The 56,376-nt window shown below is 64.2% G+C and carries 51 protein-coding genes, 1 tRNA gene, 1 rRNA gene and 1 pseudogene (1 of these 54 running past the window's edge); 37 read left to right on the top strand and 17 right to left on the bottom strand.

Features of this window, described 5'->3' with window-relative positions; all coding sequences use genetic code 11:
- Nucleotides 1-99 precede the first annotated feature (99 nt).
- Nucleotides 100-214 (top strand): 5S ribosomal RNA (gene rrf, locus R2B70_RS18675).
- 98 nt (nt 215-312) lie between these two features.
- Nucleotides 313-389: transfer RNA gene (locus R2B70_RS18670), tRNA-Asp, on the top strand.
- Here the strand turns inward: R2B70_RS18670 and R2B70_RS18665 are convergent.
- The 5 genes and pseudogenes from R2B70_RS18665 to R2B70_RS18645 form a co-directional block, all read right to left on the bottom strand.
- Nucleotides 390-1,325 (bottom strand): annotated as a pseudogene (locus R2B70_RS18665) (IS1595 family transposase).
- A 914-nt stretch (nt 1,326-2,239) separates the two neighbouring features.
- Nucleotides 2,240-3,226 (bottom strand): helix-turn-helix transcriptional regulator, encoded by a 987-nt coding sequence (locus R2B70_RS18660; protein ID WP_042076108.1) that lies wholly within the window; start codon nt 3,224-3,226, stop codon nt 2,240-2,242.
- Nucleotides 3,227-3,514: 288 nt separating this feature from the next.
- A complete protein-coding gene (locus R2B70_RS18655) occupies nt 3,515-3,901 on the bottom strand; it encodes a SirB2 family protein (protein WP_042076111.1) in 387 nt (128 codons plus the stop codon).
- Nucleotides 3,898-5,754 carry a monovalent cation:proton antiporter-2 (CPA2) family protein gene (locus R2B70_RS18650; protein ID WP_318162207.1) on the bottom strand — a complete coding sequence of 619 codons (1,857 nt, stop codon included), beginning with the start codon at nt 5,752-5,754 and terminating at the stop codon, nt 3,898-3,900. The genes R2B70_RS18655 and R2B70_RS18650 overlap by 4 nt, the downstream gene beginning before the upstream one ends.
- 40 nt (nt 5,755-5,794) lie before the next feature.
- Complete coding sequence (locus R2B70_RS18645; protein ID WP_042076115.1) at nt 5,795-6,394, bottom strand: NAD(P)H-dependent oxidoreductase; 600 nt, start codon at nt 6,392-6,394, stop codon at nt 5,795-5,797.
- Nucleotides 6,395-6,646: 252 nt separating this feature from the next.
- Between R2B70_RS18645 and R2B70_RS18640 the strand changes: the two genes are divergently transcribed.
- The 5 genes from R2B70_RS18640 (at nt 6,647) to R2B70_RS18620 (ending at nt 14,095) form a co-directional block, all read left to right on the top strand.
- A complete protein-coding gene (locus tag R2B70_RS18640) occupies nt 6,647-6,970 on the top strand; it encodes a hypothetical protein (protein WP_318162206.1) in 324 nt (107 codons plus the stop codon).
- A gap of 48 nt (nt 6,971-7,018) precedes the next feature.
- A complete protein-coding gene (locus R2B70_RS18635; RefSeq protein ID WP_318162205.1) occupies nt 7,019-7,450 on the top strand; it encodes a DUF411 domain-containing protein in 432 nt (143 codons plus the stop codon).
- 311 nt (nt 7,451-7,761) lie between these two features.
- Nucleotides 7,762-9,915: a S9 family peptidase gene (locus R2B70_RS18630; RefSeq protein ID WP_318162204.1), complete on the top strand. Its 2,154-nt coding sequence runs from the start codon at nt 7,762-7,764 to the stop codon at nt 9,913-9,915.
- Between the two features lie 556 nt (nt 9,916-10,471).
- A complete protein-coding gene (locus R2B70_RS18625) occupies nt 10,472-11,443 on the top strand; it encodes a TAXI family TRAP transporter solute-binding subunit (RefSeq protein ID WP_042076184.1) in 972 nt (323 codons plus the stop codon).
- A gap of 87 nt (nt 11,444-11,530) precedes the next feature.
- A complete protein-coding gene (locus tag R2B70_RS18620; RefSeq protein WP_318162203.1) occupies nt 11,531-14,095 on the top strand; it encodes a TRAP transporter permease in 2,565 nt (854 codons plus the stop codon).
- Between the two features lie 102 nt (nt 14,096-14,197).
- Here R2B70_RS18620 and R2B70_RS18615 read toward each other — a convergent pair whose 3' ends face one another.
- Nucleotides 14,198-14,356: a hypothetical protein gene (locus R2B70_RS18615; protein WP_084202639.1), complete on the bottom strand. Its 159-nt coding sequence runs from the start codon at nt 14,354-14,356 to the stop codon at nt 14,198-14,200.
- Between the two features lie 172 nt (nt 14,357-14,528).
- Between R2B70_RS18615 and R2B70_RS18610 the strand changes: the two genes are divergently transcribed.
- Nucleotides 14,529-15,155: a lysoplasmalogenase gene (locus tag R2B70_RS18610; protein ID WP_042076122.1), complete on the top strand. Its 627-nt coding sequence runs from the start codon at nt 14,529-14,531 to the stop codon at nt 15,153-15,155.
- Between the two features lie 87 nt (nt 15,156-15,242).
- Here the strand turns inward: R2B70_RS18610 and R2B70_RS18605 are convergent, their stop codons facing one another.
- Together R2B70_RS18605 and R2B70_RS18600 are read right to left on the bottom strand one after the other, a co-directional pair.
- Nucleotides 15,243-16,796 (bottom strand): DHA2 family efflux MFS transporter permease subunit, encoded by a 1,554-nt coding sequence (locus R2B70_RS18605; RefSeq protein WP_318162202.1) that lies wholly within the window; start codon nt 16,794-16,796, stop codon nt 15,243-15,245.
- On the bottom strand, nt 16,796-17,848 hold the full coding sequence (locus R2B70_RS18600; RefSeq protein ID WP_216991228.1) for an HlyD family secretion protein: 1,053 nt from the start codon (nt 17,846-17,848) through the stop codon (nt 16,796-16,798). Before R2B70_RS18600 ends, R2B70_RS18605 begins: the two co-directional genes overlap by 1 nt.
- Before the next feature lie 97 nt (nt 17,849-17,945).
- Here R2B70_RS18600 and R2B70_RS18595 point away from each other — a divergent pair, with 97 nt between their 5' ends.
- On the top strand, nt 17,946-18,848 hold the full coding sequence (locus R2B70_RS18595; protein ID WP_318162201.1) for a LysR family transcriptional regulator: 903 nt from the start codon (nt 17,946-17,948) through the stop codon (nt 18,846-18,848).
- Nucleotides 18,849-19,080: 232 nt separating this feature from the next.
- A complete protein-coding gene (locus R2B70_RS18590) occupies nt 19,081-19,395 on the top strand; it encodes a DUF2007 domain-containing protein (protein WP_042076131.1) in 315 nt (104 codons plus the stop codon).
- Between the two features lie 13 nt (nt 19,396-19,408).
- Here R2B70_RS18590 and R2B70_RS18585 read toward each other — a convergent pair whose 3' ends face one another.
- A complete protein-coding gene (locus tag R2B70_RS18585; protein ID WP_042076134.1) occupies nt 19,409-20,692 on the bottom strand; it encodes a dicarboxylate/amino acid:cation symporter in 1,284 nt (427 codons plus the stop codon).
- 207 nt (nt 20,693-20,899) lie between these two features.
- Between R2B70_RS18585 and R2B70_RS18580 the strand changes: the two genes are divergently transcribed.
- Nucleotides 20,900-21,145 (top strand): YecH family metal-binding protein, encoded by a 246-nt coding sequence (locus tag R2B70_RS18580; RefSeq protein WP_042076135.1) that lies wholly within the window; start codon nt 20,900-20,902, stop codon nt 21,143-21,145.
- Between the two features lie 101 nt (nt 21,146-21,246).
- The gene (locus R2B70_RS18575) at nt 21,247-21,846 is read left to right on the top strand and encodes a YhgN family NAAT transporter (RefSeq protein WP_209793803.1); all 600 of its coding nucleotides are present in this window, start codon (nt 21,247-21,249) and stop codon (nt 21,844-21,846) included.
- Nucleotides 21,847-21,906: 60 nt separating this feature from the next.
- Here the strand turns inward: R2B70_RS18575 and R2B70_RS18570 are convergent, their stop codons facing one another.
- The gene (locus R2B70_RS18570; protein WP_042076139.1) at nt 21,907-22,884 is read right to left on the bottom strand and encodes a LysR substrate-binding domain-containing protein; all 978 of its coding nucleotides are present in this window, start codon (nt 22,882-22,884) and stop codon (nt 21,907-21,909) included.
- Nucleotides 22,885-23,155: 271 nt separating this feature from the next.
- Here R2B70_RS18570 and tatA point away from each other — a divergent pair, with 271 nt between their 5' ends.
- From tatA to R2B70_RS18555, 3 genes are all read left to right on the top strand, one after another.
- A complete protein-coding gene (tatA, locus tag R2B70_RS18565) occupies nt 23,156-23,317 on the top strand; it encodes a twin-arginine translocase TatA/TatE family subunit (protein ID WP_042076141.1) in 162 nt (53 codons plus the stop codon).
- A 9-nt stretch (nt 23,318-23,326) separates the two neighbouring features.
- A complete protein-coding gene (locus R2B70_RS18560) occupies nt 23,327-23,629 on the top strand; it encodes a YfcZ/YiiS family protein (protein WP_042076144.1) in 303 nt (100 codons plus the stop codon).
- Nucleotides 23,630-23,865: 236 nt separating this feature from the next.
- Nucleotides 23,866-25,329: a lytic transglycosylase F gene (locus R2B70_RS18555; protein WP_042076146.1), complete on the top strand. Its 1,464-nt coding sequence runs from the start codon at nt 23,866-23,868 to the stop codon at nt 25,327-25,329.
- Nucleotides 25,330-25,333: 4 nt separating this feature from the next.
- Here R2B70_RS18555 and R2B70_RS18550 read toward each other — a convergent pair whose 3' ends face one another.
- Complete coding sequence (locus R2B70_RS18550; RefSeq protein WP_162231307.1) at nt 25,334-25,498, bottom strand: hypothetical protein; 165 nt, start codon at nt 25,496-25,498, stop codon at nt 25,334-25,336.
- 72 nt (nt 25,499-25,570) lie between these two features.
- On the opposite strand from R2B70_RS18550, the gene R2B70_RS18545 reads away from it, so the two are divergent.
- On the top strand, nt 25,571-26,824 hold the full coding sequence (locus tag R2B70_RS18545; protein WP_318162200.1) for a phospholipase D family protein: 1,254 nt from the start codon (nt 25,571-25,573) through the stop codon (nt 26,822-26,824).
- A 472-nt stretch (nt 26,825-27,296) separates the two neighbouring features.
- Here the strand turns inward: R2B70_RS18545 and R2B70_RS18540 are convergent, their stop codons facing one another.
- Nucleotides 27,297-28,415, bottom strand: a complete 1,119-nt coding sequence (locus R2B70_RS18540; protein ID WP_216991223.1) for a fatty acid desaturase — start codon at nt 28,413-28,415, stop codon at nt 27,297-27,299.
- 149 nt (nt 28,416-28,564) lie between these two features.
- Here R2B70_RS18540 and fabR point away from each other — a divergent pair, with 149 nt between their 5' ends.
- Together fabR and R2B70_RS18530 are read left to right on the top strand one after the other, a co-directional pair.
- The gene (gene fabR / locus R2B70_RS18535) at nt 28,565-29,185 is read left to right on the top strand and encodes an HTH-type transcriptional repressor FabR (protein WP_042076151.1); all 621 of its coding nucleotides are present in this window, start codon (nt 28,565-28,567) and stop codon (nt 29,183-29,185) included.
- Nucleotides 29,186-29,204: 19 nt separating this feature from the next.
- Nucleotides 29,205-29,570: a YijD family membrane protein gene (locus tag R2B70_RS18530; protein ID WP_209793799.1), complete on the top strand. Its 366-nt coding sequence runs from the start codon at nt 29,205-29,207 to the stop codon at nt 29,568-29,570.
- A 37-nt stretch (nt 29,571-29,607) separates the two neighbouring features.
- Here the strand turns inward: R2B70_RS18530 and R2B70_RS18525 are convergent, their stop codons facing one another.
- Together R2B70_RS18525 and rsmD are read right to left on the bottom strand one after the other, a co-directional pair.
- A complete protein-coding gene (locus R2B70_RS18525; RefSeq protein ID WP_042076154.1) occupies nt 29,608-29,922 on the bottom strand; it encodes a DUF1145 domain-containing protein in 315 nt (104 codons plus the stop codon).
- 117 nt (nt 29,923-30,039) lie between these two features.
- The gene (gene rsmD, locus R2B70_RS18520; protein WP_318162199.1) at nt 30,040-30,669 is read right to left on the bottom strand and encodes a 16S rRNA (guanine(966)-N(2))-methyltransferase RsmD; all 630 of its coding nucleotides are present in this window, start codon (nt 30,667-30,669) and stop codon (nt 30,040-30,042) included.
- A 110-nt stretch (nt 30,670-30,779) separates the two neighbouring features.
- On the opposite strand from rsmD, the gene ftsY reads away from it, so the two are divergent.
- The 10 genes from ftsY (at nt 30,780) to hutH (ending at nt 42,625) form a co-directional block, all read left to right on the top strand.
- Complete coding sequence (gene ftsY / locus R2B70_RS18515) at nt 30,780-32,342, top strand: signal recognition particle-docking protein FtsY (RefSeq protein ID WP_318162198.1); 1,563 nt, start codon at nt 30,780-30,782, stop codon at nt 32,340-32,342.
- A gap of 130 nt (nt 32,343-32,472) precedes the next feature.
- Nucleotides 32,473-33,141 (top strand): cell division ATP-binding protein FtsE, encoded by a 669-nt coding sequence (gene ftsE, locus R2B70_RS18510; RefSeq protein ID WP_042076158.1) that lies wholly within the window; start codon nt 32,473-32,475, stop codon nt 33,139-33,141.
- A 97-nt stretch (nt 33,142-33,238) separates the two neighbouring features.
- Nucleotides 33,239-34,192 carry a permease-like cell division protein FtsX gene (gene ftsX / locus R2B70_RS18505; RefSeq protein ID WP_209793796.1) on the top strand — a complete coding sequence of 318 codons (954 nt, stop codon included), beginning with the start codon at nt 33,239-33,241 and terminating at the stop codon, nt 34,190-34,192.
- Between the two features lie 453 nt (nt 34,193-34,645).
- The gene (gene rpoH, locus R2B70_RS18500) at nt 34,646-35,500 is read left to right on the top strand and encodes an RNA polymerase sigma factor RpoH (protein WP_209793795.1); all 855 of its coding nucleotides are present in this window, start codon (nt 34,646-34,648) and stop codon (nt 35,498-35,500) included.
- A gap of 125 nt (nt 35,501-35,625) precedes the next feature.
- Nucleotides 35,626-36,285, top strand: a complete 660-nt coding sequence (can, locus tag R2B70_RS18495; protein ID WP_042076162.1) for a carbonate dehydratase — start codon at nt 35,626-35,628, stop codon at nt 36,283-36,285.
- An 11-nt stretch (nt 36,286-36,296) separates the two neighbouring features.
- The gene (gene hutC / locus R2B70_RS18490; protein WP_318162197.1) at nt 36,297-37,001 is read left to right on the top strand and encodes a histidine utilization repressor; all 705 of its coding nucleotides are present in this window, start codon (nt 36,297-36,299) and stop codon (nt 36,999-37,001) included.
- Between the two features lie 156 nt (nt 37,002-37,157).
- Nucleotides 37,158-38,393: an imidazolonepropionase gene (gene hutI, locus R2B70_RS18485; RefSeq protein WP_318162196.1), complete on the top strand. Its 1,236-nt coding sequence runs from the start codon at nt 37,158-37,160 to the stop codon at nt 38,391-38,393.
- Nucleotides 38,386-39,342 carry a formimidoylglutamase gene (gene hutG, locus R2B70_RS18480; RefSeq protein WP_318162195.1) on the top strand — a complete coding sequence of 319 codons (957 nt, stop codon included), beginning with the start codon at nt 38,386-38,388 and terminating at the stop codon, nt 39,340-39,342. The genes hutI and hutG overlap by 8 nt, the downstream gene beginning before the upstream one ends.
- A 45-nt stretch (nt 39,343-39,387) precedes the next feature.
- The gene (gene hutU / locus R2B70_RS18475; RefSeq protein WP_318162194.1) at nt 39,388-41,091 is read left to right on the top strand and encodes a urocanate hydratase; all 1,704 of its coding nucleotides are present in this window, start codon (nt 39,388-39,390) and stop codon (nt 41,089-41,091) included.
- Between the two features lies 1 nt (nt 41,092).
- On the top strand, nt 41,093-42,625 hold the full coding sequence (gene hutH / locus R2B70_RS18470) for a histidine ammonia-lyase (RefSeq protein ID WP_318162193.1): 1,533 nt from the start codon (nt 41,093-41,095) through the stop codon (nt 42,623-42,625).
- Between the two features lie 184 nt (nt 42,626-42,809).
- Here the strand turns inward: hutH and R2B70_RS18465 are convergent, their stop codons facing one another.
- Entirely contained in the window at nt 42,810-43,907 is a 1,098-nt protein-coding gene (locus R2B70_RS18465; RefSeq protein WP_209793790.1) for a calcium:proton antiporter, read from the bottom strand.
- A gap of 172 nt (nt 43,908-44,079) precedes the next feature.
- Nucleotides 44,080-45,609, bottom strand: coding sequence for an EAL domain-containing protein (locus R2B70_RS18460; protein WP_318162192.1), 1,530 nt, complete (start codon nt 45,607-45,609; stop codon nt 44,080-44,082).
- 499 nt (nt 45,610-46,108) lie between these two features.
- Here R2B70_RS18460 and R2B70_RS18455 point away from each other — a divergent pair, with 499 nt between their 5' ends.
- On the top strand, nt 46,109-48,028 hold the full coding sequence (locus R2B70_RS18455; RefSeq protein WP_209793788.1) for an EAL domain-containing protein: 1,920 nt from the start codon (nt 46,109-46,111) through the stop codon (nt 48,026-48,028).
- A gap of 59 nt (nt 48,029-48,087) precedes the next feature.
- On the opposite strand, the gene R2B70_RS18450 is transcribed toward R2B70_RS18455, so the two are convergent.
- Nucleotides 48,088-49,035 carry a 1-aminocyclopropane-1-carboxylate deaminase/D-cysteine desulfhydrase gene (locus R2B70_RS18450; RefSeq protein WP_209793787.1) on the bottom strand — a complete coding sequence of 316 codons (948 nt, stop codon included), beginning with the start codon at nt 49,033-49,035 and terminating at the stop codon, nt 48,088-48,090.
- A 69-nt stretch (nt 49,036-49,104) separates the two neighbouring features.
- On the opposite strand from R2B70_RS18450, the gene R2B70_RS18445 reads away from it, so the two are divergent.
- From R2B70_RS18445 to mshE, 8 genes are all read left to right on the top strand, one after another.
- Complete coding sequence (locus R2B70_RS18445; RefSeq protein ID WP_318162191.1) at nt 49,105-49,968, top strand: MSHA biogenesis protein MshI; 864 nt, start codon at nt 49,105-49,107, stop codon at nt 49,966-49,968.
- Nucleotides 49,968-50,561, top strand: coding sequence for a PilN domain-containing protein (locus R2B70_RS18440; protein ID WP_318163379.1), 594 nt, complete (start codon nt 49,968-49,970; stop codon nt 50,559-50,561). The genes R2B70_RS18445 and R2B70_RS18440 overlap by 1 nt, the downstream gene beginning before the upstream one ends.
- Nucleotides 50,561-51,208 carry an MSHA biogenesis protein MshJ gene (locus R2B70_RS18435; protein ID WP_318162190.1) on the top strand — a complete coding sequence of 216 codons (648 nt, stop codon included), beginning with the start codon at nt 50,561-50,563 and terminating at the stop codon, nt 51,206-51,208. The genes R2B70_RS18440 and R2B70_RS18435 overlap by 1 nt, the downstream gene beginning before the upstream one ends.
- Before the next feature lie 49 nt (nt 51,209-51,257).
- Nucleotides 51,258-51,560, top strand: a complete 303-nt coding sequence (locus R2B70_RS18430) for an MSHA biogenesis protein MshK (RefSeq protein WP_318163378.1) — start codon at nt 51,258-51,260, stop codon at nt 51,558-51,560.
- A gap of 69 nt (nt 51,561-51,629) precedes the next feature.
- Nucleotides 51,630-53,306 (top strand): pilus (MSHA type) biogenesis protein MshL, encoded by a 1,677-nt coding sequence (gene mshL / locus R2B70_RS18425; protein WP_209793784.1) that lies wholly within the window; start codon nt 51,630-51,632, stop codon nt 53,304-53,306.
- 95 nt (nt 53,307-53,401) lie between these two features.
- Nucleotides 53,402-54,292, top strand: a complete 891-nt coding sequence (locus R2B70_RS18420; protein WP_318162189.1) for an ExeA family protein — start codon at nt 53,402-53,404, stop codon at nt 54,290-54,292.
- A complete protein-coding gene (locus R2B70_RS18415; protein WP_318162188.1) occupies nt 54,289-55,458 on the top strand; it encodes a tetratricopeptide repeat protein in 1,170 nt (389 codons plus the stop codon). Before R2B70_RS18420 ends, R2B70_RS18415 begins: the two co-directional genes overlap by 4 nt.
- An 80-nt stretch (nt 55,459-55,538) precedes the next feature.
- Nucleotides 55,539-56,376: the 5' portion of an MSHA fimbrial ATPase MshE gene (gene mshE / locus R2B70_RS18410; RefSeq protein ID WP_318162187.1), read on the top strand. 875 nt of this gene lie beyond the right edge of the window; 838 of the gene's 1,713 nt are visible here — the first part of the coding sequence; it begins with the start codon at nt 55,539-55,541; its stop codon lies beyond the right edge, outside the window.

Raw genomic sequence — 56,376 nt, 5'->3', positions numbered from 1 at the left:
CTTGTAGCAAGTGCATGAACTACTTACAAATTCAGTGGTAATGACAAAGCAAACTAGCCGAGTTGTTATTCACGTCAGCTTTCTGGATTGAAGAATTTGCCTGGCGGCAATAGCGCAGTGGAACCACCTGACCCCATGCCGAACTCAGAAGTGAAACGCTGTAGCGCCGATGGTAGTGTGGCATTCGCCATGCGAGAGTAGGACACTGCCAGGCACCCAATTAAACAGCGATGTACAAAATCACATCACTGGCTGCGAGGATGACACCTCATAAACAAGCAGCAACAGCTTTAGCGAAAGCTAACCGAATGCGGAGCGGTAGTTCAGTCGGTTAGAATACCGGCCTGTCACGCCGGGGGTCGCGGGTTCGAGTCCCGTCCGCTCCGCCACTAATTGAAAGGCCTTCCCTGACGGGAAGGCCTTTTTGCTATCCGGCATTTGTGCATGGTGCGCTCTAGCGCCTCATGCAAGCACAGCCTGATGTTCACCCCCCTTCCGTAAAGCTCCAACATCCTGCACCAACCCAGATAATTCTTCAGGTAAGACGTCGCCACTCCGTGGAATCGCTCCATCCACTCCTTTAGCCTGTGGTGATATCCGTTCACATGTTGAGTGTGGTAGGCACCGGCTATCACTCGCTGTCCCACCCGGTTATGCAGCACTTGATGGCTCAGTCCCTGGCTGCGGGCAAAGCTCGCATACATCCCTGCGCCATCACTGCACAGCACCGCATCCTTGTCCACCAGCGGCGCCAGGACCGCCTTCACATGCTTGGCATCCAGCTGAGCTAGTTGGAAGTCGGCCAGATGATCTTCTCTGTCTTGCACCACGACGACCGGGATATAATCCGGTCCCGTTCCTCGGGTACGTCCTTTGCCACCCCGCAGCCTAACAGGTCGTGACCAGACAAACTGGCCTTTGAAGGACTCTAGGAAGAAGGTCTCGTCCACTTCCACAATCCCCCCCTTCATGGTCGGCACGATGCTCCGCCATGGCGCGCAGAAAGCGATGGCGCCACAGGAAAGCTGTGTTCTTGCAGACTCCGCAGCGCCGGGCTGCTTCTCTGATGGTCAGCCCCTCGATGAGGGCCTGCGCATAGTCTTGCCAGCATTGGGATTTTCTCCGGCGTGCCAATGGCGTCTTGGTCAAGGTAGAGCAGGTCCGCAAGCATGGTTTGCAACGGTTGCGCATGACAATGGGACAAGCAGGGCATTAATAGGAGGGGGCAAGCTGAGTTGCTGCAACTCACGCCGAGCGATATGTCGTTGTCGAAGAGAGAGTTGTGGGAACAGGGTAAGGAGATGTTGGAAGGCTTGGGTGTCCATGATGGAGGCCCTCAAGGTGATGACTTACTCCAAGGCTAGCCTTCCAACACATAATTGGGACAGAGGCAAAAGAAAAGGGGACGGCGTCTGCCGTCCCCTCAAGTCATTTCGTCCAGTCCATGAACTGCCATGCTCCCTGCAATCCTTGACTCTATCCTTTCCTTTGGAATTTCCCCTTCCCAATCCGTTGGGGTGTCCTGTGGCCTTCCTAGCCTGGCAATCGATCCTGATTGCTTCACCCTCTCCATCCTGGAGGTGTCCGTTACCACATCCCGTGGTGTTCCTTGCGTCTTCCTGACAGATAACCACCCTGGCTATCTCGCTTCATCCTGAAGCTGTTCCTGACCGCATCTTGCGGCGTCCTTTCGTCCTTGCGAGTGACTGTCCTTGCCACTCAGCCTCTTCCTGAGGTGTCCTGAGACCGCATCCTGCAGTTGTCCTGTCGCTCCCTGTGATGACTATCCAAGTCATCGGCCTCATCCCGAGGTGTTCCTGATCCACGTCCTGTGGATTATTCCCTGTTTATTCGCCGTTCCTGCATCCTGCCGAACCGGCTCGTCCTTGTGAGACCCATAGTAAGGCAATCGTGTACATGTACAAGGCGGGCAAGGCGACAGGCGCAGGCCGCGGTGTGAATCACTCGTCCATCGCCAAGCTTATTATTTATTTATATCAATGACTTAGTTGGTTTCTTTGGAAAGTATATCCCGCCCGGGATGGCTTTGCGTACGGTTCAACACTGAGGGGTCTTACAGGGGGAATGGCAGATCTCTCACAAGCGGAAATCGGGAGGAAAACGATGGTACAGCCGCTTCAATCAGGGGTGTAAGAGTTCAAAATTATTTGAATTTTTATGCTTTAAAAGTAGACAAAAGCCGAGATAAATCTCGGCTTTGTATTGTCTGCTGGTTTCTTTAGCTGACCCTTGTCCCAGGAGTCGGGTAGGCCTTGCGCAGTGATTCGGGAGCCAGCACTTCCAGATCGCCGCTCATGTTGTTCAGCCAGGAGCGGAACTCGGGCGTATCCTGCACTTCGGTCTCCACCACCACGCTGCGCTTGTCGTAGCGGGTCATGCGCGGATTGTGCCCAGGGATCTGCCCGTCGATCAGGGTAGGGCAGTTGGCATCGATACGGCCGACGAAGCGGATCGGGCCGCTGACGTCCTGATAACCCTGGTCGCGGATCAGCTTCTGGATGTTGAAATCCTTCGGCTGGGTCGCGCTGAAGTTGGTCAGCTCCACGTTCTTGATGTGATCGAACGGAATGCCATAGACCTTGGGATCCAGCTCGGACAGGGTGCAGAGCAGGATGGGGCCGTCGGACTGGTTCAGGATCCCGAGCGGGTTGATGCGGTCGTAGCAGAGCCACACGGTGCGTTCCTTGATGACGCGCTGGATCTCGGCGCTGAACTTGCGACCGCGCCAGAGGGCGTCGCGGATCAGGGTGCTGCGGCGGATCTCCGGGTTGCCGGCAAACGGACGCGGCGACTGATGCACGCTCTCCAGCCAGCGCTCGGCCAGTTCGCTCTGGCTGTCGCGGATCACCTGGCCGGCCTTGTCGACCAGCGGGTTCAATTCGGTCAGCACGCTCGCCGGCAGCAGTTGGCTCGCCTGATCGCTCCAGGTCTTCAGGGCCACAGCCAGAGAGAGCGGCATGATGTTGGCAAAATCGTTGAGGCCATGGCGCTCGAAGCACCAGCCATGGGGTTTGCTGCGTTCATCAGAGGTGAGGTCGAACAGCCCCATGCCGGACATCTCTTCCAGGTCCCGTTGCACGGTACGGAGACTGACATGAATGCCTTCCTCTTCCAGTTTTACCTGGAGCTGGCTGGCGGTCAGCTTGTAAGGGCGGTGCGGGATGCAACGCGCCAAGGTCAGTTGTCGTAACAGCTTCTTACTCATGGTGCATGCCTTCACTGGTTTAGCGTTGAGTGTATCCTAGCCATGGCCTGCGACAGTCTATGTCGCAAGTTTTGCTGCGACAACTGTCGCCATTTTCATACATAATTTTGTAAGATAATGATAAATAAAGTAAAAAATGAGATTTTAAGGTCTGTTTGGGGCTTTTTTTTGCTGAAATTAAGCCTCGGCAGGATTGTCCCCATCCTGATGGCAGAGGGGGGAATGGGGTCCGGAGCGTATCGGGAGGGGGAAATGCGGTGAGGCACCAGCCCTCACCGCCAGGGGTCATCAGGCCAGCCAGGACCAGGCAGACTTGGTGATGGCCGCACCTATCATGTAGCCGAATACCGCGATCGCGGCGATGCCAGCCACGAGTTTCTGGCCGCGGGCCGGCCGCTTGAGCGCCATGACGCCGAGACCTATGTAGACCACCAGGGCGATCAGCTTGCCCATCAGCCAGGGCTGCTGACCTGGGCTCATCTGCAGGGTCACCGCCAACAGGATCCCGAACAGCAACAGGAAGGTGTCGTTGACATGGGGCAGGATCTTCAGCCACTTCTGCTGCAACCGCTCGCTGCCGCCGAGCGCCAGGCTCCAGCGGTAGACGAACAGCAGCAGGCTGACCAGGGCCAGGGTCATGTGCAGGTGTTTGAGCATGGGGTAATAGGCAATCATATTGCTTCCTTGTCGTTGTCGGGCAGACCGCTGTTCCAGTTGTGGGCGTGGGTACGCTCCTGCCCTTCCTGATCGTCTTGCAGCAGGTCGGAGAGGATTTCGCGGTATTGCAGGCTCTTGTTGATATAGGTGTGTTCGTCGTCCAGGTAGTTGACCTGTTCCCGCAGCAGCCGGTTGTCATACTGCTTGAACATCTGGCCGGCCCGCCAGGCCTGGTTGGCCCGGAATCCCAGCTGCGTCAGGGCCTCGACCCCGAGATCCACCGCCGACCCCAGGGTTTCCCGGTACACGCTGTCGATCCCGTGGCGCAGGATCTCGTGGGCGTGGGGCCTGTCCTGGGCACGGGCCAGGATCCTGAGATGCGGGAAGTGTTTCTTCACCATCTCGATCACCGCGAGAGAGGTGGCCGGATCGTTGATGGAGAGCACCAGCAGCCTGGCCTTGTGGGCGCCGGCGGCGTGCAGCAGGTCGAGCCGGCTGGCATCGCCGTAGAATACCTGATAGCCGTACTTGCGCAGCATCTCGATCTGGCTGGCGTCCTGCTCGAGTATGGTGGTGCCGATGCCATGGCCGTGCAGCAGGCGCCCCACTATCTGACCGAAGCGGCCGAAGCCGGCGATGATGACAGGGTGCTCCACCAGTTCCGGCTGCTCGTGCTCCGGCTGGTCCTCCCGGTTGCGATAGTCGAACCAGGGCTGGATCACCCTGTCGTTCAGGATCAGCAAGAGCGGTGTCAGTGCCATGGAGAGCGCCACCACCAGGGTCAGCAGGGAGATGGTCTCCCCCGGCAGCACCTTGTTCTGGGCGGCGAACGAGAACAGCACGAAGGCGAATTCCCCACCCTGGGCCAGGGCCAGGGCGAAGGTCCAGCGCTGGCTGGGGGAGATACGAATGATGAGGCCGAGCCCCATCAGCACTCCCCATTTCAATACCATCAGGCCAATCACCAGGGTCGGGATGAGCAGGGGATGGGCGGCAAACAGGCTGAAGTCGATGCCGGCCCCCACCGACATGAAGAAGAGGCCGAGCAGCAGCCCCTTGAACGGCTCTATGTCCGCCTCCAACTCGTGGCGATATTCGCTGTCGGCCAGCACCACGCCGGCGAGGAAGGAGCCGAGGGCAGGGGAGAGGCCCACCGACTCCATCAGCACGGCGATGGCGATCACCAGCAGCAGGGCGGCGGCGACGAAGATCTCCCGCATGTGGGCCTCTGCGATGGCGCGGAACACGGGCCGCATCAGGTAGTGACCCCCCAGCACTATGCCGGCGATGGCGGCCACCACCAGCAGACCGTGTTGCCAGCCCGCCAGTTCGGGGCCGCCGCCGCTGGCCACGGGCGCGATGGCGAGCAGCGGCAGTATGGCCAGGATGGGGATGACGGCGATGTCCTGGAACAGCAGCACCGCAAAGCCGGATCGGCCGCTCTCGCTCTGCATCAGCCTGCGCTCCTGCAGGCTCTGCAGCACGATGGCGGTGGAGGAGAGCGCCAGAATGAGGCCGATGGCCAGCCCCTGCTGCCAGGGCAGGCCGATGAGGGAGGCGACTCCGGTCAGGGCGGCGCTGGTGAGCAGCACCTGCAGGCCGCCGGTGCCGAGGATGGGCCCCTTCAACTGCCAGAGCAGGGCAGGACGGAGCTCCAGGCCGACCAGAAACAGCATCAGCACCACCCCGAACTCGGCGAAGTGCATCACATCCTTCTGCTCCCCCACCAGGCCGAGCAGGAAGGGGCCGATGATGATGCCCGCCAGCAGGTAACCGAGCACCGATCCCAGCCCCCAGCGCTTGGCCAGCGGCACCGCGATCACCGCGGCAGAAAGATAGATCAGGGCGTCAAACAGCAATCCGTGTTCCATCAGTGACTCCTCCGCCCTCGTTGTCTCGTCTCGCTTCGTATCATGACAGTCCCTCCAGCAGATCCCGCAGATAGGCGCTGCCGGCGAGCTGGGCCGGCGTCAGCTGTTCGTCCCGCAGGGCACAGAGCAACTGGCGATAGTCCTGGCCGCAGCGGCGCAGCGCCTCCGGGTCACGGATCTTGTGAAAGGAGTGCAGCACGAAGGGTGGCAACCAGGTCATGCCGCACAGCTGTGCGGTCTGCTGGAACGGCAGCAGAAAGTCCAGCAGGGGACGCTGGTTGTAGCCGGCGCTGCAATAGGATTCGGGAGCCCCCCCCGTGGTGATGGCAGAGAGCCACTGCTTGCCGCTGAGGGCGTGGGCTTCCGGGCCGTAGGCGTAGCCGTACTCCAGTACCAGATCCATCCACTCCTTCATGATGGCCGGGCAGGAGTACCAGTAGAAGGGGTGCTGGAAGACGATGATGTCGTGCTCCGACAGCAGGCCCTGCTCCCGCTTCACGTCGATGAACATGTCGGGGTAGTGGTGGTAGAGGTCGTGCAGCGTGATGCCGTCCAGGCCGGACAAGGCCTGCAACAGTTGCTTGTTGGCCCGGGAACTCTGCAGCGCCGGGTGCGAGAAGATAACCAGAATGCGTTTCATGGGGTTCCTGAAGAGGTCTAGTACCGGCAAAAAAGGTGCATTGAGCAGCGACGTTATCAAGAAGCACCCTGGCCTGCCAGCATCGGGTGTGAATGACACCGTCACGGGGCATGGCGAGTCCCCGGCTGTGGCCGCGTCTGGCGGTCGATGGCCGTTATCTCGCGCGCTTTTGATCTCCCTCAGCTGGCGGGCTTGACCCTCCCCCAGGGCCAGGGGTTACCATGGGCCATCATTTCGTCAATGAGTCCTGTCATGGTCCTGACCCGTCGCCAACTCGCTCGCGCCCGTTGCTGGCTCCCCCTGTGGAGTCTGCTGATGGTGCTGATGTCGTTTGGCAGCCGGGCGGCCACCGATCTCTGTACCCTGACGCCCCATTGCAGCCAGAGCGAACGCACCCTGGAGAAGGCCATGCCCTGCGGCAGCTTCACCTCGGCGCTCGCCATGACGGTGCTCACCGCCGACAGCCTGACGGTGGCCCGGCTTGAGCCGGACTCCCCGGACTTCCTCTCCCCCTCCCTGTTCATGCCGGACGCGCCGTCCGAGCGACTGGAGCGTCCTCCCCGCCACCAAGGTTGAGTCGAGTTCCCCCGTTTTTTGGGCATTTCTTCTTATCCGAGGTGAGTTATGTACAAGTCCCTGTTGCTGGCCGTGGTGGCCGGTACCCTCAGTTTTTCTGCTCTGGCAGCCGAGCAGATGACCGTCTACAAGTCCAAGTACTGCGGCTGCTGCAAGACCTGGATCAAGCACATGGAAGAGAACGGCTTCGCAGTCAAGGTCGTGGAAACCGAAGAGCTTGAACCGGTCAAGCAGCAGCACGGTATCACCCCGCAGCTGGCGTCCTGCCACACCGGGGTGGTGAACGGCTATGTGGTGGAGGGGCATGTACCCGCCGCCGACGTGCAGAAGCTGCTCAAGGAGAAGCCGGCGATCCGCGGCCTGACCATTCCGGGCATGCCTCAGAGTGCGCCGGGCATGGACATTCCGGGTCAGCCCTATGAGGTGCTGAGCATAGACAAGGAGGGTGTGACCAGGGTCTGGTCGAGCTATCCCGGCTGATGAAGGCTGGCCGTGAGCAGGCACGCTTCCATCATGTGAGGCACACCTGAGCGAGCCCGTGCCGTTCGCGGTCAGGAAGGGGCCGCCATCGCGAGATGGCGGCCCTTTTTCGTCGATTTGGGGGGAAAGTCAGGGGATCGCTTGCAACCCCGGGCGACAAGGGGCAGATTGATCGCCAATTTATTTTCTCAGGGACAGTGCACCCTTTCGCCAGCCTGGTCACCGCATCGGCGGTACGGGTGGCGGCGTGTGCCGTCGATGTCTGGCGTTCCCCCGGGCCGTCAGCCCTGTTACTGCGCAGAGGATGCGACATGTTCACCTTTTCCCGAGGGTTGCTGCTGGCTTGCCTGCTGGTCGCCCCCTCTTCCCATGCCAATGAAGAGTCCACCATGCCTACAAGCGATACCTCCCTCCCGTCCGCCATTGTTCCCCCGGTGGCGGCCAAGCATCCCCATCCACTCAAGAAGCACGGGGACACGCGGGTCGACAACTACTACTGGTTGCGCGATGACGAGCGGCAGAAACCTGAGGTGCTGGACTATCTCAAGGCCGAAAACGCCTACACCGAGGCCATGCTCAAGCCGGCCAAGCCGCTGCGTGATCAGCTCTACCAGGAGATGGTGGCCCGCATTCCCCAGCAGGATGAGTCCGTTCCCTATGTGAAGAACGGCTACCGTTACCAGACCCGCTACGAGCCGGGCAAGGAGTACGCCATCTACTCCCGCAGCAAGGTGGAGGGGGACGAGGCGTCCAGCCTGCTGCTGGACGGCAACCAACGGGCCGAGGGGCACGACTTCTATTCTCTGGGAGCCCTGGAGGTGAGCCGCAACAACCGCTGGCTGGCGGTGGCGGAGGACTTCCTCTCCCGCCGTCAATACAAGATCCAGTTCCTGGATCTGGAGAGCGGCAAATGGGCCGCCGACGTCCTCGAGAACACCTCGGGCAACCTGGTGTGGGCCAACGACAGCAAGACGGTGTTCTATGTGCGCAAGCACCCCCAGACCCTGCTGCCCTATCAGGTCTATCGCCACACCCTCGGCACGGATCCGGCCAAGGATCAGCTGGTCTACGAGGAGAAGGACGACAGCTTCTACGTCAGCCTCTACGCCACCACCTCGGAAGACTTCATCGTCATCGCCCTCTCCAGCACCACCACCAGCGAGGCGCGCCTCATCGACGCCAATGTGCCGGGTCAGACGCCGCGACTGTTCCTGCCGCGCCAGGTGGACCACGAATACAGCCTGGATCACTACCGCGGCCGCTTCTACGTGCGCTCCAACAAGGACGGCAAGAACTTCGGCCTGTACGAGACCAGGGAGAGCCCGGTGGATCGCTGGAAGGCGGTGATCGCCCCCAATCCCGACGTGCTGCTGGAGAGCTACGCCCTGTTCAGGGACTGGCTGGTGCTGGAGGAGCGCAGCCAGGGGCTGACCCGGCTGCGTCAGGTCAACTGGCAGAGCGGCGAGCAGAAGGAGATCGCCTTCGACGACCCCGCCTACGTCACCTGGCTCGCCTACAACCCTGAGCCGGAGACGAGCGCCCTGCGCTATGGCTACTCCTCCATGACCACGCCGTCCTCCACCTATGAGCTCGACATGGACAGCGGCAAGCGCACCCTGCTCAAGCAGCAGCCGGTGGCGGGGTTCAAGGCGGACCAGTATGCCAGCGAGCGGCTCTGGATCGCCGCCCGCGACGGCGTCAAGGTGCCTGTCTCCCTGGTCTATCGCAAGGACAAGTTCAAGCAGGTCGGCCAGAATCCGCTGCTGGTCTATGGCTACGGATCCTACGGTGCCAGCATGGATCCGGACTTCAGCAGCTCGCGCCTGAGCCTGCTGGATCGCGGCTTCGTCTACGCCATCGCCCACGTGCGGGGTGGCGAGGAGCTGGGCCGCGCCTGGTATGAAGACGGCAAGCTGCTGAAGAAGCAGAACAGCTTCCACGACTTCATCGACGTGACCGAGGCGCTGGTGGCCCGGGGCTATGGCGCCAGAGATCAGGTCTACGCCATGGGGGGCAGCGCCGGCGGCCTGCTGATGGGGGCCGTCATCAACCAGGCGCCCCAGCTCTACCGCGGCGTGGTGGCCCAGGTGCCCTTCGTCGACGTGGTCACCACCATGCTGGACGAGTCCATTCCCCTCACCACGGGCGAGTACGACGAGTGGGGCAACCCGAACCAGAAGCGCTACTACGACTACATGCTGGCCTACAGCCCCTACGATCAGGTCAAGGCCCAGGCCTACCCCAATCTGCTGGTCACCACAGGGCTGCACGACTCCCAGGTGCAGTACTGGGAGCCCGCCAAGTGGGTCGCCAAGCTGCGGGAGCTGAAGACGGACGACAATCTGCTGCTGCTGAGCACCGACATGGACGCCGGTCACGGCGGCAAGTCGGGGCGCTTCAAGGCCTATGAGGACATCGCCCTGGAGTTCGCCTTCATCCTGGAGCTGGCCGGCAGCAAGGCGTGACCGCCTGGGTCGGATGAAAACGATTTGTAACTAAGCCCCGATCGGGCCGCCGGCGAAGGCGGTCGATCGGGGTTTCTGCATCCTGGTGGCGGCGACGTCATCGAGATGGTGTTTATGCTGGATATGGCCGTCATTTCGATAGAACACACCAGAATGGGAACCCTTGCCAGTCAAGGGTTACGAAAGAATCTGCCCACGTTTTTATTGCTTCCATTCGATGGCGCATCTAATTAATCTGCGGCAGAGAAATTGATGATCCGCTTCAAAATTCTCGCTATTTAAATCCACCATTTTGCTGTTTTGTTTGATTTATGTTGGCGCCATGTGCTTAATCGGGGGCGTTAACTCTTTTGAACTGGCCAGCCGTGGTCAGATCACCTCCGATCGGCATGACGCCGATTATCTCACCGCAGGATGATGGTGGCTGATGGCAGGGCGCTCGCCGCTCGACCATTTCCTCGTACGAGGCTGTACAGGCAGATCCGGTCTTAATGCGGGTCCGTCTCATATTCACCCGGGAATCGGGTGGGATAAATCAATGAAAAGGATGAAGAACATGAAAGGATTATCCTTGGCGTGCGCCCTGTCGGCTGCCCTGGTCGGTGTCTCTTTTGGTGGTCCGGTACAGGCGCAGGAGCGCTTCGTGACCATAGGCACCGGCGGTCAGACCGGCGTCTACTATGTGGCGGGCCAGTCCATCTGCCGCTTCCTCAACCGCGGCGCCGCCGATCACCAGATCAAGTGCAACGCACCGGCCAGTGGCGGTGGCGTGGCCAACGTCAACGGCATCCGCTCCGGTGAGTTCAACTTCGGCATCATGCAGTCCGACCACCAGTACAAGGCGATGAAGGGCGTAGAGCCGTTCAAGGCCGAAGGGGCCATGGACGACATCCGCGCCGTCTTCTCCCTGCAGAGCGAAGTGTTCACCATCCTGGCCCGCAAGGATGCCAAGGTCGCCGGCTTCGACGATCTCAAGGGCAAGCGCGTCAACATCGGCAACCCGGGTTCCGGCCAGCGGGACACCTTCGAAGAGATCATGGCCGTCAAGGGCTGGGACAAGTCCGCCTTCAGCCTGGTCTCCGAGCTCAAGCCCGCCGAGCAGGCCTCCGCCCTGGGTGACAACAACATCGACGCCATGAGCTACTTCGTGGGCCACCCGAACGGCGCCATCCAGGAAGCCTCCACCACCACGGACACCGTGCTGGTGCCGGTGACCGGCCCCGAGATCGACAAGCTGCTGGCCGAGAAGAGCTACTACAGCAAGGCCGAGATCCCCGGTGGCCTCTACAAGGGCAGCCCGAACCCGACCCCGTCCATCGGCGGCAAGGCGGTGCTCTCCACCAGCGCCAAGGCCGATCCGGAAGTGGTCTACCAGCTGGTCAAGTCCGTGTTCGACAACCTGGATCGCTTCAAGCGCCTGCACCCGGCCTTCGCCGACCTGAAAGAGGCCGACATGATCAAGGTGGGTCTCTCCGCCCCGCTGCATGAAGGCGCGGTCCGCTACTACAAGGAACGTGGCTGGATGTAATCCGGCTGCGGCTTCGGATGTGCCCCGGACTCGCTCCTCCTTAGGGGGAGCGAGTCCCGTTTATTGCAGCACCAACAGAGTCACACTATGCAGCAAACACAACAACAAGAGGCGCTCTCGGCCGAGGAGCTGATCGCCCAGGACGTGGGTGCCCGCCTGCCGGTCGGCGCCATGAGCTGGATCATCGCGGGCCTCGCGCTGGTCTGGTCCCTGTTCCAGCTCTGGATCGCCTCGCCACTGCCGTTCTCCCTCGGCGTCGGCGTGCTCAACGACACTGAAACCCGCTCGATCCACCTGGCCTTCGCCATCCTGCTCGCCTATCTGGTGTTCCCGGCCCTGCGCACCTCGCCGCGGGATCGGGTGCCCCTCGCCGACATCGCCCTCGGCCTCGTCGGCGCCGCCGTCGCCAGCTACCTGTTCGTCATGTATGACCAGCTGGCCCAGCGCCCCGGCAACCTGACCTCCATGGACTTCGCGGTCGCCTGCATCGGCATCCCGCTCCTGCTGGAAGCCGCCCGCCGAGCACTGGGCCCGGCCCTGGCGGTCATCGCCATCGTCTTCCTGGCCTACAGCCTGGCCGGCCCCTGGATGCCCTCCCTGCTGGCCCACCGCGGGGTGAGCCTGCACGCCCTGGCGAATCACCAGTGGATCACCACCGAAGGGGTGTTCGGCATCGCCCTCGGGGTCTCCACCAGCTTCGTCTTCCTGTTCGTGCTGTTCGGTGCCCTGCTCGAGCGTGCGGGTGCCGGTCACTACTTCATCCAGCTCGCCTTCAGCCTGTTGGGTCACCTGCGCGGCGGCCCGGCCAAGGCGGCCGTGGTGGCCTCGGCCCTGACCGGGGTCATCTCCGGCTCGTCCATTGCCAACGTGGTCACCACGGGCACCTTCACCATCCCCATGATGAAACGGGTCGGCTTTTCCAAGGAGAAGGCCGGTGCGGTGGAAGTGGCCTCCTCGGTCAATGGCCAGATCATGCCCCCCGTCATGGGCGCCGCGGCTTTCCTGATGGTGGAGTACGTGGGCATTCCCTACGTGGAGATCATCAAGCACGCCTTCCTGCCGGCGGCCATCTCCTATATCGCGCTGCTCTACATCGTCCATCTGGAGGCGCTCAAGCTCGGCATGGAGCCCATCGGCAACCGCCAGCCGCGCCCCTGGCTGCGCCGCCTGACCGGCTTCGCCTTCGGTGCCGCCCTCATCAGCGGCCTCTCCATGGCGGTCTACTACGGCCTGGGCTGGCTCAAGCCGGTGCTGGGCGACCATGCCCTGCCGGGGATCAGCCTGCTGCTGGCCGTCGCCTATCTGGGGTTGCTCAAGATAGCCGCGAGCAACGCACCGCTGCCTGCCGAGGATCCGGACAAGCCCCTGGACGAGCTGCCGGAGACCCGCTCCGTGCTGCTCTCCGGCCTGCACTTCCTGCTGCCCGTGGTGGTACTGGTGTGGTGCCTGATGGTGGAGCGCCTCTCCCCCGGGCTGTCGGCCTTCTGGGGCTCGGTGATGCTGATCATCATACTGCTGACCCAGCGGCCGCTGCTGAACTGGCTGCGCACCGACGGCAAGCATGACTACGGCAGCTTCACCGACGGCGTGGTGGACCTGCGCGAGGGGCTGATCGCCGGCGCCCGCAACATGATCGGCATCGGCATCGCCACCGCCACCGCCGGCATCATCGTCGGGGCCGTCTCCCAGACCGGCGTCGGCCTGGTGCTGGCGGATCTGGTGGAGTTCCTCTCCATGGGCAACCTGCTGCTCATGCTCATCCTCACCGCCCTGCTGAGCCTGATCCTCGGCATGGGGCTGCCGACCACCGCCAACTACATAGTGGTGTCGAGCCTGCTGGCGCCGGTGATCGTCACCCTGGGGCAGCAGAACGGCCTCATAGTGCCGCTCATCGCGGTGCACCTGTTCGTGTTCTACTTCGGCATCATGGCGGACGTGACCCCGCCGGTGGGGCTGGCTTCGTTCGCGGCGGCGGCCGTCTCCAAGGGCGATCCCATCAAGACCGGGATCACGGCGTTCTACTACAGCCTGCGCACCGCGGCGCTGCCCTTCCTGTTCATCTTCAACACCGATCTGCTGCTCATCAACGTGGACTTCGCCCACGGGGTGCTGATCTTCATCGTGGCCACGGTGGCCATGCTGATCTTCGCCGCCGCGACCCAGGGCTGGTTCCTGGTGAAGAGCCGCTGGTACGAGAGCCTGCTGCTGCTGCTGGTGGCCTTTACCCTGTTCCGCCCCGGCTTCTGGATGGATCTGCTGCACGACCCCTACCGTGACACGGCCCCGGCCGAGCTGGTGCAGACCATGGGGCAGGTGGAGGCCGAGAGCACCCTGCGCCTGCGTATGGAAGGGGAGGACGCGGTCGGCAAGCTGCGCCGCTTCACCGTGCTGCTGCCGGTGCCGGAGGGGACGAGCGGCGAGGATCGCCTGGCCAAGCTGGGGATCCAGACCTATGAACAGGACGGCAAGATCCTGATCGACACCGTCACCTTCGGCAGCCAGGCCGCCGATCTGGGGCTGGAGATGGATCAGCAGATCCTGAGCGTGAAGGCCCCCACCGAGCGCTGGCACAAGGAGCTGATGTGGCTGCCCGGCTTCCTGCTGTTCGGCGTCATCGTCTGGCTGCAACGCCGGCGGGCGGTGCGTCCCTGAGCCTCGACCATAAAAACGGCGCCTTCGGGCGCCGTTTTCAATGCTGGGGGGAGGTGATGCCGGCCGCCGCCTCTGCAGCAGACCACGGGCATACCGGGAGGGCTAGTTTGATTGAACCTGCTTCTGCTTTTGCAGCAGATCCAGGGTCTGCTGTTCCTGCGGGCTCAGGCCCAGCTGCTCGCAGGCTTGCTCAAAACTGATGCCAAGGTGGCACATCATGATGTCGATGGCGGGCAGGTAGTTGGTCATTGCGTCTTCCATGGTGATCCTCCGGAGCTGTCTCTTATGCCCGAGCCGTGAGGAGGGGGCAATTAGACTTTAGGCGTAGGGTGCCATCTGCTTCGCCCCCTGCCACTGCCCGGGGGAATTTGCTACTCTTGCGTGCACTAAAGAGGTTGCCGTCCGAGTGCGAGCAGCCGGTGAGGAGCAGGGCATGTTATTGAGTTTCTTGATCATCGCATCGGGCTGGTGGCACATCCGCGCGGCCTACGGCTCAGACCCTCGTCAGTTCTACATCAGCAAGCCGCTGACCATGCTGTTCATCATCGCCCTGGCATTCGGCTACCAGAGCGACGACCACAACGGTTCTCATGCCTGGATCCTGCTGGGCCTCTGCCTGTCGCTGGCCGGGGACGTGCTGCTGATGCTGCCAAGGGATCGTTTCATCCAGGGGCTGGCGGCATTTCTTGTCGCGCACCTCTGCTACATCGTCGGCTTCGCTCAGGGCCCCCTGGTGCTCAAGCTGGTGGACGGTCTGCTGCTGCTGGGGCTGGCCGGCATGGTGTTCGGCCTGCTGTGGAGCAAGCTCGGCGAGATGCGGATCCCCGTCTTCTGCTACATGCTGGTGATCATCGCCATGGCCTGGGTGGCCGCCGGTGCCTGGCACGCCTCCCTCACCGCCGGCAGCGCCGCCGCCCTGGTGGGGGCCCTGATGTTCCTCTTCTCCGACAGCATGCTGGCCCTTGACCGTTTCCGTCGCCCCTTCCCCCATGCCACGGCCTGGATCATGAGCAGCTACTTCGCCGCCCAGTTCCTGATCGCCGCTTCGCTGGCAGGCTGAGGGTGTCGGAGTTGTCTCCTCGCTGAGGGGGGCACAGACAAAAAACGGGCCCTTAGGCCCGTTTTGCTATTCCATTCTCACCGTTTTTCACGCCTCCAGCGGTTCTGCATCCGCCGTCCTGGGGGCCGGCTGCCTGAGCAGCAGCATCAGGGCGCTGGCGATGAACAGGAAGATGCCCATCACGTAGAACACCTGGTTGTAGGCCATGATGGCCGCCTCGCGGCCGATGGTGTTCGACAGCATGGCCCTGGCTTGCTGCTGCGCCAGCGCCGGATCCGAGCCCTGGGCCATCAGGTTCTGGGCCAGTTGCAGCAGGTAGCTCTGTCCCTCGATGCTGGTGGCGGCCAGGGTGCTGCCGATCTGGCTGACGTGGATCCGGGTGTCGTTGTCGATCAGGGTGGCGATGATGGCGATGCCGAAGGCGCCCCCCAGGTTGCGCAGCACGTTGAGCAATGTGGAGGAGGAGGGGATCTCCTCCGGGGTCAGGCTGGCGGTCGCCACCAGGGAGAGCGGCACCATGACGAAGGGCTGGCCCAGGGCGCGCACGACGAGCGACTGGATCAGCTGGGGGCCGGCGTAGTCGGCGCTCATGTTGACGTTCATAAAGCAGCTGATGGCGAACACCAGGAAGCCGAAGCTCACCAGATAGCGCGGATCGATGCGGGTCACCAGCCTGGGCACCAGGGGCAGCACCAGCAGCTGAGGCAGTCCCATCCACATCAGCACCTCCCCTATCTCCAGGGCGTTGTAGTTGTGGATCTGGGTCATGTAGAGCGGCAGCACATAGATGGATCCCATCAACGCCATGCCGAGCACCAGGTAGGCGAAGCAGGCCAGGGCGAAGCGCGGGTTGTGCAGCAGCCGCAGGTTGACCAGGGGGTGGCGGCGCAGCAGCTGGCTGATGACGAAGAACACTAGCGCCACCACGGAGATGACGGTGAGCCGCACGATGAAGCTGGAGCCGAACCAGTCCTCTCTGTTGCCCTCTTCCAGCACCACCTCCAGCAGGCCCAGCCCCACCGCCATGGTGAGGATGCCGACCAGATCCACCCGCTTGATCACCTCCCAGTCCACCGGCTTCCTGTCCAGGCCGTGGGCCAGCATGGCCATCACCAGCAGGCCCGGCGGCACGTTCAGGTAGAAGATGTAGTGCCAGGACATCTGCTCGGTCAGCCAGCCGCCCAGGGTCGGGCCTATGGCGGGGGCGAAGGTGGCGCACAGGCCGAACAGCGCCATGCCGGTGGCCCGCTTGTGCAGCGGCAGCAGGCTGACGATGAGGGAGAAGGCCATGGGGATCAGGGCCCCGCCGGTGAAGCCCTGCAGCGCCCTAAAGACGATCATGCTGGTGAGGTTCCAGCTGAACGAGCAGAGCACGGAGGCGACGATGAAGGCCCCCGTGGTCCACAGCAGGTAGCGCCGCACGCTCAGCCCCCGGCTCAGCCAGCCGCTCAGGGGGATGGCGATCATCTCCGCCACCAGATAGGAGGTGGAGATCCAGGAGCTCTCGCTCAGGGTGGCCGAGAGGGCCCCCTGAATGTCCTTCAGGGAGGCGTTGGTGATCTGGATGTCGAGGATGGCCATGAAGGCGCCGATGAGGCCCCCCATGACCGCGATCCAGTTGCGGCGTGGAATGGGTTCCATCAGTGGGCGGCCACCACGGGATCAGGGGTGCGGGTATCCACTATCACCTCGGTGGAGAGGCCCGGCAGCAGCCTGCCCGCCAGGGGGCCCGGCTCCGGGATGCGGATCTTGACCGGGACCCGCTGCACTATCTTGGTGAAGTTGCCGGTGGCGTTCTCCGGCGGCAGCAGGGCGAACTTGGCACCGGTGGCGGGAGCCAGGCTGTCGATGATCCCCTCGACCGGCTGATCCGGGTAGGCATCCAGGATCACCTCCACCTTCTGCCCCGGCTGCATATGCTGCAACTGGGTCTCCTTGAAATTCGCCTCGACCCAGACCTGGCTCAGGGGCACCAGGCTGGCCACCTGCATGCCGGACTGGACATAGAGCCCCTCCCGCAGGCTGCGCTTGCCGATGATGCCGTCGGCGGGGGCCCGCAGCTCTGTGTAGCCGAGCTCCAGCCTGGCCTGTTCGAGCTGGGCGGCGCTCAATGCCAGTCTGGCCTGGTTCTGCTTGGCCTCGGCGTCCAGCACCAGCAGCCGCTCGCGGGCGGCCTGCAGGGCGGCCCTGGCCTCCTGCTCCTGGGCCTGACTGACCTGCAGACCGGCGCGCACCTCGTCCAGGTTGTCCTGGGAGCTGTAGTGGCGCTCATTGAGCTGGCTGACGCGGCGCACCTGCTGCTGGGCCCGCACCTGTTCGGCATTGGCGGAGCTGACCCTGGCCTCGGCCTGGCGAATGAGGCTCAGCTGCTGGGTGCGGGTGGCGGCCAGGTTCTCCGCCGTCGCCTGGTTGAGGCGCAGGTCGGCCTCGGCCTCCGCGACCCGGGTCCTGTACTCCCGGTCGTCGAGCCGGGCGATGAGCTGGCCCGCCTTCACCGCCTGGTTGTCGGTCACCAGCACCTCGCCGATGTAGCCGGACAGCTTGGAGCCGATGCCGGTCACCTCGCTCTGCAGGTAGGCGTTGTCGGTGCTCTCGAAGTAACGGCCGTGCAGATACCAGTAGGCGGCGAACAGCATGCCCAGCAGTACCAGCAGCAGGGCGGCCAGCAGGGGGATCTTCTTGTGTTGACTCATGATATTGGGTTTCCTGAACTGTGGCGGGCAGGCTAACATCGCGAGACTGTTTCGATTAGTATCCATTCATGAGATATACAGTTTCACTGGTGAGACAATGGACTTGAACGCAGCCCTCATCCTCGTGCGCATCGTCGACAAGGGCTCCTTCACCGCCGCCGCCCAGGAGCTGGGCATGACCAAGGCCACGGTGAGCCGGCGCATCGCCGAGCTGGAGCAGCGTCTCGGCGTGCGGCTGCTCTACCGCTCCACCCGCCAGCTCACCCTGACCGAGGCGGGGGAGCAGTACTACCTGCGCTGCAGCAAGGCGGTGGAGGAGCTGGCCCAGGCCGAGCTGATGCTGAGCGCCAGCCAGCAGGAGGTGACCGGCACCCTCAAGCTGGCGGTCCCCATCGAGACGGGGCAGCTGGTGGTGGGCAGGCTGGTGGCGAACTTCCTGCAAGCCTATCCGGGGCTGCAGGTGGAGCTGGAGCTGACCAACCGCATCGTGGATCCCATCAGCGAGGGGCTGGACGCCATAGTGCGGGTCGGTGACATGAGCGACTCCAATCTGGCGGCACGGCGCCTGTGGAGCACGGAGCGGCTGCTGTGCGCCAGCCCGGCGTACCTGGCCCGCAGCCCGGCGATCGCCCACCCCGAAGATCTGGTACACCATGAGCGGGTGGCGGTGAGCAGCGGCTTCCTGGCGTCTCACTGGTGTTTCGAGCGGGACGATCGCGAGGTGCTGGTGGATCCGCCCTCCCGCTTCCAGGTCAACAACATCACCTGCGCCCGCGAGGCGGCGAAGGCGGGGCTGGGGCTTGCCTCCCTGCCCGCCATGCTGTGCCATGATGAGCTGGCGAGCGGTACCCTGGTGTCGCTGCTGCCGGATTGGCAGCAACCCAGGGTGCCCATCTACCTGCTGTTTCCGGAGCGGCGGCTGATGCCGCGCAAGTTGAGGGCATTCATCGATTTTCTGGTGGCCAACGGCCCCGAGTATGGCATCGACAAGCTGTTGTGAGCGGCGCCGAGTGCCGGGGTGAGGATGACAGAGGGCGGGCACAGTGGATCACATGCCATGGAGCCAGCCGCACCTGGACGGCCCGGGCGGGAGCGGTGCGAGACGGGCATTGCGAGGAGGGCATGAGTGGATCCATGGATTGACTTGTATCGAGCCCCCCACTCCCTGGAGGCGCACGCCCTGGAATGAGGGTAGCGCTGGCGACACTGACAAGCGGTTTCGAGGACAACGTATGGATCAGTGGATTAACTTGTATCGCGCCTCTCACTCATTGGAGGCGCACGCCCTGAAAGGGGCCCTGGAGGTCGAGGGCGTCAGGGTGCGGCTCAGCGGGGAGGGGCTCAGTGGTGCGCTGGGGGAACTGCCGGTGGATCTGCTGCAGGTCACCCTGATGGTGTGCGAGCAGGATCGACTGCGGGCGGGCCGGATCATCGAGCGCTACCAGCAGCGTCAGGGCAATGGCTGGCTATGCGGCCAGTGCGGGGAGGAGAACGGCGCCAACTTCGACATCTGCTGGCGCTGCCATCACGATCCCCACGAGCACTGATCGCGGCCGCATCTCAACGCAGGGTGAAGTCGATGTCATCTCCCGCGTGGGCGTCGTGATAGGTGGCGAGATCCAGCTCCTTCTCGCTGCGGGCGATGAGCACGGAGACCAGGATGTCGCCGGAGACGTTGACCGTGGTGCGCGCCATGTCGAGGATCCGGTCGATGCCCGCAATGAGGGCCACCCCTTCCAGCGGCAGTCCCACCGCGGTCAGGGTCAGGGTCAGCAGCATCAGCCCGGTGCCGGGTGTGCCCGCCGTGCCTATGCTGGCCAGGGTGGCGATGCTGATGATGGTCAGGTAGTCCACCAGGTGCAGATCCACCCCGAACGCCTGGGCCACGAACAGGGCGGTCACCCCCTGATAGAGAGCGGTGCCGTCCATGTTGATGGTGGCGCCGATGGGCAGCACCTTGGCGGTGATGGCGGGGGAGACCCCGAGCCTGCGCTCGGCGCAGGCCAGGCTGATGGGCAGGGTGCTGCTGCTTGAGCTGCTGGTGAAGGCCACCGCCTGGGCGTCGAGGATGCTCTTGAAGTAGTGCAGCGGGTTGAGGCGGGCCAGCAGGAGCAGCAGGCTGCTGTAGACGCCGAGCAGGTGCAGCAGGCAGCCGAGGTAGACGGCGCCGATCACCTTGAGCAGCGGCAGCAGCAGGCTGACCCCGTATTTGCCGGTCATCCAGGCCATCAGGGCGCAGACGCCATAGGGGGCCAGGGCCATCACCATCTGGGTCAGCTTGAACATCCCCTCCGCTAGGGAGGTGAAGAACAGGATGGCGGGGCGACCGCGCCGTCCGGTGGCGTTGAGGGCCAGGGCGAGGGCCACGGCGAATACGATCACCTGCAGTATCTTGCCGTCCACCATGGCCTGCATCGGGTTGCGCGGCACCAGGTGGCTCAGCACGCTGGCCAGGGTCGGCTGCTCCGCCAGGGCGCCCCGTTCATAGGGATCCATATTGGCACCCATGCCCGGCTCCAGCAGCCAGCCCATCATCAGGCCGATGCAGATGGCGACGGCGGTGGAGCAGAGATAGAGGGTGATGGCCTTGCCGGCGATCCGATCCAGGGTCTTGCCCTTGAGCAGCGAGGTGAGACCGGCGATGACAGAGCAGAAGATGAGGGGCACCATCAGCATCTGTATGGTGTTCACGAACAGGAGGCCGATGGGCTTGAGCAGGAGCGCCAGCTCGTTGAAGCCGAGCCCGATCCCTATCCCGATCAGCATGCCGAGCAGGGTCTTCAACCAGAGCGGGCGGCGGGTCCAGATCCGCCAGGGCTTGAAGACCAATCCATGGAACAGCATGACGCCAATGTCCTTATTTTCTGTCTGCGATGGCAAAAAGGGGCGCTAGTGTAGCCGTCCCCCCGTCAGGTTGCCACATTATCGACAAAGCGGCGCACAGGGCCACCCCGGGGACACGAAAAAAGGTGTTTTGTTGGCTTGCATCAAGATCGGGCGCCGGGCTTTTGGCTTTAATGGGCATCTGACATGATGATTAAGAGGTTTGCAATGACTCAATCGGTACACGGTCACGACGTGATGGAGATGATGCTGGCGCAGGGCGGCCAGTTTACCCGGGCCAGCCTCAAGCAGGCCATCGATGATCGCTTCGGGGCGGATGCCCGTTTCCACACCTGCAGCGCCAGCGAGATGGATGCCGAGGCCCTGATCGACTTCCTGGCCAGGCGCGGCAAGTTCATCGAATCCGACGAGGGCTTCCAGACCCGCGCCGACAAGATCTGCAACCACGGATGATCGCCAGCGGCGAGCGCGGTGGGGCGCTCGCCGAATCCCGCCACCTTTGTTATATTTCGCCCTCCTTCCCCTCTTGTTGAAAGGTTCTGCCCGGGCGCTCTATGGACACTTTTTCCGCTGCCGTCATGCTGTTTCTGATCATGGATCCCCTGGGGAACCTGCCGGTCTTCCTCTCGATCCTGCGCCACGTCGATCCCAAGCGGCGGCGCAAGGTGATGATCCGCGAGCTGCTGTTCTCCTTGGGTATCATGATGGGCTTCCTGTTCGCCGGTCAGCAGATCCTGAGCTTCCTCAACCTGCGCCAGGAGGCGGTCAGCATCGCCGGCGGCATCATACTGTTCCTCATCGCCATCAAGATGATCTTCCCGAGCCCCGGCGGCGTGACCGGGCTGGCGGCGGGGGAGGAGCCCTTCCTGGTGCCCATGGCCATCCCCATGATCGCGGGCCCCTCCATCCTGGCCTCCCTGCTGCTGCTGGCGAACCAGGAGCCGACCCGCATGGTGGACTGGTCTCTGGCGCTGCTGATGGCCTGGGGTGCCAGCGCCGTGATCCTGATGTTCTACGAGCTGTTCAACAAGCTGCTGGGTGAGCGAGGACTCACCGCGGTGGAGCGGCTGATGGGCATGCTGCTGGTGATGATCTCGGTGCAGATGCTGCTGGACGGCGTGCACCACTATCTGGCGGTGACGGGTCAGAACTGACGGGGCGGCATGCTGAACTCAAGGTGAAACGGGGCTCCTGGAGCCCCGTTTTTTTGCGCGTCAGGCGGCAGCGGCCGGGCCATCCGCCGAGGTTTCCAGCTTGCCCATGATGAGGGCGAGCAGGGTCTCCCGCAGCCAGCGGTGTCCGGGATCCTCCTCGTGACGCTGATGCCAGATGAGCAGGTGGGAGATGCTGTCGAGGGCGATGGGCAGCGGCAGCGGCACCAGGGGGTAGACCTGGGTGGCGTGGCGGGCATAGAGGCGGGAGAGGGTCACTATCATGTCCGAGTGCATGCCCATGCGCAGCGCCGCCTCGAAGGAGGGGACGGTCGCCTCGATCCGGCGATAGAGATCCTGCTCCGCCAGCTTGTGATCCAGCATCCAGCGATCCCGCCCTTCGCAGTAGGTCTGCACGTGGGGATAGGCCAGGTAGCGGGCGAGATCCCACTCGGGGTCGCGCAGGGCCGGGTGATCCCGCTGTACCAGGCAGGTGAGGTCATCGATGGCGAGCAGTCGCTGGCAGATGGCGTTTGGCAGGGTATCCAGCCTGAAATCCGAGTTGATGCAGTTCTCCCGCACCGTGAAGGCGATGTCCACCTGACCCTGGCTCATCTCGGTCAGGCTGTGCTCGGTCCACTCCTCGTAACGCAGCCGGATCCCCGGCGCCTGGCGCTTGAGCTCGCTCAGGTAGAGCGGCGCGAACAGGGTGAAGGCGCTGTCCATGCTGGCGATGACGAACTCCCGCTCCGTGCTGGCGGGATCGAAGTCCGGCGGCTGGATCAGGTTGTCCAGCGACAGCAGTATGGGCTGCAATTGTTGCTGCAGATCCAGGGCACGAGGGGTGGGATCCATCCCGTAGGCGGAGCGGACGAACAGGGGGTCGTCGAAGGTCTCCCGCAGCCGGCCCAGGGCCTTGCTGACGGCGGACTGGCTCAGGTGCAGGCGGCGAGCGGCCCGGCTGCCGTTGCGCTCCTCCAGCAAGACTTGCAGGATAATCAACAAATTAAGGTCTATGCGGCCAAGCTGTTCCAGCAACATGATATGAATCCTCTTCAATTCTTAGATGAATTTATACCATTTGTTTTCATATCTTGGCGATCCTATGCTCGACGGGTCTCTCGCCCTAGTGGCGGCTGGTACAGGATGTAGCGGTTGAGGGGACAAGTAGCACCGACTCATACGGCGGCCCCTGGTCGCCGTATTTTTTTATGATTGATTCGTAAACTTGCACCTGGCTTGATTTCGCCCAACAATCGATACGCTTTCTTTTGATACAACCTCAGGGTATCTATCAGTCAGGAGTATCCCCATGGGACTGGGTGGCATTCATATCTGGCATCTGCTGATCTTGCTCGTGGTCGTCGTCGTGGTGTTTGGCAGCAAACGCCTGGCCGGCGCCGGTGAGGATCTGGGCACCGCCATCAGGGATTTTCGCAACGCCTTGCGCGACGACGAACATCCGAACAAGTAGGAGTGAAGTATGTCTGTTGACGAGAAAGTGGAATTGAACGAGACCTGCGACAGCTGCGGCTGTTTCGCCGAGATCGGCACCATCATAGGCGAGGGTGATGACGTGATGGAGCTGGTGATCGAGGCGGCGACCGAAGCCGCTGCCCGCGACAAGCTGGCGGCCTACGAGGCGCTGGCCCAGCAGGTCACCGCCGAGGCCAGGAGCAGCAGCGAGCTGAGCCAGGGCCCCGACGGCGTGATCCTGAAGGCCCGCCTGCAATTCACCTGCACCGCCGAGAAGCTGATCTTCGAGATGCGTGCCCGCTCTATCTGAGCCCTTGATGAGACGGCAGGTCTGCCTGCCGTCTTGCTTTACCCCTCGCCTTCTCCCTCCCTTTGCGTTGTATAGTGAGTTATTCCACGGACGATCCGGTTCCCGTCCGGCATGCGCCGATCGGCAGCTGGTCCCGCGACGCCCCATGGCTCTTGCCATGAACCGCAGGCGCCAGGACGGTTCCTTCTGCTGGGGACCCGACAGGGCGCGCCGACCCACAGCGAGGTGGCTATATCATGATGAGGCGATGGATCTGGGGCCTGCTGGCTCTCTGCGCGCTCCCTCTGCTGGCGGCGGATCTCCATTCCCGGTCTGGTGACGTCCCCTCCCGTGCCGTGGACGTCAAACCCAAGCTCCTGCCTCAGGCGGGGGATCTCGAACACATCCTGCAGAAGAAGGAGCTCAGGGCCCTGGTGGTCTATGAGCGGGGATTCTTCTTCTTCGACAAGGGGGCCCAGTACGGCATCCTGGTGAACCAGCTGCAGGGCTTCGAGCGCTGGCTGAACCAGACCTACCTCCCCGGGGAGAAGCTCAAGCTCAAGATCATCTACATCCCGGTGCGCCAGGACCGGCTGCTGGACTATCTCACCGAGGGGCGCGGGGATCTGGTGGCCGCCAATCTGACGGTGACGCCAACCCGACGCGAGCAGGTCACCTTCTCCCAGCCGCTCATCTCCCCCATCGAGGAGTGGGTGGTGAGCCAGCGGGAGCTGCCCGCCTTCAACCGCATCACCCAGCTCTCCGGTCGGCGGATCTGGGTCCGCGCCAGCTCCAGCTACCATGAGAGCCTGCACCAGCTGAACTGGCTGTTTCGCGAGCTGGGGCTGCCTCCCGTCTACATAGAGACGGTGCCCGAATACCTGCAGGACGGGGATCTGCTGGAGATGGTGGCGGCCGGCATCATACCGCTGACGGTCACCGACAGCTTCAAGGGCCGGATCTGGCTCGACATGATAGGGGGCCTCAAGGCCCACAGGCTGATCCCGCTGCGGGACAAGGGGCGCAGCGCCTGGGCCCTGCGCAACAACAGCCCCGAGCTGCTCAAGGCGGTGAACGCCTATATCTCGGAGTCGAGCAAGCGCACCCTCTACAGCGACATGACATTGCGCCGCCTGCTGGCCCAGAGCGACCGGATGAGCAATATCCTGGCGCCGGATCCCCTGGGGCGGTTGTCGACCATCCGCAAGGTGCTGGAGGCCCAGGCCGACAAATACCAGCTGGACTGGCTGATGCTGGCGGCGCTCGGCTACAAGGAGTCCGGCCTCGATCCCAACGTCAGATCCCACAAGGGGGCGGTCGGCATCATGCAACTGCTGCCGAGCACGGGGGGCGAGGTGGGGATCCGCGGCACCCGGCTCACCAGCCTGGAGGGCAATGTGGAGGCGGCCTGCCGCTACATGCGGCTGATCCTCGACACCTACTTCAACGATCCCGGGATGGACAGGCTCAACCGCCACCTGTTTGCCCTGGCGGCCTACAATGCGGGCCCGAACCGGGTGCAGGCGCTGCAGGCCAAGGCCAGGGAGCGGGGGCTGGATCCCAACGTCTGGTTCGGCAACGTGGAGCAGCTGGTGGCCAACGAGGTTGGCCAGGGGCCCATCAACTACGTCGGCACCATCTACAAATACTACGTGGCCTACCGTTTCAGCCTGCCCCAGCTGGAGGGCAAGTCCGAGGCCATAGAGGCGGCACAGCCCTGATCGGTCAGTGCCGGCCGGGGAGGCGATCCTCATGAAGACGCGGGAGGGACTCCCAGCCCAGATCCCTGTGCTGCTGGTACCAGGGCATCAGCAGCCTGGCGGGGGTGGGATCCGGCTGGCTGGCCTGTGGTCCCTGGCTGAGGGAGGGGTGGTCATGCAGTTCCATCATGGGCTCCTTGACACGCCGGCATCGGGGCGGTTGTCTGGGTTATGCCATGACCAGATGACAAGGAGATGACCCTTGATCCCCGCCGACTTTGCCCTGCTCGACGATCCCGGCGCCGCCCTCAAGGCCCGCTGCCAGCTGATCCGCGCCGCCCGTCACCGGATCCTGGCCCAGTACTACAGTTGGGAGGAGGACGGCAGCGGCAAGCTGCTGCTGGCCGAACTTATCCGGGCTGCCAGGCGCGGGGTGCGGGTCCGGCTGCTCATCGACGATCTCTATGGCGGTGACAACCGCTTCCTGGAGGCGGTGGCGGCAGAGCCCGGCATAGAGGTGCGCCTGTTCAACCCCTTCTGGCTGAGGGGCTGGCGCCCCCTGACCCTGCTGCTGGAGGGGTTGCTCAGCTTTCGCCGCATCAACCACCGGATGCACAACAAGCTGCTGCTGGTGGACGGGGGCCAGGCGGTGATCGGGGGGCGCAACATCGGCGATCGCTACTTCGGGTTGGGGGCGGCCCCCCATTTCATCGATCTGGATTTGCTCTGCCGCGGCCCGCTCTGCCAGCAGGCCGAGCAGGGGTTCGAGCTGTTCTGGCAGAGCCGCTGGAGCCACCCCGTGCGGCGCCTGCTGCGACGCCCCCTGCTGCCCGCCGAAATCGCCGTCCTGAACGACTTCCTGCTGACCCTGACCGAGCCCGCCATGGCCGCCGTCTACGATCTGCCCGCCAGCCTGTTCGACGACGAGCCCGTGCCCCTGCGCTGGCATCCGGGCCTGGGGGAGTGCTGGTTCGACCGGCCCGGCAAGGGGCTGGTCTCCCGGCCGACCACGGCCCCCCGGCTGGGACGCAAGCTGGCGGCCAACCTGGGGGCCCTGAGGTTGGTGAGCCCTTACCTGATCCTGACCCGGGGCCTGCGTCGCCGCCTCCGGGAGCAGCGCAGGGCGGGGGTCGGCATCGCTATCCTGACCAACTCCCTGGCCAGCACGGACGTCCCCCTGGTCTATGGCGCCTACCGACGTCACCGCCCCTGGCTCGAACGCCAGGGGATCGAGCTGTTCGAGCTGGTGGGTGAGGAGACCAGTCTGCATGCCAAGCTGATCCTGATGGGAGAGGAAGAGGCGCTGCTCGGCAGCTTCAATCTGGATCCCCGCTCCCTGATGCTCAACACCGAGCTGATGCTGCACCTTCGCTGCCCGGCGCTGTGCGACGAGTTGCAGCACCTGATCGAGGCATGGCTGCAGCGAGCCGTTCACCCTGTGGGGGGACCGCCCTCACCCTGGCGGCGCCTGCTGGCGCAATTGAGCGATTGGTTACCTTTGCACCGCTGGCTGTGAGGGGCGCAGGGCTTGTGCGAGATCTCGCAAAGCCTTGTGCGCCTTCGAGGATAACGTTTGCCATCCAAAACCGGATGGGGATTTTATCGTATTGTTTTTAATCGATTTATATCCTGATGTTGGTGATTTTTCTGGCACCTTGCCTGCATGGGGAGCCGCATAAAGCGGTTTTTTATTTTATTCAACTGGGTAGTATTCCGGTTGCAAGGACAAACACGGCGGCGGGTCTGCCGTGTGGGCGAAGGCAACAGGGGAACTGGGCCGGTCGGATTGCTCCGGCAGGCATCGCGGATCGGGAGCGGAAACCCGTGAGGCGCAACGGCGCCCCTTCATTGCCGGATCCCAATATGGAACATGCTATTTGCGAGGGGGTGACATGCGAGTGTCGCCCCATTTTTTTGTCTCCCGCCCTGGGCGCCAAAGCAAGAAGACCGCCAGCTGGCGGTCTTCTTGATCCTGGATCCTGAGCGTCTCAGGCAATGCCGGCCAGGAGTCGGCTCCAGTTGCGCTTGGCAACGAGGAAGCCGTCCCGCAGCGAGCGATATTCCAGCTGCAGCCTGAGCCTGTCGTAGCGCGCCAGGGCCTTGCGCCCGCGCTGCTCCAGCAGTTGCTTGCGGCTGGCGTAGTAGTGCTGGATCTGCTGGCTCAGCTTGTCGTACTCCTCCTGCAGCAGCGCCTGCCACAGCTCCCTGTCATCCTGCTTGTGCAGCCTGGCCTGGGCCCGCTTGAGCTGCATCTCCAGCCGGGCCTGCTCGATGCGCTCCTCCGGGCAGGATCTCAGGTCTTTGGCCAGCCCGCACCAGGCGGCGCTCTGGATCAGCCACTTGGTGGGGTCGAACTGCCACCAGCGGATGCCGTTGCGGTAGTCGTTCTCGAACAGGTGGTGGAAGTTGTGGTACCCCTCGCCGAAGGTGAAGAAGGCCAGGATGCCGTTGTCCCGCGCGCTGTTGCGATCGGTGAACGGCTGGCTGCCCCAGATGTGGGCCAGGGAGTTGATGAAGAAGGTGGTGTGATGGGTCATCACCATGCGCAGCACCCCGGCGAGCAGCAGCATGCCGAGCAGGTCCCCGTGCACGAGTCCCAGCAGCAACGGAATGCCGATGTTGGTGCAGAGGGTCAGCGCCAGATAGTGCCTGTGCTGGAAGGCGACCACGGGGTTGTTCTGCAGATCCCGCACGTTGCTGTAGTCGTGGTAGGTGTCGCGCTGGTATTCCCGCAGCATCCAGCCGATGTGGGAGAACCAGAAGCCGCGGCCCGCGCTGTAGGGATCCTTCTGGTTGTCATCCACATGGCGGTGGTGGCGGCGGTGATCCGACGACCAGTGCAGCGCCGAGTTCTGCAGGGCGAGGGCGCCGCCGATGGCGAAGATCCACTGCAGCAGCGGGTGCGCCTTGTAGGCCTTGTGGGACCAGAGCCTGTGGTAGCCGGCGGTGATGGAGATGCCGCAGTAGCAGAACAGCAGCAGGAAGCTGCCCCACTGCCAGAGGTCATAGCCATGGGTCATGCCGTACCAGGGCACGGCGATCAGCGCGGTCAGCCCGGAGAGGGCAAACAGCAGGGTGTTGGTCATGATGATCGGGGGGCGTTCCATCTCACTCGGTTCCTTTCAGCGAACAGCTGTTCACTATTCTCCATTGAGCCGGAATGCGGGTCAATGGTAAAAAAGTCGGAGACAAACCTGATCCCGTCCCTCCCTTCGGGTTATCATCTGGCCTCGCTAATCTCAAGGTGACTGTTTTCGTGGGTATTCGCGCGCAACAAAAAGAAAAGACCCGGCGTACGCTGATCGACGCGGCGTTCAGTCAACTCTGTGCCAACCGCAGCTTCTCCAACCTCAGCCTGCGGGAAGTGGCCAGGGAGGCGGGCATAGCCCCGACCTCCTTCTACCGTCATTTTCGCGACATGGAAGAGCTGGGGCTGACCCTGGTGGACGAGGGGGGGCTGACCCTGCGCCAGCTGATGCGCCAGGCGCGCCAGCGCATCGCCGGTGGTGGCAGCGTCATCAGCACCTCGGTACAGACCTTCATGGAATTCGTCGAGAACAACCCGAACATCTTCCGTCTGCTGCTGCGCGAGCGCTCCGGCACCTCGGCCGCCTTCCGTCAGGCGGTGGCCCGGGAGATCCAGCACTTCATCGCCGAGCTCACCGACTATCTGGAGGCTACGACTGAGGCGCCGCGGGAAGAGGCCTACATCCAGGCCGAGGCCATGGTGACCATCGTCTTCAGCGCCGGTGCCGACGCCCTCGACATGACCCCCGAAGAGTGCAAGGCGCTGTCGGAGCGCACCATCAGCCAGCTGCGGATGATCGCCATGGGCGCCGAGGTGCAGAACCGCAAGCGCCGCGAATCTCTCTCTTAACGCAAGGATGGACAGCCTCATGCATGAACCGAACCCGATCCCGAAGAAGCCCCTGGTGCTGGCCCTGCTGATGGGTATCTGCGGGGATGCTTTCCTGTCGACCCTGCTGGAGTCGGTCGTCCCCTTCTCCTTCTTCCCCCTCATCGCCCTGCTGCTGGCGGCCAGCCAGCTCTACCAGCACTATCGTCACGAGCCCATGGTGGGCAACACCCCCAGCTGCATGCTGATCTGCTTCTTCATCGGCGTGTTCGGGCACTCGGCCCTGCTCAAGGTGCAGTACCCCGAGCTTGGCAGCAACTTCTTCTCCCTCATCGCCATGCTGTTGCTGCTGGCCGCGCTCTCCATCAAGCTGGGCATCAGCCTCGGAAAAACGCAGAAGGAGTGACGAGTCACTCCTTCCGGTCTGGCAGGGCGGGTCGACCTCAGTCGGCCCGGGGCGGGGTCTCTCCCTTCTGCCTGGCGTCTATGATGGCCTGCAGCTTGGCGCGGATCTCCATCATGCCGAACACCCCGAAGATCAGCACCTGGGTGAATTCGAGGCGGGTGACCGCGAAATAGGGCTTGCAGGCGGCCTTGATCATGCTCGCCTGCACCCAGTGCATCAGTATCACTATGACGCCGCACACCGGCAGAAAGCCGTTCAGTTTGCCTGGCAGGGTGCCCAGCAGGGCGAGCACCACGCCAAACCAGAAGAACAGCAGCACCCCCATTGCCAACAGATTAAACGCCCGCTTCATCGCCTACCTCCCGTACATAGAGTTGATGGCAGACCTGGCCGGCCTGCCTTTCCTTGAGTCGTTGCCCACATTGACGGGGAGGGGCACAGCGCCCATCTCCCCCCACCCACCTGGCATTTAAACCGCAGCGTCATTTCTGGTGTCCCGCAGATAGAGCTGGTAGCAGACCTGACCCGCCTGCTTGTCCTTGAGCAATTGCCAGCTGGCGGGCAGGGCCAGATCGGCCATCTCCTTTTCCCGCTCAAGATAGATGAGGGCGTCCGGTGCGAGCCAGCCGCGCTGTTCCAGCAGCTCGCACACCTGAGGCAGCAGTTCGCGGCGAAACGGCGGATCCAGGAACACCAGATCGAAGGGGGTGGCCTGGCCTTGCAGCCAGCTCACCGCATCGGCCTGGATCACCTGGCCCTGAGTGCTGCCGAGCACGGCCAGGTTCTTTCTGAGCTGGTCGGCGGCGCCCCTGTCCATCTCGATCAGGGTCACCTGCTCGGCGTAACGCGACAAGGCCTCCAACCCCAGCCCGCCGCTGCCGGCAAACAGGTCGAGGCAGCGGGCGCCGCGCACATGGGGTGCCAGCCAGTTGAAGATGGTCTCCTTGACGCGATCCGTGGTGGGTCTGAGTCCTGCCACATCCCTGACCGGCAGTTTGCGCCCCTTCCACTGGCCGCTGATGATTCGTACCACGCCCGCGCGCCCCTGGGGGGCCGGGCTCTTGCTCGGGCCGTTACGGCTGGATTTCACTCTGGGCATCGCGTTTCGTCGTCAGAAAATAAAGTGATAGTATAAGGCGGTTCATTTTTATGCCGACCCGCCGAGGGACGGCTATCTTAGCAGTCAGCCTTTGATGTGAGTATTTTTAGATGGCAAAAGGTTTGTTTTCCTGGCTGGGTTTCGGCCGCAAGAAAGAAGAGGCTGAGGCCGTCCCATCGCAGGCGCCCGACGCCACCCCGGCTGTCGCCGAGTCCGAGGTCACCGTTGCCCCCGCTCCCGTAGTTGATGCCCCCCTGACCGAGGCTCCTGCTGTGCCGCACGAGGCAGCCCTGACGGGTCCAGAGGAAGGCCCCTTGGTGGCGGAAGAGCCGGAGGGCGAACTCGAGCCCGTCATCGTCAATGAGGCCCTGATCGCTGCCGATCCCCAGGCTGGGGAAGAAGCGCGCCTTGCCGCCGAGGCTCAGGCTGCGGAAGAGGCCCGTCATGCTGCTGAGGCTCAGGCCGCGGAAGCAGCGCGTATCGCCGCCGAAGCCCAGGTCGCCGAAGAAGCCCGTCTTGCTGCTGAAGCTCGCGCCGCGGAAGACGCTCGTCTTGCCGTCGAGGCTCGCGCTGCGGAAGAAGCGCGTATCGCCGCCGAAGCCCAGGCTGCCGAGGAGGCCCGTATCGCCAAAGAGGCCCAGAGAGCGGAAGATCTGCGCCTGGTCGCCGAGATGGAGGCACAGGCCGCCGCACTGGCGGCCCTGCCCCTGGCCGCAACCGTGGACGACGACACCCAGGACAAGCCGCAGCGGGAGGGCTTCTTCGCTCGCCTCAAGCGAAGCCTGGTGCGCACCAGGGAGAATATCGGCTCCGGTTTCTTCGGTCTGTTCCGCGGCAAGAAGATCGATGACGATCTGTTCGAGGAACTGGAGACCCAGCTGCTGACCGCCGATCTCGGCGTGGACACCACCAGCCGCATCATCGAGGGGCTGGTGCAGCACGCGGATCGCAAGCAGCTCAAGGATGCCGAGGCGCTCTACGGCCTGCTCAAGCAGGACATGGGCGAGATGCTGGCGAAAGTCGAGCAGCCCCTGGTGATCGACACCAGCAAGAAGCCCTATGTGATCCTGATGGTGGGTGTGAACGGCGTCGGCAAGACCACCACCATCGGCAAGCTGGCCAAGCAGTTCCAGGCCGAGGGCAAGAGCGTGATGCTGGCCGCCGGCGATACCTTCCGCGCCGCCGCCGTCGAGCAGCTGCAGGTGTGGGGCCAGCGCAACAACATTCCGGTGATAGCCCAGCACACGGGCGCCGACTCCGCCTCCGTCATCTATGACGCCATCGAGGCCGCCCGTTCCCGCGGCGCCGACGTGCTGATCGCCGATACCGCCGGCCGCCTGCAGAACAAGAGCAACCTGATGGAGGAGCTCAAGAAGGTGGTGCGGGTGATGAAGAAGCTGGACGATGCGGCGCCCCACGAGATCATGCTGACCCTGGACGCGGGCACCGGCCAGAACGCCCTGAGCCAGGCCAAGCTGTTCAGCGAGGCGGTGGGCCTGACCGGCATCACCCTCACCAAGCTGGACGGCACCGCCAAGGGCGGCGTCATCTTCGCGGTGGCGGACAAGTTCCAGATCCCGATCCGCTACATCGGGGTGGGCGAGGGGATCGACGATCTGCGCCCCTTCGTCGCCAACGACTTTATCGAGGCGTTGTTCAGTCGCGATGAATGAGCCTGGCCGCGATGCGCCAGCTCAGCCGCGATGAGCAGTGTCCCAGCCCCGACTCCGGTCGGGGCTTGTCACTCTCAGGGTATGATCCACCTCGATCCCGGTCGGGGTTTGTCACTGTCAGGGAACCGTTATGATTCGTTTTGACAAGGTCAGCAAGGTATACAGCGGTGGCCATCAGGCGCTGCAGAAGGTCAGTTTCCACCTGCGCAAGGGGGAGATGGCCTTCCTGACCGGCCATTCGGGGGCGGGCAAGAGCACCCTCCTGAAACTCATCAGCGTGATGGAGCGACCGACCGATGGCCGCGTCTTCTTCCACGGCGATGACGTCAGCCATATCCAGCGCAGCCAGATCCCCTATGTGCGCCGCCAGATCGGCATGATCTTCCAGGATCACCGGCTGCTGATGGACCGCACCGTGTTCGACAACGTGGCCCTGCCCCTGGTGATCGATGGCTACAGCCATGCCGACATCAACAAGCGGGTGGCGGCGGCGCTGGACAAGGTGGGCCTGCTCGGCAAGGAGCGCTACCAGCCGCGCATGCTCTCCGGCGGTGAGCAGCAGCGGGTCGGCATCGCCCGCGCCATCGTCAACAAGCCGCCCCTGCTGCTGGCGGACGAGCCGACCGGCAACCTGGATCCCCAGCTCTCCATGGACATCATGCGCCTGTTCGAGGAGTTCAACCGCTTCGGGGTCTCGGTGCTGATTGCCACCCATGATCTGGGGCTGATCGCCCGCATGCGCTATCGCACCCTGACCCTCAAGGCGGGGCGCATGTATTCGTCCGGGGAGGAACTCTGATGGCTATCGTTCGTCATAAACAGCCGCCGCTGTGCCGTCTGATGATGGTCATGTGGATGGATCAGGTCGCGGATATTCGACACGGGGGAGAGTGCTGATGGCTATCGTTCGTCATAAACAGCCGCCGTTGCGTCGTTTGATGATGTATGGCGTGGATCACGTGCGTCAGGCCTTTGCCAGCCTGGGGGAGCTGTGGCGCAATCCGCTCGCCTCCCTGATGACCCTGGCGGTGCTCGGCGTGAGCCTGGCGCTGCCTTCCTGCTTCCATGTGCTGCTGAAAAACGCCGAGGTGGTGGAGGGGAGCTGGCAGACCAGTTCCCAGATCTCCCTCTATCTGCGCAAGGATCTGCCGGAGCAGAGCATCCTCGACATGCAGCAGCGGATCCTGCTCTACCCCGAGGTGGAGTCCGTCACCTATATGAACCGGGACGAGGCGCTCAGGGAGTTCCGCGAGATCTCCGGTTTCGGCGATGCCCTGGATTATCTCGACAGCAACCCGCTGCCGCCGGTGCTGAGCGTGATCCCGGATCCGCGCTGGCAGAATCCGGAAGGGGCCGCCGAGCTGCTCGCCAAGCTGGAGAACGAACCCGGCATCGAGCAGGGCAAGCTGGATCTGCAGTGGCTGACCCGGTTGCAGGGGATCATGAACCTGCTGCGTCACACCATCACCGGCATCGCCGTGCTGCTGCTCTCCGCCGTGCTGCTGATCGTCGGCAACACGCTCAGGCTGAATATTCTCAACCAGCGCTCCGAGATCGAAGTGCTCAAGCTGGTGGGGGCGACCGATGCCTTCATCCATCGCCCCTTCCTCTATACCGGCATCTGGTTCGGTGTCATTGGCGGCATGCTGGCCTGGTGGCTGACCGAGGTGATGGTGATCTGGAGCGAGGGGGTGGTGAAGGAGCTGGCGGGGCTGTACAACAGCAACTTCCGGCTGGTGGGGATGGGGGCGTTCGACGGCTTCAACCTCATACTACTGGGGGCCTTGCTGGGGCTGATCGCCTCCTGGTTTTCGGTCCATCGCCACATTCGCGACATCGAGCCTTCCTGATTGATTTACCAGCAACGCAAACCACTGGATTTTGCGAACTGGATCAAGTAAAAGAGTGGCCCGTTTCTGGCACGGGCCACTTTCTCAGAGTAATCTGAATGGTATCCGTGCAGAGGATCATTATGTGGATCCTCTGAACCTTTTGATTTATCAACGGTCTATTTACTGCAACAGAATGAATACGGGTATGGCCCCTATGCCTTGCTCGTCTGACTTGGCAAGCATGTGAAGGTTGCGAGCTCCGCAACAATGGACTTAGCATGCTACTTTTCAGGGGTCCTTCACTGTGACCCCTTTTTTTTGACCGTTCATTTATGATTCATGCCGTCAGCCTAAGATAGGCCGGGTTCATGCTGGGGTTATGTTTGATTCAGCCCGCAGAATGATACCTGGTCGGTAGACACGCCTTCTCAGGGTGTTAGACTGATTCGATTGAAAAGTAAGAGGTAGAACATGGGAACTTCATTGCAGCGCACTATGGCTCTGATTCCGCAAGGTAGTCTGGAAGGCTATATCCAGGCAGTCAACTCGATCCCTGTGCTGAGCGCAGAGGAAGAGCGCGAACTGGCGATGCGTTTGCAGCAGGATGGCGATCTCGAGGCTGCCCGTCAGCTGGTCATGTCGCACCTGCGCTTTGTCGTTCACGTGGCCAAGAGCTACTCCGGCTATGGCCTGCCTCAGGCCGATCTGGTGCAGGAAGGCAACATCGGCCTGATGAAAGCCGTCAAGCGCTTCGACCCCAGCGTGGGCGTGCGTCTGGTCTCCTTCGCCGTGCACTGGATCAAGGCCGAGATCCATGAATATGTGTTGCGCAACTGGCGCATGGTCAAGGTGGCGACCACCAAGGCCCAGCGCAAGCTGTTCTTCAACCTGCGCAAGTCCAAGAAGCGCCTGGGCTGGCTGAACCACGAAGAGGTACAGGCCGTGGCCGCCGACCTCGGGGTCTCCGCCGCCGACGTCACCGAGATGGAAGCGCGCATGAGCAACTACGACCAGGCCTTCGATCTGGTGGGTGACGACGAGGACGAGGGCGGCTTCGCCCCGGTGCACTACCTGGAAGACAAGTCTTCCGATCTGGCCGCCACCATAGAGAACGACAACTGGGACAACCACGCCACCCGTCGTCTGAGCGCGGCGCTCGCCACCCTGGATGAGCGCAGCCAGCACATCATCCGTGCCCGCTGGCTGGATGAGGAGAGCAAGACCACCTTGCAGGAGCTGGCCGACAACTATGGCGTTTCCGCCGAGCGCGTGCGTCAGCTTGAGAAAAACGCCCTCAAGAAGCTGAAAGACGCCATGGATGCCTGAGGGCCTCCAACACGAGACAGGGCCTGATGGCCCTGTTTTTGTTTCACGGGGATCTGGTCGGCCTTGCCTTGGTTACCCTTGTGTATGTTATGTTGCCGCCACTGCCACAGTTAGGGAGAGCAGAAGTGAAACTGTTGAACGACCTGTTTACCAATAACCGCGAGTGGGCGGAGCGGATCAAGGCCGAGGATCCCAATTTCTTCGCTACCCTGTCCGCCCAGCAGGCCCCGGAGTACCTCTGGATCGGCTGCTCCGATAGCCGGGTACCCGCCAACCAGCTGATGGGACTGCTGCCGGGGGATGTCTTCGTCCACCGCAACGTCGCCAACCTGGTGGTACACACCGATTTCAACTGCCTCTCCGTGCTGCAATACGCGGTGGAGGTGCTCAAGGTGAAACACATCATCGTCTGCGGCCACTACGGCTGCGGCGGCGTCAAGGCGGCGATGCAGAACCAGGAGCTGGGCCTCATCGACAACTGGCTGCGCAACATCAAGGACGTCTACTTCAAGTACGGCGAAGAGCTTGAGGCCATCGAGGATGAGCACGAGCGCTTCGACTACCTGTGCGAGCTGAACGTGGCCGAGCAGGTGGCGAACGTCTGCCACACCACCATCATCCAGAATGCCTGGCGCAAGGGGCAGGAGCTGGCGGTGCACGGCTGGATCTACGGCATCAAGGACGGTCTGCTGCACGATCTCGATCTCTGCATCAGCGGTCCGGACCAGATCCCGGACGTCTATCGCGCCTGGCCGGACATGCGTCCGCCCCACCGCCGTCGCTGAGGCGCCGCTTGGTGGCCCCCGCCCTCTACCTTCAGATCAAGCAGCACATCCTGGACGGGATCCGCGAACGCCACTACCAGGCGGGGGACAGGATCCCTACCGAGGCCGCCCTGTGCGCGCAGTTCGCCGTGAGCCGGATGACGGTGAACAAGGCGCTGCGTGAGCTGGTGGCCGAGGGCTGGCTGGTGCGCAGCGCCGGCGCCGGCAGCTTCGTGGCGGACAGGCGTACCGAGTCGCCGCTCCTGGCCATTCGCAACATAGCCGACGAGATCGCCGAGCGGGGCAGCCATTACAGCGCCCGGGTGATCCGCCTGCAACGCCAGGCCGCCGACGAGAAGGTGGCGGTGCGCCTCGGCTTGCGGGTCGGGGCGCCCACCTTTCACAGCCTCATCGTCCATCAGGCCGATGGGGAGCCGCTGCAGCTGGAGGAGCGCTTCGTCGATGCCGAGCGCCTGCCGGAATACGGCGAGCAGGATTTCACGAGGCAGACGCCGAACAGCTATCTGATGGAGGTCTGCCCCCTCTCCGAGATGGAGCACGTGGTGGAGGCGGTGCTGCCGAGTGCCGGCGAGGCCGGGTTGCTACAGGTGCGGGTCGATACCCCCTGCCTGCTGCTGCACCGGCGCACCTGGTCGGACGGCTACCTGGTCTCCTATGCCCGCCTGCTCTCGCCGGGCTCCCGCTACAAGTTGAGCTCCAAGACCCGATTGGCTTGATTGTATATACATACAAGGCATTTGAAAGCCCACCTTCTGGTGGGCTTTTTTGTGCCTAAACTCTAATAAAGCCGCTGTTATCAAGATGTGAACTGGATCCTTTCTTTCTCTCCAGAGATCGGCTATAAAATATTGTATATACATTTAGAGGTCGGTATGAACAAGGAACTGTTGAACTGCGAGCGGGTCTGGCTCAACGTGACGCCCGCCACCCTGCGCCCCGATCTGGCGGACTACGGCCTGCTGGAGCCTCACGCCCTCGGCGTTCACGACGGTAGGATCCACGCCCTGGTCCCCATGCAGGATCTCAAGGGGCCCCATCCCGCCCACTGGCGCGACATGAAGGGCAGGCTGGTGACCCCAGGCCTCATCGACTGCCACACCCACCTCGTCTTCGCCGGCAGCCGGGCCGAGGAGTTCGAGCTGCGCCAGAAAGGGGTGCCCTATGCGGAGATCGCCCGCAGGGGGGGCGGCATCCTCTCCACCGTGCGCGCCACCCGCGCGGCCAGCGAGGATCAGCTCTATGAGCTGGCGCTGCCTCGGATCAGGTCCCTGATCCGGGAAGGGGTCACCACGGTGGAGATCAAGTCCGGCTATGGCCTCACCCTGGCGGACGAGCTCAAGATGCTGCGAGTCGCCCGCCGGCTGGGGGAGGCGCTGCCGATCCGGGTCAAGACCACCCTGCTGGCGGCCCATGCTGTGCCACCGGAGTATCGGGACGATCCCGACTCCTGGGTCGAGACCATCTGCCAGGAGATCATCCCGGCCGCCGCCGAGGCGGGTCTGGCGGATGCGGTGGACGTCTTCTGCGAACACATCGGCTTTTCCCTCGCCCAGACCGAGCAGGTCTATCTGGCGGCGGATCAGTACAACCTCGCGGTGAAGGGGCACATGGATCAGCTCTCCAATCTGGGGGGCAGCACGCTGGCCGCCAATTTCGGCGCCCTCTCGGTGGATCACCTGGAGTATCTGGATCAGGAGGGAATACAGGCGCTGGCCCACCGCGGCGTGGTCGCCACCCTGCTGCCCACCGCCTTCTATTTCCTGAAGGAGACCAAGTTGCCACCTGTCGAGGCCCTGCGCCGCGCCGGGGTGCCCATGGCGGTCTCTTCCGACATCAACCCGGGCACGGCCCCCATCGTCTCCCTGCGCATGGCCATGAACATGGCCTGCACCCTGTTCGGCCTGACCCCGGTGGAGGCCATGACCGGGGTGACCCGCCATGCCGCCAAAGCGCTCGGCGAGCAGGAACATCTGGGGCAGTTGAGAGTGGGCATGCAGGCGGATTTCCTTATCTGGAGCTGCGCGCACCCCTCCGAAATCAGCTACCTGGTCGGCGTCGATCAGCTGGTCAGCCGGGTATTCAACGGTGAGGAGACGCACCATGGATAAGTTCAACCCGGTCGACATGTCGGTCTGGCAGGGGCGCCAGGATCCGGAAGATGGTGAACTGGCCCTGCGCTGGCACGACAAGGTTCTGCCTTGGCAAGAGGCGCAGTCCTGTCAAGCCGGCAGCGAGCCTGGCGTGGTGCTGCTCGGCTTCGCCTGTGACGAGGGGGTTCGCCGCAACAAGGGCCGGGTGGGCGCCGCCGGTGCGCCCCAGGCCATCCGCAAGCTGCTGGCCAACACCGCCTGGCACCTGGGCCGACCCGTCCATGACGGCGGCGACGTGCACTGCGACGACGGGGATCTCGATGCCGCCCACGGCCGGCTGGCCGAGCGGGTCGCCCGTGCGCTGGACCAGGGGCACTTCCCCCTGGTGCTGGGGGGCGGCCACGAGGTGGCCTTCGGCAGCTGGAGCGGCCTCAACCGTCATCTGGCTGGCAAGGGCAAGGTCGGCATCATCAATTTCGACGCCCACTTCGACCTGCGCATGAAACAGGAGCAGGCGAGCTCGGGCACCCCCTTCTTCCAGATCGCCGAGCAGTGCGCCGCCCAGGGCACGTCCTTTACCTATGCCTGCCTCGGGGTGGCCGAGACCGCCAACACCGCGGCGCTCTTTGCCCGCGCCGAGGCGCTGGGAGTCTGGCACGTGCTGGACGAAGCGATGACGCCGGCCGAGCTGCCGGTGCTGCTGGCGGGACTGGATGCCTTCATCGCCCGCTGTGACCACCTCTATCTGACCATAGATCTGGACGTGTTGCCCGCCGCCGTGATGCCGGGGGTGAGCGCCCCCGCCGCCCGCGGCGTGGAGCTGGCGGTCATCGAACCCCTGATCGCCCATATCCGGGCCAGCGGCAAGCTCAGGCTCGCCGATCTGGCCGAGTACAACCCGAACCTGGATCAGGACAACCGCAGCGCCCGCGTGGCCGCGCGCCTGGTTCACCAGTTGACCAAGTAGTGGCGCACCGCGCCGCCTGACCGTATCGCTAAACAAGGAGTGTCTATGTCTGTACAACACCAGGATCCCCGTCATGACCCGAGCCGCGTGATCCGCGCCTCCCGCGGCACCGAGCTGACCGCCAAGAGCTGGCTCACCGAGGCGCCCCTGCGGATGCTGATGAACAACCTGGATCCGGAAGTGGCCGAGCATCCCCAGTCCCTGGTGGTGTACGGCGGCATCGGCCGCGCCGCCCGCAACTGGGCCTGCTACGACAAGATCGTCGAGGTGCTGACCCGCCTCGAGGACGACCAGACCCTGCTGGTGCAATCCGGCAAGCCGGTCGGCGTATTCCAGACCCACAAGGACGCCCCGCGCGTGCTGATCGCCAACTCCAACCTGGTGCCGCACTGGGCCAACTGGGAGCACTTCAACGAGCTCGATAAAAAGGGCCTGATGATGTACGGCCAGATGACCGCCGGCTCCTGGATCTACATAGGTACCCAGGGGATAGTGCAGGGCACCTACGAGACCTTCTTCGCGGTGGCGAACCAGCACTTCGACGGCAAGCCTGCGGGCCGCTGGATCCTGACTGGGGGTCTCGGCGGCATGGGCGGTGCCCAGCCGCTGGCCGCTACTATGGCCGGCTTCTCGATGATCGCAGTGGAGTGCGACGAGACCCGCATCGACTTCCGTCTGCGTACCCGCTACGTCGACAAGAAGGCCCACAGTCTGGATGAGGCGCTGGCCATGATCGAGGAAGCCAAGCAGAGCGGCACCGCCGTCTCCGTCGGCCTGCTCGGCAACGCCGCCGACGTCTTCGCCGAGCTGGTGGCCCGCGGCATCACGCCGGACGTGGTGACCGACCAGACTTCCGCCCATGACCCGGTGCACGGCTACCTGCCCCAGGGCTGGAGCCTGGCCCAGTGGCGCGAGCTGCAAAAGAGCGCGCCGCAAGAGGTCAACGTGGCGGCTCGCCGCTCCATGGCCCGCCAGGTCGAAGCCATGCTGACCCTGCAGGCCCGCGGCGCCGCCACCCTGGACTACGGCAACAACATCCGCCAGATGGCGCTGGAAGAGGGGGTTAAGAATGCCTTCGACTTCCCCGGCTTCGTGCCGGCCTACATCCGCCCGCTGTTCTGCGAGGGGATCGGCCCGTTCCGCTGGGTGGCGCTCTCCGGCGATCCGGAAGACATCTACAAGACCGACCAGAAGGTGAAAGAGCTGATCCCGGACGATCCCCACCTGCACAACTGGCTCGACATGGCCCGCGAGCGCATCGCCTTCCAGGGCCTGCCGGCGCGGATCTGCTGGGTCGGGGTCAAGGATCGGGTGCGCCTCGGCCTGGCCTTCAACGAGATGGTGAAGAACGGCGAGCTGAAGGCACCGGTCGTCATCGGTCGCGACCACCTGGACTCCGGCTCGGTGGCGAGCCCGAACCGCGAAACCGAATCCATGATGGATGGCTCGGATGCCGTCTCCGACTGGCCGCTGCTCAACGCCCTGCTCAACACCGCCGGCGGCGCGACCTGGGTCTCCCTGCACCACGGCGGCGGGGTCGGCATGGGCTTCTCCCAGCACTCCGGCGTGGTGATCGTCTGTGACGGCAGCGACGACGCCGCCAAGCGGGTCGGCCGCGTGCTGCGCAACGATCCGGGTACCGGGGTGATGCGTCACGCCGATGCCGGTTACGAAATTGCCATCAACTGTGCCGTTGATGCGAAACTGGATCTGCCGATGCTGGATACAGCTGGCAAGGGAGCGAAATAAGATGTTTGAACTCAATCTGTTGCCGGGCGAGCTGACCCTCGCCACCCTGCGCCGCGTCAGCCGCGAGCCGGTGCATATCAGCCTAGACTCGTCCGCCCTGGCGGGGATCCACGCCTCCGCCGCCGTGGTCTCCAAGGTGATCGAACAGAACCGCGTGGTGTACGGCATCAACACCGGCTTTGGCCTGCTGGCCAACACCCGGATCCCGGTGGAGCAACTGGACGAGCTGCAGCGTTCCATCGTGCTCTCCCACGCGGCAGGGATTGGCGAGTACATGGATGACGCCACCGTACGGCTGATGATGGTGCTCAAGGTCAACTCCTTGGCCCGCGGCTTCTCCGGCATCCGGCTGGTGGTGCTCGAGGCCCTGATGCGGCTCATCAACGCCGAGGTGTACCCCGTGGTGCCGAAGAAGGGGTCCGTCGGTGCCTCCGGCGATCTGGCGCCCCTGGCCCATATGAGCTGCCTGCTGATAGGTGAAGGCAAGGCCCGTCACAAGGGCGAGCTGATCGACGCCGCCACTGCCCTCAAGATTGCAGGCCTGGCGCCCATCGCCCTGGCGCCGAAAGAGGGGCTGGCGCTGCTCAACGGCACCCAGGCGAGCACGGCGTTTGCGCTGGAAGGGCTGTTCCACGCCGAGGATCTCTACGCCGGCGCCATCACCATAGGTGCCATGAGCGTGGAGGCGGCGCTTGGCAGCCGCCGACCCTTCGACGCCCGCATCCATGCGGTGCGCGGTCAGCGTGGCCAGATCGATGCGGCCGCCTGCTACCGCCACCTGCTGGTGGATGGCAGCGAGATCGGGATGTCCCACCACAACTGCGAGAAGGTGCAGGATCCCTACTCCCTGCGCTGCCAGCCGCAGGTGATGGGCGCCTGTCTGACCCAGATCCGCCAGGCGGCCGAGGTGCTGGTGTGCGAGGCCAACGCGGTCTCCGACAACCCCCTGGTGTTTGCCGAGGATGAAGACATCCTCTCCGGCGGCAACTTCCACGCAGAACCCGTGGCCTTCGCCGCCGACAACCTGGCGCTGGCCATCGCCGAGATAGGCTCGCTCTCCGAGCGGCGCATGGCGCTGCTGATCGACTCGCGGATGTCCGGTCTGCCGGCCTTCCTGGTGAACAACGGCGGCGTCAACTCCGGCTTCATGATCGCCCAGGTCACCTCGGCGGCGCTCGCCTCCGAGAACAAGACGCTCGCCCATCCGGCCTCGGTGGACAGCCTGCCCACCTCCGCGAACCAGGAGGATCACGTCTCCATGGCCACCTTCGCCGGCCGCCGGCTGGCAGACATGGCCGAGAACACCCGCGGCATCCTGGCGGTGGAGCTGCTGGCGGCGGCCCAGGGGCTGGATTTCCGCGCGCCGCTGCGCAGCACCGAGCTTATCGAGCTGGCCAAGGGCCGGCTGCGGGAAGAGGTCAGCTTCTACGACAAGGACAGGTACTTCGCGCCGGACATCGAGGCGGCCGCCGCCCTGCTGGGCCGTGCCAGCTACAACGACCTGATCCCGGCCGGGACCTTGCCCAGCCTCTGAATCGGAGCCTGAGCAAACCATAAAAAAGACCGCCCATGGGGCGGTCTTTTCATTTCTGGCCTTTGGAAACAGTTTCCCCTGTGTGGCCATCGGGAGAGGGTAGAGTTAGCGGCAGGCGCTCTTATCCATGCTCGAACATCAGGAACAGGTGGGCCGTGAAGGGCACCATGACGAGTTGGCGCCTTCAACCATGTTCGAACATCAGGAACAGATAGACGACAAACAGCACAAGATGGGTGGCGCCGTGCAGGGCGTGGGTGCGGCCGCTGCTGAAGGTCACTTTACAGACCATGAGCGTGGTGATGAGCAGCACCATGTCGGCGGCAGAGAGGCCCAGGCGCACCTCCTGCCCCACCAGGGCGCCGATGAAGAGCACGGAGGGGACGGTGAGGGCGATGGTCGCCAGCACGGAGCCGAAGTAGAGATTCATGGCCCGCTGCAGCTGGTTGTTGAAGGCCGCCTTGATGGCGCCGACCGCCTCAGGTGCGAGAACGATACAGGCGACGATAAAGCCCCCCAGGGCCGCCGGGGCCTCCATGACGTGCACCCCGTGGTTGATGGGGATGGCGAGCGTCTTGGCCAGCAGGATCACCACCACCAGGTAGGCGATCAGCAACAGGGTGTGGTAGACGTTGCTCTGCAGCGGGCCGTGATGATCCTCGTGATCCTCGTGATCGCCGTCGACGAAGAAGTGGCTGTGGCTGCGGGTCTGGATCAGCAGGAAGACGCCGTAGAGCAGGATCGAGACGATGATCAGCATCCAGGACATGGCCTTGGACAGCCCCCCCAGGGAGCCGCCCTGGGTGAAGTTCGGCAGCACCAGGCAGAGCAGGGCCAGGGGAATGATGGCAACCAGATAGGATTTCACCCCGTCCAGGTTGAAGTTCTGGGTGTGATAGCGCCAGCCGCCGAACAGCAGGGTGAAGCCCACCAGGCCGTTGGTGACCAGCATCACCACGGCGAACATGGTGTCGCGGGCCATGGTGGGGTTGGGCTCGCCGGTCAGCATGACGGAGGAGATCATCACCACTTCCAGGGAGATGACCGACAGGGTCAGGATCAGGGTGCCAAAAGGCTCGCCAAGCTTGATGGCCAGGGCGTCGGAATGACGCACCACGGAGAAGATGGCCCAGGTGACGACGGCGAGCAGGGCCAGCGACACCGGCAGGTAGACCGCAAGGGGGGTTGCCTCCGTCAACAGGTCGCTGCCGAGGGTCTTGAAGAAGATCAGGGTCAGCAGGCCGGCGGGCAGGGCAATCTCTTGGCGGATAAAGGACTTCATAGGCAGTGGTTCTCATCTCGGGGCGGCGGTGGCCGACGGGGTGTGGAGCAACTTGACGGCGTCACCGGGGTGACGAACCCGTTGATGATATAGGGTGTTGTCCACTCGAGGGAAAATCATTTTTGTGGCAAGAGGTGAGGGATCCGGCCAGTCAGACCGGATCCTATACCGGTTAGGCTGTGCCCGGGTTGTTCTGCCGCCAGTCCAGCAGCCAGATCCTCAGCTTGCCGAGGGGCATGGGCCTGGCATAGACATAGCCCTGGATCAGATGGACGCCATGCTGGCTCAGATAGTCGACCTGGGCCTGGGTCTCGACCCCCTCGGCGATCATCTCCATGTCCGACTTGAGGCCGAAGGCGATGATGGCTTCCAGCAGGTTGCGCTTGGGATCGTCCGTGCCTATGGTGTCGACGAACATCTTGTCGATCTTGATCTGGCGGATGCCGAGGCGCTGCAGGTAGGCGAAGCCGCCGTAGCCGGTGCCGAAATCGTCCAGCTTGAAGTGATACCCCTTCTCCTGCAGGGTGGCGATCTCCCCCATGGCCGCCTGGATGTCGGTGATGGGCTCACGCTCCGTGAGCTCGAAGGTGAGCCTGTCCGGAGAGGGCCAGCCATGGCGCTGCAACTGGCCGCTCAGATGGGGCTGCTCTATGTGGGCGGCCACCAGGTTGACACTGACCCACTGGGTCGGCGCCAGACTGGGGAGATCGGCGATGACCTGCTCCAGCAGTTGATCCGTCATGGGCAGGATCAGGTCCTGCTCTTCCGCATAGGCGATGAAGGTGCCTGGCGGCACCATGTTCCGCCCCCGCTGCCAGCGCAGCAGGGCCTCGAAGCCAACCACCTCCCGGGTGCGGCTGTCCACCACGGGCTGGTAGAAGGGGATGAACTCCCGCCGTGCCAGCCCGGCCTGCAGCAACCCCTTGAGGGAGCGCCGGTAGTTGCGCAGCCCCCAGTAGATGGCCACCAGCAGACCCCCCAGGGCACCGCCATACCAGAGGCCGTAGTGGCGAGCCTGCATGCTTGCATGGCGCTGTAGCGCCTTGCCCGCCCACAGGGTCTGCCTGATCTGCTTGCCGGGATCCAGGAAGCTCAGGCTCTGGCTGGCGGCTTCCTGCTTGATGGTGCTGTCCCCGCGAGGAAAGATGGGATTCACCTCGCCGGGTTCCAGCTGGCTGAACTCGAGATAGAAGCAGTCGGCACAAGGGGTTTTCAGCAGGTCATGGCTCCAGCTGTTGCTCAGCACCCAGTAGGCGATATTGCCGCCGGCCCTGTAGTAGGCAACCAGCTCCTGCTCGGTGTGGAAGCTGGCCTGGGTGGCGATGATCCCGAACTGATCGCCAGCGGGGTAGGGGGGCATGTCGGCGGAGTGGAAGGGCAACGTCTGTCCCAGGCTGGAGCAGCCGCTGCCGGAGGCGAGGATGAGCCCCTGTATGCGAAGATGCTTGCTGTAAAAATGGGGACCGCGCAGCAGCGCCATGTCCTGGGGGCCGCAATCGAAACGAAAGCGAGCCAGCTGGAGGCGAATGCCCTGATCCAGTTCGCGGTGGCGTTCGAGCAGCGCCTCTTCTATCTCCCGGCCTTTCTGTGTCAGCAGCTGGCGGGCGAGGGGGCGCTCCAGCAGGTGCCCGAGGGGCAAGGCCAGCAGCGGTGGCAGGCAGAGCAACAGCAGACTGATCCAGAGAGGGGATGTTCGTCGCAAGAGATACCTGTCCGGTGGACGCATGGGATGCAAATGGATTGCAACATCATAGCATTAGCTGCATCGATTTGAGTCGGGTCGGTCACACTTGGAACAAAAATGGTAATCCCTTGATAAACAACCAATATGACAAATTGATTGATGAAGATTCAATCGCTGACCTGTCATAAATGACAATTGTCCAGCTTATCTGAAATGGCTAGAGTAGCGGTGCGGTTTGACTCACCGTGTGTTCAATACTCCTGTATCTATTTTTGTCAGTAGCACAGAGTGTTAGTTTTGATATGAGTGTTTCTTTTGGTCCCCGTGCGGGACCATTTTTCTGTCCGTCTCCCCCGGGTGTTGCCCCTCCTCCAGTTTTCCGTTCCGACGGCCTGCCGGCCAGAGTCTGACGCCCCCGTCCGCTTATTTGCAGAAGCGGGATCTTCATCCATAGGCGGGCTTTGGCCAAGGCTGATACCATGAGGCCCTATGGATGCTGTCGGCTATGGAAAGGCACATGAAACTGACCACTCAACTCGTCTCCTTTATTACCCTGTGCGTGATCGCGGCCATGGCCATGGTGATGCTGGGCGGGGTCTTCAGTTTCCGCCAGATGGGCATGGAGCTGCAGCAGAACCGGGTCGATTCCCTGGTGGAGATCATCGACAAGCAGCTGGGGGTGACCGATGACCAGCAGGCCCTTGCCCGCTGGCTGCCCTCCCTGCTGCGGGCCTCCCACGTGGTCGAACTGGAGATCCGCCAGGACAAGCAGCGGGTCTACTGGTTTCGCGACGTGCAGCAGCAGACCGACGAGAGCCTGCTGATCCCCTACAGCAAGGCGATCCCCAATCAGGCCGGCATGCGGGCCGACTTCAAGCTGGACAGGCCGTTCAAGGAGTTCGAGTACTCCATGCGGGCCATGTTTGGCATCTCCCTCGGCGTCTTCATCGTGGTGTTCGGGCTCTGGTACTCCATTCGCTGGCTGCGCCAGCAGTTGCGCGGTGCCGAACTGCTGGCGGAACGGGCCCAGCTGATCCTGGATGGCAAGCTCACCAAGCTGGCCCATGATCCGGCAGAGGAGTGGCCGGCCCCGGCCAGCCAGGCCCTCGACTATCTGCTGGCCGAGCTGGCGGACGCCCGCAAGGAGCGCAGCCGGTTCGACAACTTCATCCGCAGCAACGCCTTCGTCGACAAGACGACGGGCATCGGCAACCGCCTCTTCTTCGACAACCGGCTGGAGAGCGCCATCATGGAGGCGAGCGTGATCAGCGGCGGGGTGCTGCTGATCGAGCTGGCCGGGCTGGAGGAGCTGGATCCCGAGTTGAGCAGTCGCCCGAGCCAGGAGCTGCTGATGGAGGCGAGCGCCTCCATCGGTGCCTTCGTGCGCAAGCACAGCGGCGCCCTGCAGGCCCGCTATGCGGGCCAAGTATTTGCCGTGCTGCTGCCCAACATGTCCGAGAGCGAGATGGTGGACGGGGCCAGCCAGCTGCTCAAGAGCCTGCAGCGCCTGCACTGGCCCGAGGCGGTCAATGTGGAGACGGCCGTCTACCTGGGGGCCGTCTGCTACCAGGCCGAGGACTCCCTGCTCAAGGTGCAGGAGGAGGCCGAGCTGGCGCTCAAGAGCGCACGCCTGCAGGGCCACAGCGGATGGTTCCTGTTCGAGAAGTCCCTCAACGACGAGGCGAGCAGCAAGGGGACGGTGCGCTGGCGCACCCTGATCAGCCGTCGCATCGAGGAGCGGGGGATCTCCTTCTATCTGCAGCCGGTGCAGCAGGAGCGGGATCAGGTGGTGCTGCAGCAGGAGCTGCTGATCCGCATCCACGACGAACAGGGCAGGGAGCTGCAGGCGGGGGTCTTCATGCCCATGGCGGAGAAGGCCGGGCTGCTGCTGCCGCTGGACCGGCTGGTGGTCGCCAGCACCCTGCGCCTGCTGCGGCAGCGGCCGGCGTCGAGCTGCCCCGTCAGTCTCTCCCTCAGCGCCCAGAACCTGCTCAACCGGGAGTTCCAGCGCGAGCTCTTCTTCGATCTGTTCCAGCTGCCGCGCAGCACCAACGAGGGGCTGATCCTGCAGCTGTCGGAATCCCAGGTGACCCGCCACTACGAGGCCCTCAAGCGGCCGCTGCGGGCGCTGCGCATGCTGGGCTGCCAGCTGGCCATCGATCACGCGGGTCAGGACGTGGTGAGCACCCAGTACATCAAGGAGTTCGAGATCCACTTCCTCAAGCTGCACCCCAGCCTGGTGCGGGAGATCCACCTGCGCCAGGTCAACCAGATGGCGGTGCGCAGCCTGGTGGGCGGCTGTGCCAACACCCAGACCCGGGTGATAGCGGTGGGGGTGGAGAGCGGGGACGAGTGGAAGATGCTGCGCCACCTCGGGGTGCACGCGGGGCAGGGCCCCTGGTTCGCCGAGCCCGAACCGTTCACCATGCCCACCTGACTGTGGCGCCGGCAGGGCGATGAAGCGCCCTTTGGCGCGACCGGCCGTGGCGGGCGGTCCTAGAGACGGCCCTGCTCCCGCAAGCCCGCCAGCCCCTGCATGCCGCCGGTGTGGATGAAGACCACCTCGCTGCCGCGGGGAATGCGGCCGGCGTCCAGCTCCCGAAACAGCCCCCACATCGCCTTGCCGCTGTAGATGGGCTCGAGCGGCAGCCCGGTCTGGGCGCTGAAGTCCTGCACCCATTGCCAGAGCGCCTGGCTGAACCTGGCGTAGCCGCCGTCGTGGTGATCCAGGGCGATGTGCCATCCCTGGGTGGTGGCCGCCGCCGGATGAAGCCGGCATACCTCGTCATGGAGGAAGCCTCCCCCCTTGAGCACGGCGATGGCCAGGATCCGCTCCCGCTCCCGTTTGCCCGCGATGAGCCCCGCCAGGGTACCGCCGCTGGCGCAGGGCAGCACCCAGAGATCCGGCGAGAAGGGCAGTTCGGTCACCAGCTCGGCCACCCCGGGGATGGCGAGCGGGCTGCTGCCCCCCTCCGGCACTATCAGGGTGTCTTCATCCTCGAACCTGGCCAGCCAGTCGGGATCCTGGCGTCGCCGGTAGCTCTGGCGGTCCACGAAAACGAGATCCATGCCCCAGCCTCTGGCCGCACTCAGGGTCGCGTTGCTGACGGTGGCGGCTTCACCGCGTATGATGCCCGTGGTGCGCAGCCCCAATCTGAACCCAGCCGCCGCCAGGGCGTGGATGTGATTGGAGTAGGCGCCGCCAAACGACAGTATGTGCGTCTTGCCCTGTGACCTGGCCCGTTCCAGGTGGTATTTGAGCTTGCGCCACTTGTTGCCGGAGAGGGTCGGGTGGATCAGGTCGTCCCGCTTGCACCAGAGCCTGACGTCCCTGGCATCCAGCAGCGGGTGGTGGATCCTGTGCAGGGGGGAGGGGAGACTGAGGGGGGCCAGCGGGTCGTCTGCGGGGGGCGTCGGCCCGGCCTTTGGAGCATTGTCTGTCATAAAATTGGAGGCTAATCGCCTGTTTATGTTAAGGTTTAATCCGTTTCATGCCGTCAGGTGCAGATCCAGATGAGGTCATTTTTCAGACGTTCGTCCCCCAGCCATCAGGTCGGACTCCTGCTGGCCAGCGATCGCATCCTGCTGGCCAGCACGGGGCCCGCGCCCGTGTTCACCAGCCGCGCCGTCAATGGGCCTCACGAGTGGTCCAGGGCCCTGGCAGAGCTGTTTTCCCAGCATGGGTTGGCCAAGTCTAAGGTGCGGGTGGCCCTGGCCGCCAGCCTTTATCAGCAGATCCAGATCGACAAGCCCGCCGTGCCCGATGCCGAGATGGCGGGGGCCCTGCCCTGGGCCGTCAAGGACTTCGTCACCGACCCCGTGCTGCAGCTCGCCATGGATTACGTGGATCTGCCGACCCCCCCTGCGGGCCGCCCGAGGATCAACGTGATCTGCGTGCCGAAGAGTCGGATACAGCAGGTGGCGGATGCGGTCAACGGCGTGGCCACCCTGGCCGCCATCGTCAGCGACGAGCTGGCCATGACGGCCCTCTACGAGGAGGATCAGGCGGTCCGCATGCTGCTCTGGCAACCCAGGGGACAGGAGCTGCAACTGCTGGTCTTCCATCGGGGCGGCCTCTGCTTCTCACGCCAGCTGCGCGGCTTTGCCTCCCTCACCGGTCCCCGTGAGCCCGAAGACGAGCTGCTCGACGCGCTGGCGCTGGAGCTTCAGCGCTCCATCGACTATCTGGCCGGCCATCTCAAGCTGCCGGAGCCGGGCCAGTTGCAGCTCGCCATCGCCTCCTCCGCCATGGGGCTGCTGGTCCGCCACCTGGAGCAGGCCTTCGGCTTCCCGGTGTCGGCCATGGCCAACAAGGCGGTGCTGGCCGGGGTGGAGTACCTCAGTGCCTATGGCGCCGCCCTGGGCAGGAGCGAATGATGAAACACCATATCAACCTCTATGGCGCCGAGTTCAGACCCAGGCGCCTGTGGGCCAGCCTCCCCCAGATGAGCCTGGTCTGGGGCGGCGTGCTGCTGTTGTTGCTGGCGGCCACCCTCTTCTATGGCTGGCAACAGCAGGGCCTGGACCGTGAATTGGCTGGCGTGCGGGCACAGCTCGACGTGCAGCGCGCTGAGGCCAGGCGGCTGGATGCCGAGCTGGCCCGTCATCAGGCGGATGCCGGGTTGCAGCAGCAACTGGTCGACAAGCGGGAGGAGCTGGGCGCCAAGCAGGCGCTGATGCAGCAGCTTGGCAGCCTCTCCCTGCAAAAATCCCGGGGCTATGCGGGCGTGATGGCGGATCTCGCGCGCCTGCGGGATGCCCGCCTCTCCCTGCAGCGGATCGAGATAAGCGACGGGCGGATCAATCTCTCCGGGGTGGCCGAACGCAGCCAGGACGTGCCCGCCTGGGTGAATCGCTTCAAGCAGACCCCGACCCTGGCGGGGGCGCAGTTTGGCGAGCTCACCCTGAGTCGGGACAAGGAGGGCCGGCTGGCCTTCCAGCTCAGTGGCATAGCGCGGGAGGCCCCCTGATGGAGATGAAGGCACAGTGGCAGGGGTGGGCGACCCGGATCGCCGCCCTCAGCCTGCGGGAGCGGATCCTGATCCTGCTGACGGGGGTCATCCTGCTGGGGGCCCTCGGCGTCTATGGCTGGCTGGAGGCCGCCGATACCCGCCTGAACCAGGATCGCCAGGCTCTGATGGCGGCGCAGCGGGATCTGGAGATCCTGACCCTGGAGAACCAGGGCAAGCAGGCCCGGCTGGGGCGGGATCCCAACGCCCGGGTGCGCGAGCAGCTGGCCGGCGTGCAGGCGTCCCTCGACCAGCTGGATGGGCAGTTGCTGGCCCAGACGGTGGATCTGATCCCGGCCCGGGAGATGCCGGCGGTGCTGGAGGCCCTGTTGTCTCGCTCCGCCAACCTGCATATGCTGGCGCTGACCTCCCTCAAGCCCGAGCCGCTGATGGCCGGCGAGCAGCGCGTCAACCTGTTCAGGCACGGGATCCGGCTCCAGCTGGAGGGGGGCTATTTCGATGTCTACCAGTACCTGAAGGCGCTGGAGGCCCTGCCCCGTCACTTCTACTGGAAGGGTTTCGACTACAGGGTGGTCGAGCACCCCAAGGCGGCGGTGGCGATGGAGATCTACACCCTCAGCACCAGCAAGGAGTTTATCCGTGGTTAAGCGGCATATCGGCGGGACGGGATCCCGCGCCCTCCCGTCCTGGCGCTGGCTGGCCCTGTGGGGCTGTCTGCTGGTCCCCCCGGCCCAGGCGGAGGTGCTGCAGGATCCCACGGCTCCCCTGGCCGGCACGGCGCCGGCGGCGAGCACGAGCAAGGGGGCCGGCCTGCCCCGCCTGCAGAGCGTGATCCTGGGCAACGGCCCGGCCCTGGCGGTGATCAACGGCCAGAGCTATCGGGTGGGCCAGCAGGTCAACGGCTTCCGGCTGGTGGCCATCGGCGCCGATTCCGTGGTGCTGGAGAAGGCGGGCAAGCGCCAGACACTGACCCTGTTTGGCAGCAAGATCCGGATGTGAGTCGGTACCGTGAAGGATGTCACGGGCCAGGTTTGTCGAGTTTCATTGCGAGTCAGGTGCACGAATAACATGAAAAAACACCCTTTTTGTCTGCTTCCCCTCGCGCTGGCGATGGCGGGTTGCACTACCTATCGCCATCCCGAGCCGGTGCAGGCGAAGGATGCGCTCAAGCAGGCCATGAGCGAGCAGACCCCGACCGCCCCCCTGACCACCCTGCCCCCCTCGGTGCAGAGCGAACTGCTGCAGCTCAATCGTCCCCAGCAGCCCCTGCCCGTCCCCGAGAAACGGATGCGCATCGCGGCCCATGACGTCGATGCGGTGGAGTTTTTCGGCTCCCTGTTCAAGGGCTCCCGTTACAGCGTCGCCGTCCATCCCGGGGTGGCGGGAGCCATCTCGGTGGAATTGAAAGACGTGACCCTGCAGGAGGCGCTGGCGACGGTCGGCGACATGTACGGCTTCGACGTGCAGCGAAAGGGCAATGTCTTCCACGTCTATCCGGCCGGTCTGCGCACCGAGACCATACCGGTCAACTACCTGATGATGGCTCGCCGCGGCCTCTCCCGTACCTCGGTGAGCACCGGCGGGGTGACCGCAAACGACAACAATAACAACGGCAATAACAACAACGTCGACAACGGCCTGAACAACGGCGGCAACAACAACTTCGACTCCTCCTCCAACGGTGACAGCAATGCCAACGGCAACGGCACCCGGATCGAGACGGACAGTAACAACGACTACTGGACCGATCTGCGGGACTCCCTGCAGACCCTGATCGGCAACGGCGAGGGGAGAGCCGTCATCACCAGTCCCCAGGCGGGTCTGGTCACGGTGCGGGCCTACCCGAAGGAGCTGAAGGCGGTGCGCGAGTTCCTGGATCAGTCCGGCGAGCATCTCAAGCGCCAGGTGGTGCTGGAGGCGCGGATCCTGGAGGTCTCCCTCAACGAGGGCTACGAGCAGGGGGTGGACTGGAGCGGCCTCTCCGCGAGCTGGGATGGCGGCAAGGGCATCACGGGGGGCGGCTCCCTGCTCGACAGCCCCATCGCCAATACCCCCAACCAGATCTTCCGGGCGCTGGGGGGCGGTGCCGGCTTCACCATTTCCGATGGCAACTTCAACGTGGCGGTCAGCCTGCTCAAGACCCAGGGGGACGTGAACACCCTGTCGAGCCCGCGCGTCACCGCCACCAACAACCAGAAGGCGGTGATCAAGGTGGGCACGGACGAGTACTTCGTGACCAATGCCTCGACCACCACCACCACCTCGGGCAACTCGGCCCCCATCGTCACCCCCAACGTGGAGCTGACCCCCTTCTTCTCGGGCATCGCCCTGGACGTGACCCCGCAGATCGACGAGGCCGGCCGGGTGCTGCTGCACATCCACCCCTCCGTCATCGACACCGAGGAGCAGAGCAAGACCATCAACGTCGGCACCGCCGATCCCCTGGTGCTGCCGCTCGCCAAGAGCTCCATCCGCGAGTCGGATACCGTGGTGCAGGCCAACAACGGCGACATCGTCGTCATCGGCGGCCTGATGAAGACCGACAAGCAGGAGATCGTCAGCAAGGTGCCCCTGCTCGGGGACATTCCCTGGGTCGGCGAGGCCTTCACCAACCGCCGCGAGAGCAACCGCAAGGTGGAGCTGGTGATCATGCTCAAGCCGACCGTGGTGGAGAAGGATACCTGGCAGCAGGAGCTGCAACGCTCCTCCGAGCTGCTCGACAAATGGTACCCGCCCAAGGGCTAAACCATGATGTGCACCCCCATAGCGTCAGCGCCATCTCGCCGGCCTCTTGCCGCCGCAGCCCCCAATATTGGCGCTGACGGGGCCGGGGAGGGGAGATGTATCTGAGCCATTTCGGCCTGCGGGAGCCCCCCTTCGGCCTGACCCCGAACACCGGCTTCTATTACGGCCTGCCCCCCCACGAGGAGGCGATGCAGGTGCTCAACTGGGCGCTGGCACAGGGGGAGGGCTTCATCAAGGTGACCGGCGAGGTGGGCACCGGCAAGACCCTGCTGTGCCGCAAGCTGCTGAGCGAGCTGGGCTCGGAGGCGCGTCCGGTGCGCCTGGCCTGGCTGCCCAATCCCCATCTCACCCCGGGGGAGCTGCGCACCGCCCTGGCCCTGGAGCTGGGGCTGACGCTGCAGGGAGAGGGCGAGCTGGATCTCACGGATCGCATCCACCGCCACCTCATCGCCCTGCACCAGCAGGGGAGCCGGGTGGTGGTGCTGATCGACGAGGCGCAGGCCCTGCCCGACGAGACCCTGGAGGCGATCCGGCTGTTCGGCAACCTGGAGACGGAGTCCTGCAAGCTGCTGCAAATCGTGCTGTTCGGCCAGCCCGAGCTGGATGCGCGGCTGGGGCAACCCCGCCTGCGCCAGCTGCGCCAGCGCATCGGCTTCTCCTACCGCCTGCGGCCGCTGCGGCTCGACGAGACCCGGGCCTATCTGGAATACCGGCTGCAGGTCTCCGGCTACCGCGGGGCTGCGCTGTTCGAGGGGCGGGCCCTGCGCCGCCTGTGGCGGGCGTCCCGGGGCATCCCCCGGCTCATCAACCTGTTGGCCCAGAAGTGCCTGATGCTGGCCTATGGCCGCGGTGTGCGGCGGATCGACAGCGCCCTGGTCCGGCTCGCCATCCGCGATACCGAGGACGCCGGCGGCGGTCGTCTCACCTTCTGGTGGCCCCTGCTGCTGTTGCTGGGGGCCGCCCTGGCCTATGGAGTCTGGTCATGAGCGTGATCAATCAGATGCTCAAGGATCTGGAGCGGCGCCAGCCGGGATCCGAGGATGCCGCCGTCTACGTGGCGCCGGTGCGCCAGCAGGGCTGGTGGATGCTGGTGCTGACCCTGCTGTGCACCCTGGCCCTGGCGATCCTCGGCTGGCGTACCTGGATCTACTGGCAGCAGAGCCAGCGGGCCGCCCAGCCAACGGCGCGGGTCGTCGAATCTCCGGTCCAGGCATCGGCGTCTGCCGCCGTCACTCCGATCGTCTCGTCCGCCCTCCCTGCGATGGCGAGCACGGCAGTGCCCACCGCCTCCTCGGAGGGGGCGGCGAGCGTGCTGGCGGCGTCCCCCGCGAGGGTATCGAGCCCGGCTCAGACGCCGGTGCCCGCCGACGAGGCCCAACCGGCGTCCGGGGCCCAGGCCGACGAGACCCAGGCAGATGAGAACCAGGTGGACGAGGGGCTGGCGGACGAGGCGATCCCGAGCGACGAGGAGTTGCAGCCGGATCTCTATGCCGAGCTGGCCGCGGAGCAGGACGCCGAAGAGGCGCCTGCGGCCCCGCGCAAGCCCGGGATCCTGAAGATAGAGACGGTGGAACTCTCCGCGTCCGAACTGGCCGCCCTGGCTGAACGCAAGGCGACCACCGCCATGGCCAAAGGGCAGATGCAGGAGGCGCAGGACAGCTATTACGAGGTGCTGGCCCACGATCCGCACAACCAGGGGGCGCGCGAACAGCTGGCGGGCCTGCTCTACGGGGCGGGGCGGCTGGCCGAGGCGAGCCAGGTGCTGGAAGAGGGGCTGAGGCTGGATCCCGCCCAGGCCGATCTGCGCCTGCTGCTGGCCCGGGTGGCCATCGGCAGCGGAGAGAGGCAGAAGGCGCTGGACTGGCTCACCGGCTACCAGCCCGAGCTGGCCGGCAACCTGGACTACTACGCCACCTGGGCCGGACTCGCCCAGGAGCTGGGTCAGCCCGCCCGGGCGTCCGAGCTGTATGTCAGGCTGCTGCGCCAGCAGCCGGATCAGGGACGCTGGTGGCTCGGACTCGGCGTGGCCGAGGATGGTCAGGGCCACCGTCAGCGGGCGCTGGACGCCTATCGCAACGCCCAGCTGCACGGCAACCTGGGCGAGGCCTCGGCCCAGTGGCTGGAACAGCGGATCGCCCAGCTCAACCCCTAAGAACCCGCCATGGCCCGGCCGCGTCGGCGAACGCTGACCGGATGGGCCGCGGGTGTGAAGCAACCGACATCGGAGCGTAAATGGCACAACCCAGACTGAAGATGCGCCTCGGCGACCTGCTGGTTCAGGAGCAGATCATCTCGGATGATCAGCTGCAGCTCGCCCTGCAGCAGCAGCGCCACACCGGCCGCAAGCTGGGCACCACCCTGATCGATCTCGGCTTCATCAGCGAGGTGCAGCTGCTGACCTTCCTCGCCCGCCAGCTGGACGTGCCCTTCTTCGATCTCAACAACCTCACCATAGACGCCGCGGCCGTGACCCTGCTGCCCGAGGTGCAGGCGCGCCGCTACCGGGCGCTGGCCGTCAACCTCACCGACGACAAGGTCACCGTGGTGATGTCGGATCCCGCTGACTTGAGCGCCCTCGATGCCATCGCCGCCCTGCTGAGCCCGCGGGAGCTGGTGCTGGCGGTGGCGCGGGAAGGCCAGTTGCTGGAGTATTTCGACCGCCTCTACCGCCGCACCCGGGAGATCGAGAACTTCGCGGTGCAGCTGCACGAGGAGCACCAGGAGACCGGCTTCGAGCTCGGCACCGGCGGCCTGAACGCCGGGACCGACGAGGGGGAGGCGACGGTGGCCAAGCTGCTGCGCTCCCTGTTCGAGGATGCGGTGCAGGTGGGGGCGTCGGATATCCATATCGAGCCGGACGAGAAGGTGCTGCGGATCCGCCAGCGGATCGACGGGGTGCTGCACGAGAACATCCTGAGCGAGGTGCGCATCGCCCAGGCGCTGGTGCTGCGCCTGAAACTGGTGGCCGGCCTCGACATCTCGGAGAAGCGGCTGCCCCAGGATGGCCGCTTCAACATGAAGGTGCGCGGCCGCGACGTCGACGTGCGGATGTCCACCATGCCGGTGCAAT

The sequence above is a fragment of the Aeromonas sp. XH genome (assembly GCF_033348475.1).
Taxonomy (GTDB): domain Bacteria; phylum Pseudomonadota; class Gammaproteobacteria; order Enterobacterales; family Aeromonadaceae; genus Aeromonas; species Aeromonas sanarellii.
The sequence above is the reverse complement of the archived record's forward strand: the minus strand, read 5'-3'. Positions and strand labels throughout refer to the sequence as shown.

Bases quoted from the DNA above. Each gene is read 5' to 3' on its own strand.
- mshL (WP_209793784.1), top strand. From the start codon at position 51,630: ATGAAAAAACACCCTTTTTGTCTGCTTCCCCTCGCGCTGGCGATGGCG.
- R2B70_RS18595 (WP_318162201.1), top strand. From the start codon at position 17,946: ATGGACTTGAACGCAGCCCTCATCCTCGTGCGCATCGTCGACAAGGGC.
- ftsY (WP_318162198.1), top strand. From the start codon at position 30,780: ATGGCAAAAGGTTTGTTTTCCTGGCTGGGTTTCGGCCGCAAGAAAGAA.
- R2B70_RS18610 (WP_042076122.1), top strand. From the start codon at position 14,529: ATGTTATTGAGTTTCTTGATCATCGCATCGGGCTGGTGGCACATCCGC.
- hutG (WP_318162195.1), top strand. From the start codon at position 38,386: ATGGATAAGTTCAACCCGGTCGACATGTCGGTCTGGCAGGGGCGCCAG.
- R2B70_RS18465 (WP_209793790.1), bottom strand. From the start codon at position 43,907: ATGAAGTCCTTTATCCGCCAAGAGATTGCCCTGCCCGCCGGCCTGCTG.
- R2B70_RS18655 (WP_042076111.1), bottom strand. From the start codon at position 3,901: ATGATTGCCTATTACCCCATGCTCAAACACCTGCACATGACCCTGGCC.
- hutI (WP_318162196.1), top strand. From the start codon at position 37,158: ATGAACAAGGAACTGTTGAACTGCGAGCGGGTCTGGCTCAACGTGACG.
- R2B70_RS18415 (WP_318162188.1), top strand. From the start codon at position 54,289: ATGAGCGTGATCAATCAGATGCTCAAGGATCTGGAGCGGCGCCAGCCG.
- R2B70_RS18620 (WP_318162203.1), top strand. From the start codon at position 11,531: ATGCAGCAAACACAACAACAAGAGGCGCTCTCGGCCGAGGAGCTGATC.
- R2B70_RS18540 (WP_216991223.1), bottom strand. From the start codon at position 28,415: ATGGAACGCCCCCCGATCATCATGACCAACACCCTGCTGTTTGCCCTC.
- tatA (WP_042076141.1), top strand. From the start codon at position 23,156: ATGGGACTGGGTGGCATTCATATCTGGCATCTGCTGATCTTGCTCGTG.
- R2B70_RS18605 (WP_318162202.1), bottom strand. From the start codon at position 16,796: ATGGAACCCATTCCACGCCGCAACTGGATCGCGGTCATGGGGGGCCTC.
- R2B70_RS18455 (WP_209793788.1), top strand. From the start codon at position 46,109: ATGAAACTGACCACTCAACTCGTCTCCTTTATTACCCTGTGCGTGATC.
- R2B70_RS18645 (WP_042076115.1), bottom strand. From the start codon at position 6,394: ATGAAACGCATTCTGGTTATCTTCTCGCACCCGGCGCTGCAGAGTTCC.
- R2B70_RS18450 (WP_209793787.1), bottom strand. From the start codon at position 49,035: ATGACAGACAATGCTCCAAAGGCCGGGCCGACGCCCCCCGCAGACGAC.
- R2B70_RS18625 (WP_042076184.1), top strand. From the start codon at position 10,472: ATGAAAGGATTATCCTTGGCGTGCGCCCTGTCGGCTGCCCTGGTCGGT.
- R2B70_RS18575 (WP_209793803.1), top strand. From the start codon at position 21,247: ATGGACACTTTTTCCGCTGCCGTCATGCTGTTTCTGATCATGGATCCC.
- R2B70_RS18560 (WP_042076144.1), top strand. From the start codon at position 23,327: ATGTCTGTTGACGAGAAAGTGGAATTGAACGAGACCTGCGACAGCTGC.
- R2B70_RS18525 (WP_042076154.1), bottom strand. From the start codon at position 29,922: ATGAAGCGGGCGTTTAATCTGTTGGCAATGGGGGTGCTGCTGTTCTTC.
- R2B70_RS18555 (WP_042076146.1), top strand. From the start codon at position 23,866: ATGATGAGGCGATGGATCTGGGGCCTGCTGGCTCTCTGCGCGCTCCCT.
- R2B70_RS18530 (WP_209793799.1), top strand. From the start codon at position 29,205: ATGCATGAACCGAACCCGATCCCGAAGAAGCCCCTGGTGCTGGCCCTG.
- R2B70_RS18585 (WP_042076134.1), bottom strand. From the start codon at position 20,692: ATGCTGTTCCATGGATTGGTCTTCAAGCCCTGGCGGATCTGGACCCGC.
- ftsE (WP_042076158.1), top strand. From the start codon at position 32,473: ATGATTCGTTTTGACAAGGTCAGCAAGGTATACAGCGGTGGCCATCAG.
- R2B70_RS18600 (WP_216991228.1), bottom strand. From the start codon at position 17,848: ATGAGTCAACACAAGAAGATCCCCCTGCTGGCCGCCCTGCTGCTGGTA.
- R2B70_RS18650 (WP_318162207.1), bottom strand. From the start codon at position 5,754: ATGGAACACGGATTGCTGTTTGACGCCCTGATCTATCTTTCTGCCGCG.
- hutH (WP_318162193.1), top strand. From the start codon at position 41,093: ATGTTTGAACTCAATCTGTTGCCGGGCGAGCTGACCCTCGCCACCCTG.
- rsmD (WP_318162199.1), bottom strand. From the start codon at position 30,669: ATGCCCAGAGTGAAATCCAGCCGTAACGGCCCGAGCAAGAGCCCGGCC.
- R2B70_RS18440 (WP_318163379.1), top strand. From the start codon at position 49,968: ATGAAACACCATATCAACCTCTATGGCGCCGAGTTCAGACCCAGGCGC.
- R2B70_RS18420 (WP_318162189.1), top strand. From the start codon at position 53,402: ATGTATCTGAGCCATTTCGGCCTGCGGGAGCCCCCCTTCGGCCTGACC.
- R2B70_RS18590 (WP_042076131.1), top strand. From the start codon at position 19,081: ATGGATCAGTGGATTAACTTGTATCGCGCCTCTCACTCATTGGAGGCG.
- R2B70_RS18660 (WP_042076108.1), bottom strand. From the start codon at position 3,226: ATGAGTAAGAAGCTGTTACGACAACTGACCTTGGCGCGTTGCATCCCG.
- ftsX (WP_209793796.1), top strand. From the start codon at position 33,239: ATGGCTATCGTTCGTCATAAACAGCCGCCGTTGCGTCGTTTGATGATG.
- hutU (WP_318162194.1), top strand. From the start codon at position 39,388: ATGTCTGTACAACACCAGGATCCCCGTCATGACCCGAGCCGCGTGATC.
- R2B70_RS18580 (WP_042076135.1), top strand. From the start codon at position 20,900: ATGACTCAATCGGTACACGGTCACGACGTGATGGAGATGATGCTGGCG.
- R2B70_RS18615 (WP_084202639.1), bottom strand. From the start codon at position 14,356: ATGGAAGACGCAATGACCAACTACCTGCCCGCCATCGACATCATGATG.
- R2B70_RS18570 (WP_042076139.1), bottom strand. From the start codon at position 22,884: ATGTTGCTGGAACAGCTTGGCCGCATAGACCTTAATTTGTTGATTATC.
- R2B70_RS18635 (WP_318162205.1), top strand. From the start codon at position 7,019: ATGTACAAGTCCCTGTTGCTGGCCGTGGTGGCCGGTACCCTCAGTTTT.
- R2B70_RS18435 (WP_318162190.1), top strand. From the start codon at position 50,561: ATGGAGATGAAGGCACAGTGGCAGGGGTGGGCGACCCGGATCGCCGCC.
- R2B70_RS18550 (WP_162231307.1), bottom strand. From the start codon at position 25,498: ATGATGGAACTGCATGACCACCCCTCCCTCAGCCAGGGACCACAGGCC.
- R2B70_RS18640 (WP_318162206.1), top strand. From the start codon at position 6,647: ATGGTCCTGACCCGTCGCCAACTCGCTCGCGCCCGTTGCTGGCTCCCC.
- rpoH (WP_209793795.1), top strand. From the start codon at position 34,646: ATGGGAACTTCATTGCAGCGCACTATGGCTCTGATTCCGCAAGGTAGT.
- R2B70_RS18445 (WP_318162191.1), top strand. From the start codon at position 49,105: ATGAGGTCATTTTTCAGACGTTCGTCCCCCAGCCATCAGGTCGGACTC.
- R2B70_RS18630 (WP_318162204.1), top strand. From the start codon at position 7,762: ATGTTCACCTTTTCCCGAGGGTTGCTGCTGGCTTGCCTGCTGGTCGCC.